The following is a 57671-nucleotide window of genomic DNA, read 5'->3' as shown; positions in this document are numbered from 1 at the left end:
GGTTAAGTTAACCCGCAAGTTATCTGACCAGTCACTTTTCATGCCCACTTCAATTGAATCGACAATTTCTGGATTTACGCCTGGCTCGTTAACGGTTGCACGAGGGTTAAAAGTACCAGATTTAAAGCCCTGTGAATAACTGGCAAAAAACATCAAGTCTGGATTCGCTTGATATTCTAAGCCTATTCTAGGAGTAAAACGCGACCAACTTTGAACTGAGGGAGAATCTAAAACACCATCTCCATCGGAATCACTGCCTAAAACTTGAGGTACTATGTCACCACTTGGACGAACATAGCCTGGTATCCAACCCGATTCTGGATAAACATTATCAAAGATCAAACCATTTTTGACTACGGCTTGCTTTTCTTCGTCTGTATATCGAGCACCGATAGTGACCGATAATTGTTCGGTAATATCGTAAGAACCTTGGGCATAGACTGCAGTACTTTCACTGTTGTTACAGCCACTCACCTCACGCGTTAAAACCGGAGTGCCAAATGCTGCACGCCCCAAGAATCCTAAGATTGCTTCAAACTGACCACAAGACTCGCCATCATAATAGTAAATACCGCCAACGATATTTAAACCATCGCCGGAATAATTAAATTGCACTTCATGGGAGCTATTATCGTCTTCATAAATAGCTGGGACATCAAAAATATCAAGAGCGGTGTTATCAAAATCAATATTGGTAGGTGAGTAACTTTCACGTGTGGAACCAACATATTTGAGGCTCATAGCATCGTTTATATCCCAGCGCGCAGTTAGACTTATGCCTTCCAATTCTACTTTATTTTCCGTTGGCAAACTGGTGTAGGAATCAAAGACACTGTCAGGTACCGGAGCGTCCGTTAATAGGCTGGGTAATAAACGATAGCCGCCTTTAGAATTAGAATCATCGGTTGTTTTATCCCAAGCTAAACGAAAAAACAAATCGTCACGTGGCGTAAATTCTATGGTGACACGCGCTGCAGTTAGATCTTTGTTGTAGTTTTCTAAATCCTGATTGGGTAAAGCTGATTGCAAATATTCTCCATATCCATCACGAGATAGGTCAGCTAAACCAAATCCAACATATAATGTGTCTTCAATTATAGGAAATTGACCAGTAATTTTCAGATCGCGCTGATTGTAGCTACCTAATGTGCCCTTTACATTTAACTCAGTATCACCGCTCATCTCTTTGGTCACGTATTTAAGTGCACCGCCTACCGTGTTTTTACCGTACAAGCTGCCTTGTGGGCCACGTAAAACCTCTATGCGCTCAACGTCTAACAAGTCAAAAACAGCACCTTGAGGACGGGCAACATAAACATCATCAATATAAATCCCAACGCCTGGTTCATAACCCCAAAGTGGATCTTGTTGACCTACACCACGTATAAATGCAGTTAGGGTGGAGTTAGTACCACGACTGTTCTGCAAAGTGGTGTTGGGGGAAAATTGCTGAATTTCGGTTAGCACCGAAATGCCTTTTTCATCCAGTTCAATTGCGCCAATTGAGGTGATTGAAACCGGGACTTCCTGCAAACTTTCAACGGTTTTGCGGGCTGTGACCTCAATTCGTTCAAGGCCTTTCTTCTGTTCACTCTGTTGGGCATGCAGACTGCTACTTGTAAATAACACAGCTCCTACTGCCATAGCGCAAAGTGATTGATTAAATAAATGTTTAGTAGCAGCCAAATGCTCAGCTTTTTTTATATTTTTCATCATGTGTCCTTGGATATAGGTTTTATTATTTTCTATGTGCTGCGGTCTAAGTAACCTTAATCCAGAACTGACTCGCCGTCTTTAGTACCATAGTACTATGGGCATGTCTGAGGCTTTCCTCCACAATACGGCTATCCTTTCTGTTGGTCTGCGGTCACTGACTCAATTTTAAGGAAACAGATAATATGCTTAGTTTAATCGGCCTGGTAGGTGGATTGTTACTGCTAATAGTGTTGACTATTCGTGGAATGAATTTATTTATTGCAGCGCCATTGTGCGCGGTATTAGTCGCGCTTAGTAGTGGCTTACCCATATTCATAGGTGATAGCAATTTTGTTGTTACCTATATGCAAGGTTTTTCAGGCTTTATTGCTTCTTGGTTTTTTATGTTTTTGCTAGGTTCACTATTTGGCAAATTTATGGAAGATACCGGGGCTGCCGACTCGTTAGCTAGATGGATCATCAGCAAGCTAGGTCGTCAGCAAGCTGTGGTTGCAGTGGTGTTAGCTTGTGCGGTACTGACCTACGGCGGTGTAAGCGTCTTTGTGGTGGCATTTTCAGTCTATCCCATGGCCCTTAGCTTATTTAAAGATGCTAATTTGCCCAGACGTTTTATTCCTGCAGCACTGGCTTTTGGTTCGGTGACTTTTACCATGACATCCGCTGGTTCACCCGAAATTCAAAACTGGATCCCAATCAAATACTTAGGCACATCGCCTTTTGCTGCTTGGGAAGTCAGCTTAGTAGTGGCTATATTTATGGCAAGTTTTGGTTTTTGGTGGATGGGAAAAATGATTAACAAAGCCGTGGCTAACGGTGAACATTTTGAAGCCCGTGACCATGACCCCGAAATTCCAGAGCGGGATTACCCCCACGCTATTACCGGCATTATTCCACTTTTAGTGGTGTTGGTTTTATCATTCCTATTACACGAAACGCTGCAACAGCTTGCGTTAATAGTGGCCCTTGGCGGCGGCGTGTTATGTTTAATGGTTATCAACTTCAAGTATTTCCACAACATGCAAAATGCGGTGACCGCAGGTACCACAGGAGCACTAATTGCAATAGGCAATACAGCAGCAGTAGTCGGCTTTGGTAGCATTGCAAAATCAACCGCAGCATTTCAAACTGCGGTCGAAGTCATGGCACAAATACCTGGAAATGAGCTAATAGGTGCAGCTATTGCGATTAGCGTGATTGCGGGATTAACAGGCTCAGCGTCTGGTGGTCAGGTCATTGCCTTACCTCTTCTGGCTCCTGGTTATTTAGAGCAAGGAGTAGACCCAGAGGAATTACATCGTATTGTCTCTATTTCGTCTGGGGCATTAGATTCCTTACCGCATAATGGTTATGTAGTGACAACCATTCGCGCTATCTGTCAAGAAACCCATCAACAAGCTTATTGGGCATTAGGCGCACTCACCGTTGTGGTGCCACTATGCGGCGTTGCATTGGCTATTGCTATATTTACTTTTATATAAACGATCCATGGGAATAAATTGATATGAAACACCCAATATTAAGACACAGCAGATATGTAGTAGGTTTTGTTGTGTTGTTGCTTAGTGCATTTGCCTCGGCAGACTTATTAGTGGTCAAACAACGTTTTGAAACAGTCAATTTCAAAACCTTTAATGGCGAAACCATTAAACAAGTGGCTGTGGGCTGGGAGAGTTATGGAAAATTAAACGCCCAAAAAGACAATGTTATCTTAGTCACCCACTACTTTTCAGCCAATTCACATGCGGCAGGAAAATACACCAAAGATGATCTACAAGCCGGTTACTGGGACGCATTAATTGGTCCTGGCAAAGCCATTGATACTAATAAATTTTATGTTATTAGCGTAGACAGTTTAGCTAATTTGGGTGTTCATAATCCAAATGTCATTACGACTGGCCCTGCTTCGATCAACCCTGATACAGGCAAAGAGTATGGCTTGGATTTTCCAGTCGTGACCATCCGAGATTTTGTGGAAGTACAAAAACTGGTGCTCGAAAGTTTAGGCATAAATAAGTTACATGCCGTAATTGGTGCCTCTATGGGTTCAATGCAAGCCATTGACTGGGCAACTGCCTATCCGGACTGGGTGCCTAGAATGATATCGGTGATCGGCAGTGGTCAAAGTGATGCATGGGCCACAGTTTTATTAGAACGCTGGGCCATCCCTATTCGACTCGACCCTAATTGGCGCAACGGTGATTATTATACGCATACCCCCCCTACAGAAGGATTAATCGCAGCCTTAATGTTTATTACGCAAGACGCACTGACTCCCAAGGCATTCAATCAGATAGGCATGACAAAAGAAGTTAATCATCATGCTTTACAAACAGAACCCTTACACTCAATTAATGGCTCATATTCTATTGTGAACTGGCTTAGAGAACGAGCAGAAACACGGGCTAAATTATTTGATGCTAATCACCTTTTATATTTAATCAGAGCATCTCAATTGTTTATTGCAGGGCATGGCGAAAACCTTGCTGAGGGGTTAAAAAAAATCAAAGCTAAAAGCCTGTTTTTACCTTCGTCTAATGATTTGTTACTTATGCCTTACTTAAGCCAAGAGGCGAATCAACAACTCATAGATATGGGCAAGGATAGTCACTTAGAAGAGTTGTCAGGTGATTCAGGTCACTTAAATGGTGTCATTGGAATCAGTCAAAAAGCGCAAGAAATTAAAGAATTTATCGAAAAATAATTCAGGTCATTAACGAGGATGAAAATGAAAAACCTAATAATACTATTGCTAAGCTGCTTGCTTATGAATAGTGGTCAACTTGCTGCCAAAAAACTCAACTTAGATCTGACAAAGATTGGCGTATCAGGCTTATCGAGTGGTGGATTTATGGCTAATCAGTTTCACATTTCCCATTCAGATTGGGTAGACAAAGTGGGCATCATTGCTGCTGGGCCTTATTACTGTGCCCAAAACAGTATCAAAACGGCTCTGGCACAATGTGTCAATAAAAGTACCGATGCAACTAACCAAAGCTTGACTCAGCAAGCTGAAGTCTATGAAAACCAGCACAAAATCGCCAATTTGGATTATCTAAAAAACAGTAAGGTGTGGTTAATTAGAGGCACAAAAGATACCAAAATTCATGAAAATGTGACTCAGGCTTTACATGAACAATATCTTATGTGGATAGATCCAAAAAATGTGGAATATGTCAATCAACAGCCCTTTGCTCACCACTTTCCGACCTTAGCTTTTGGTTCAAAATGTGATGTTTCCGAGCCTCCTTTTGTGGGTAATTGTGATTATGATGCTGCGGGTAACATGCTGAACTTTCTACACACTGATCTTCAACCACGAAATACCCTGCCACAAGGCAAGCTTGTATCCATCAATCAACAATCATTGGGTGGCGAGCAGGCAACTAGCCTCGCCGAACAAGGATTTATGTACATACCAAAAACATGCCAAGCTGGTGAAAGTTGTCAGCTGCATATTAGTTTTCATGGCTGCCAGCAAAATGCAGAAACAGTGGGTAAGCAGTTTGTCGAAAACAATGGCTTAAACAACTGGGCAGACACTAATCATCTGGTTGTGTTGTATCCACAAACAAAAAACTCCATGTTTATGCCGTTAAATCCTCAAGGGTGTTGGGACTGGTGGGGCTATACAGACAGCGAGTATGCCACCAAAAATGGTCAACAAATTCAAGCAGTTAAACAAATAGCAGAGTCATTGACTCAAGCTTTAGACATTTAGGAGAACGGGTATGTCTAAAAAAAACATACTGATTACAGGTGGCGCTAGTGGTATTGGTTTGGGTATCGCTCAGCACTTAGGTAGTTTGGGCCATCACATCATCATCGCGGATATTAATTTGGCGGCAGCAACCACCGCTTTTAAGGAATTGCACAACCAAGGTATTAGTGCTTCAGCAATTGAGCTAGATGTCACTAACTTAAAAGATGTCGCTGACCTACCCAACAATTTACATCCGTTAACCGTAGATGTGTTAATCAACAATGCGGGAGTACAACACGTAAGTAAGCTTGAAGACTTCCCACCTGAAAAATGGCAACTGCTGATCAATATAATGTTAGTTGCACCTGCAATGCTCAGCCAAGCGTTACTACCTAACATGCGCAAGCAAAATTACGGGCGAATTATCAACATAGGCTCAGTGCATTCAGTGGTCGCGTCTCCATTTAAATCTGCGTATGTCGCCGCTAAGCATGGATTATTAGGCTTTGCTAAGACCCTTGCTTTAGAAACAGGCGATTGTGATGTTACCGTCAATACACTCTGTCCTGCTTATGTAAAAACGCCCTTAGTTGAAAATCAGATAGCTGCACAAGCTATTGAAAATGGTATTAGCGAACAAGAGGTAATAGACAAAATCATGCTAGCGCCAATGCCCAAAAAAGCCTTTATTGGCATAGATGAGTTGGCAGCGACAGCCGCATTTTTACTTACTAATGAAGCAAAAAACATCACCGCCCAAGCATTGGTGATTGATGGAGGATGGACTGCGCGATAACGCAGCAAAGTGCTATCGCGCAGGGAAGTTTAATGAAGTAAAAAGCTTCAGTACAAGTAGTTAACATCATTGGCTTTAATTGCCGTCAATGCTCTTATCTAAACAAGTCCATCAAATCTATGGGCATGTCGCTTACCCAGCCTCGATTTTTTTCAAGCCTTTCTTGCAAGTGTTTTTTCATTTGAGCAACGGTTTGGTTTTGTTCCATGATGAGTTGATTTTCCTGCACTTCTTCTACGATGTTTGCCACATGAATTTTAATATTACTTTCTGTCTGCTTTTTACTGCGGCCTGAAAACTTACGCCAAACTAGATTTGATAATTCATTACTCGACTTTGCTGTATAGAGTTCGTCGTCTAATCGATGTAACTTTACTCTAAGTAAGGCTTGCATTGAGCTTAATGTGTCGGGGTCGAAACTAAATTCACCATCATTAATGTGGATTTGATAAAGTTGTAATAAGGTAAAGGCATCTTTATTTTTACGTGCTTCAGACAAGGTTTGCATGAGCACATGTTTTTGTTCTTTTTTCGCAGGATCTTGCTCTTTATCAGGGTGTAATAACGCGGCTAAGCGTTTATAGATTTTATTCAGTTGCCCTGCTTTAAATAACTTATCCAAGTTTTTTTGTGTCGTATCTTTTGCGGCTTCCTTTGCAGCATCTTGTTGAACATCATCTTCACCAAAATTGTCTTCAAAAAACCTTTCAAAAGGGTCACCTTGCTCACCGCTGTTTTCTTCGTCATCATGGTCGTCTTCATTCTCTTCTTCTTCAGAAATTTCTTTATGCATACGCTGAATATATTGATTTAATAAGCTGTGATCTTTTATTAGGTCAATAATTTCGTCGTCTGTAAGTTGCATACCACCTTCAAACATATGCTCAATATCCATGCGCACTTTTTCAATTTGGTGTATATCTATCTCTATATTTTGTGACTGCATAAAGGTGCTAAAAGCGGCGTTAAACTTGTTTTGTAAAGCGTCATGATCAACATCTGCTAGAAAGGGGTGTGAGCGTAAATACTCAAGCGTACTGTCAATCCAAGTAATTAATTCTTCGCGCTGGTCCTCGGATAAAGTCTTACGTGCACAAAAAGGAATAAGAAACTCGACTAAATTGACCATCTCCATACCCTGTTGTTGTTCCACAGGTAAGACTTTGATTTGAAACTCATTAAACAGTTTTTCTTTGTCATCTAGAAACTTTTGATTACGTTTGTGCTTTTTTTCGATCTTTGACCACAAGTCGCTTAAGGATTTTTGCAATGGATCATGGGACGTGTCTGCTGCTGTATTATTAAACAATGGAGTTAAGGAAGTCATAAAAATAGGCCAAATTTGAAAAGGTATGAAAAAAGCTATGGAGGCTTAAAACTGAGTCAGTCAATAGAATTATACTTAAATCATGATGGCTGAACATGAATTTGTGAGCGGAATGAGTAAGAAGACTATAATTCAAGATTACCTGTGCAAGTTTGAATTAATTCACAAGTACTCATTCATCTGCGCATATTCTCAAATAGCGAGGGCTCCCAAGGGCGCATGGCCATAAGCAAACCAATATGCTGACGTTTGTCTAGCGGCAAGTCTGCATCTTCTTGATTAAGGACTGCAGCCTCTTTCGTTAGTTGATTTAATTTGCGTTGAATGATCTCAACTGATGATTGGGAATACCGTCCACGTAAATAAAAACGAAAATGCCATGGTTCGTTTTGTTTAGGTGCCATAAATTTCACCATCACTTCTTGCTCCATGAACTTTTCTAGTGGGCCACCTGGGATCCACCTGAAGTCTTGGGCAATAAGCGATTTGAAATGATTATTGGGCAATAAATCAATGATTTTAAGTTTATCGAGTCTAGCCAAAAGCTGAATGCATTGATGTTTGTTTATATCGTAGTAACTAATAATTTCCTCAAACTTCCATGCGTCACGCACGCACACCGAAACTAACAACAGTTTTGGGTCGGCCAATAACTCTTTTTCTTGTTCCACGGTTAACTGACTAATTTGCTGTACCTGTTTTTCGGTCAAGGCGAATAAATCAGACAGTCTCATCTGCATAATGTCACAAATTTGTTCAAGACGGTCCAAGGTAAAACTTTGAGTGGAAAATATCCGTTTGATGTTGGCTTCGCTCATGTCCAGCTTTAGCGCAATATCTTTGTAAGTGATCTGCTGTTGCCGCAACAATTGTTTTAAGGTTTGATTCACCTGACTAATTTGACTCATACATTTTCTAAGCTTCTGGCAAAAGGTATTACTAAACTATACCAAAAGTGTCGATAGAGTATACATAACACAACAGTATTTACGTATTGAATACCAAAGTTTAATGTTTATCTCGTTCACAACCCAAAAGGAAGAACAATGAAATTAACAACTATTGCTTTGGTATTCACCCTTTCGATTACATCTGTTACAGCGCAAGCTGAGGGATCAACTCAACATAGTGGTCAAGCAAGCAAACATTCCGCGTTAGCTGTAGGTCATGGAGCCTTGTCTACGGCTAAAGTGGCCAGTGCGGTTGTTGCAGTGCCCCTTGTGGTCGCCGGAAGTGTGGCATTAACAGTTGGAGCAGCCAGTGTTCAAACCGGGGCATCAATTGCCAATTCAGCCAGTAGACACACGCATCATGGTCCTTTAGTTATCACCGAGACCACTATCACAGCAGATCCTGCACCAAACAAAGTGATTGTTATCCAGAACAAACAAAGCGTTATTCAAAATCACTAAATAAGGCAATGCTGCCAAATCTAATGGCAGTTTTTCCACATTTGAAAAGGATTAACACAATGAAAGCGAACATTATTCTTATCTTAATCACATTATTTTGCACTCCAAGCTGGGCTGGTAGTCAGGCAAACAAACAATCTGTAATCGAGTCTGAAAAAATCATTAAATTTGCCAAGGACGTCGAGAAATATGCAGCAGAAAATGGCGCAAGAGCGTTTATCATTGCCCGAGTTGGCAGACCTGAGAAGGACTTACCTAAAGGAATTCACTATACCCACACGGCCATAGCGGTCTACTCGAATATTCAACTCAGCAATGGTGAAACTGCGCAGGGTTATGCTATCCATAATCTGTATCAAGTAGATGGTAAGCCAAATAGAAGCCAGCTTGTGCAAGACTATCCTGTAGACTTTTTTTGGGGGGCACAAAGATTAAAAGCAGGGATTATAATTCCCAGTGACGAAATACAAACACGTCTGATTGATTTAATCGCCAGCGGTAAAAATACCGACTTACATAATCCTAAGTACTCAGTGATTTCCAACCCAATGAATAGCCAATTACAAAACTGCACTGAACACACATTGGACTTAATTAACGCGGCTATTTATCAATCAACTGACATCGCAAAGATTAAAGCCAATACTCGTGCACATTACACAGCTCAGCGCGTCAGAACTAGCCGTTTTAAACTGATGTTTGGTTCAATGTTAATGGATGATGTCACCACCAAAGATCACCACGGAAAAATTGCCACGGCCACCTTTGGTTCTATTCACAACTACCTAGACCAATATCAATTGTCTAAACATAGCGTAACTTTATATGCTGATGGAGAAACAGCTACACTTTAGCCAAAAGGCTTACGCGATGGCTTATGTATTGAGTTTGTATTGGCTAATTATCTTTATTTTGCATTAACTCCTGAAGGTAAATCCCCCCCTTAATACCGTCCATTGCGGCATCTATATAGTCAGCAATTTTTTCAATATCAGGGATGGTATCTCGACAGGCCATTAAGCCAAAATCGATATCATCACAATAACTTACCACAGTAATATTTAATGACTGGCCATCAATTAATACCGATAAAGGATAGGTTGCTTGTAGTTTTGCCTGACCAAAGTACAAAGGTTGTCTAGGACCAGGAACGTTAGATATAGTCACGTTTGCAACAGGTGGTAATAAGTTGGTCATATTTAGCTGGTTCATCACTGCAACCAAACCCTGGGCAATCACAGCAAAACTGGTAGCAGCATCCGCAGAAACTTCGCCAAGCTCTTCTTTCGCATCTTTGGTTGAGGCGCCAATTTTGGCTAATCGCGTCATGGTATCGGATTCATCAGTAGCCAAATTAGCAGTAACATAGGTAATTTGGTTACCGGTGCGATTCATCTGCCTCACAGAAACAGGAACCGAAGCAATTAAAGACTTTTTGGGTAGCGCTCCCCTTTCTTGCATGTATTTTCGCAAGGCACCGGAGCACAGAGCTAGTACCATATCATTCACAGTAGCGTTGGCTTGTTTGCCTACGGTCTTGAGTTCTGAAAGCGAAAGTGATTTTACCGCAAAACGGCGAGCCCCAGTAATGGGCACATTAAAAATTGATTTTGGCGCAGTAAAAGGGACAGGAGATGTGTTTTTACTGATCCCAGTGGCTTTGAGGCCTTGCCCCCAAAACATTTTTGACAGGTCCTGAACCATACTAGCCCTGTCCTTTACTTGTGCAGCTAAATTAGCTGTTTTTTCTCCCAAACTTATTGAATTCTGAGAACGGGGATGTAGGTATTTTTTCAGGCCAGCCCAAGGAGCCCGCACTTCATCTTGACCAGATAAACTAAAACAATCTTCCATTAATTCAATGCCCCCCATGCCGTCAATGGCGGCATGATGCATCTTCATGTAAAGAGCAAACTTATTACCTTCCAACCCTTCAATCAAATGAAACTCCCACAAGGGGCGTTCCCTATCCAATAGACGGCTGTGCAGGCGTGAAGCTAATTCTAACAAGTCTGCCATTTTGCCAGGTTTAGGCAAGGCTGAATGACGAACGTGGTAGTGAATATCAAAGTGTTCATCCGTTACCCAACTTGGCAGCTTGGCGCTGCTAACATGGCTTAACTTTTGATTAAAAGGAGGGCCTGCAGGTTGGACTTCTAATTTGTCCATTAAATCTCGAGGGAAATTACCCTTGTAGCCTTTAGGTATTTCAAATATCGCCAAGCTAGCGACGTTGACGGGTGTAGTTTGCTTTTCTAAAGACAGAAAGGCGAGATCAAGAGCACTTAATTTATTTGACACTGAGGTAGCCTAAAAAAATCATAATGTCAGACTATACAATGAAATTTATAAGCTTTTCTGTTTTTTCTGCAGTCTCAATATTTTCGAGGCTATTCTTAGCTATAATTCACAACGTTATAATCCCGTGTAGGGTCTTCATGTCAGTAAAAGAAAGCTGGTTGCAACCTCTATATGTACCGCTTATAAGCGGCTATATAGAATAGTTCAAAATATTATACATAATGTCTACAATGATTTTTTCTCTAGGTGCAGACTTAACTTAACTGATAAAAGGTTTCAGCTCTTGTTTCAATACTATTTTAAATTGCTGCTTTTCAAATTCAATCATATCACCGGCAATAATCTTTTTACGTCTTCTGGTTTCAACTTCACCATTGACTAACACCCGCCCATCATCGATTGCCACTTTAGCCTCACCACCACTGGATACTAAAGCTTCGAATTTTAAAATCTGATACAAAGCAATGGGCTCGGCATAAATTTCAATATTTTTCATTGGTAGAGTTTCCACTTATTATTTAACCTTATTTTCATTTAATTCAAATACCCCATCTGTTTGAACTCAAAAGACATACAGACGATAACAAACACAACGCTAATGCAAAACATCTAAACACCAAGTAATTGTTTAATCAAAGCCATTTTATTCTAAAAATTAATATCAATATGCACCAAAAACACTGATCCATATAACAATACGACAAGTGAGGTTTAGAACATATACGCATTATGGTTATAATGGCGTCGACTTTTACTTCCCAAATTGACTAAACGAGCTGTATAGATGAAACTATTGATTAACCTTATCCGTAACCTGTTAGGTGGCATTATTGCTGCCATTGATTTTATCACCCGTGGTACAAAACTAAAACGCACATCACAAGCCCAACAACAAGTTGAAGCAGAACTGCAAAAACTGTCTTTGTATCAATTTTTTGCTTGCCCATTTTGCATCAAAACCCGCAGAGCCATGTATAAACTTAATCTGCCTATCGTCAAACGCAATGCCTCACAAGGCTCGCCCTTTCGAGATGAATTGTTACAAGGTGGCGGAAAAATTCAAACCCCTTGTTTACGTATTGAAAAAGAAGACGGCGTTGAATGGTTGTATGAATCTTCTGAGATCATTAGTTATCTTGAAAAGCGTTTTGTTTAAAAGCTAAATATTTAAATAGTTTGTAGCTGTTGTTTAATGTTTGCTTCATTGTGAAACCCTAGTGTCGCCTTGAAAGTTATATTATGTACTTTGATGCCTTTACCATCATTAAATTGTTTAAAGGCTTTTAATACTGGTTTAAAAAGGTCTATAAACTCATCCACCTTGACAGTTTCAAGATGCAAATTTTGAATATGAAATATGTGGGTTTTACGGTCTATTTTGGTATCCATACGCCCCACAAATTCCGTTCCCCACAAAAGTGGCAGGCTGAAATAGCCGTATTGTCGTTTTGCGGGTGGCACGTAACATTCAATCTGGTAATCAAAATCAAATATTTGCGATAGTCGTTTACGTTGGATCACGACATTATCAAAGGGTGACAATATGTTTACTTGATTGCGATGCATGGATTGTTTGAGTAAATCAGTGACATTTAAGGGCGCAAAATAGACTTGTTCGCCTAGCATCACTTGCTGCAACTCACCATTTTCAAGCATATCCTGACAAGTTCGGGTGATATGGCTTTTTAGTCCCTTTCGCAAATAACTGATTTGCTGGGCGCTAGCAAAGCCGTTAGCTCCCAGGTAACTCATAATCAAATGACGTTCGAATTCGTTGGCACTGGGGGCAGTGGTGTCTATACCAGTTGGTAACACGCGTTCAGTTAAGTCATAGACTTTCTGAAATCCGCGTCGCTCTACAACCATCAACTCTCCTTCTATAAAGAGTTGTTCTAAGGCAACTTTATCTGGCTTCCAATCCCACCAGCCAGTCCCTTTTTTTGTACGGTTTTGTTCAAAGTCTTTGGCGCGTAAGGGACCTTCTTGTTGGATTCGTTTTAGAACCCGTTTTTCAGCAATTGGATTTTTATCCCGCCAATGTTTTTCACCCGATGCAATAGCTTGTTTTTTTGGTAGTGAAAAACGGTAATCTTGAATTGGCAAATAAGCGGCGGCATGGGACCAATATTCAAAAAGCTGTTTTTGAGCTATCAGTTGTTCAATAAAATCAGCTTGGTAATTATCTACCCGACTCCACAAACAATGATGATGAGCCCGTTGAATAACAGAAATAGAGTCTATTTGAATATAACTTAAATGTTTAACAGCGGCATTTACGCCTTCGATACCTTGCCCAAAAGCATTATTTTTATGCAGGCCTTGACTGATCAGGGCGAGTTTGCACGCTTGTTTAGGAGTTAATTCAAGCAGAGGTAACATCGCAACACAAACTAGGGTTTATATTAAAAAATGAGTAACTATTCAGCCTCATGAAAATATATTTTGACGATCCCAGCGATCGTATTGACTGATCCCGCTAGGATGTCAGACTTGCCTTAATATCACTTTAGTTATTAACCAATGAAGATTGACGGCATTGAAATCGACAGTGTGATCGATTCAACAAAAAAGTTGCTTACAGAGGATAAATCAATTTCGCCGGCCTTAAGAGCGGCAATTGAATTGATCATGCTGGTTGTGTCTTTGCTTGCTAATCGATTAGGACTAAATAGCCAAAACAGCAGTAAACCACCCTCCACAGATTTTGATAGAAAGAAGAATTCAAGGACTAAATCTGACAATCCGGCCGGCGGCCAGAAAGGGCGGGAGGGTAAAACGCTGAGCCCGTTCGAAGAGCCCGATGTAGTCAAGGATATTCCCGTAAACAGGGCGCTATTGCCTCCTGGGAAGTATCGTGATGCTGGCGTCCAGTGTCGTCAAGTGGTTGACATAGAAATATCACGCATGGTCACCGAATACAGAGCGCAAATACTGCTCAACGAAACAGGCAAGAAATTCACAGCTGAGTTTCCACAAGGTGTTAACAGTGCTATCCAATATGGCGATGGCATTAAAGCGCACGCGGTTTACCTGTCACAATATCAATTGCTGCCTTATAAACGTATTGAAGAGTATTTTTCCGATCAACTCAATATTCCGATCAGTGCGGGAACCTTGTTTAACTTCAATCAAAAAGCGTCAGATTTAATTGAGCAAACAGGTGCCGCGGATCGGATCAAAGCCGCACTACGAGCATCACCCGTGCTGCATGTTGATGAAACAGGCGTCAACATTAACGGCAAGCGGCGTTGGTTACATTGTGCCTCATCACTTACCTGGACGTATTTCCATGCCCACGATAAACGTGGGAAAGAGGCCATGGATGCGGCCGAGATACTGCCATGCTTTACGGGCATTCTGTGCCATGACCACTGGAAACCTTACTACAAATATATCCTATGTGAACATTCTCTGTGCAATGCCCATCATTTGAGAGAATTGGAAAGAGCGTGGGAGCAAGACAAGCAGAAATGGGCCAATGAAATGCGTGCACTGCTGACCAAGCTTTGTCAGGACGTGAAGGATAATGACGGTAAGTTAACGCCAGAGTCTGCCCGCGTCGCCAGAGAACAGTACCGTGAAATACTCTTTGAGGGTGATAAGGAGTGTCCGCCACCAAATGAGGAGGACCGACCAGCAGGACAACGGGGTCGTTTAAAACGAACCAAAGCGCGCGCCTTGCTTGAACGGCTCAGAGAATTTGAAAATGATGCGCTTAGATTTATCGAAATAAAAGATGTCCCCTTTACTAACAATCAAGGGGAAAACGATATTCGAATGACAAAAGTACATCAAAAAATATCGGGATGTTTCAGAAGTCAAAACGGTGCGGATATGTTTTGTTTGCTTCGCAGTTACATATCCAGTTGTCGCAAGCAAGATGTTTCAGCAAGTGAGGCGTTGCGACTATTGTTCAAGGGCAGGCTTCCTGACATCTTTTCATCTGCGCGACCTGAATAGTTACAAAAATGAAAGAGTATTTCCTTTCATACTTGGCTTATACACCCTTAATCTTTTGTATTACCAAGGTAATACTTCACCATTTGAATGCCAGAAGGTACCAGTATTGTCCAAGTTCAATTCTTCAATTCGCTGCATTAAACGCTCAACCGCAACAGCAGCGGAAATATCGCCAGTATAATTAACCATCTCAGTTTGTACATAACCAGGGTGCAATAATGCAACAGCAACGTCTTGCTCTTTAAGATCATGAGCCAATGACACGCCAGCTATATTTAAGGCAGCTTTAGACATACGATAGCCATAATAACCACCAGAATTGTTATCTGTTACTGAGCCCATACGACTGGTTATCATCCCTACTTTTGCACCTTTGACAAGTTGTTGCCTCAACATTTGAGTCACCATCAATGGCCCAATAGCATTCACTCTAAACTGGTATTCAAGGGTCTTAACTGACATATTTCCTAAGGTTTCGTTAGCAAACACACCCGCATTATTGATCAGTAGATCAATTTTTAAATCGCTTAATGTAGGCAGGATTTTTTCTAAACATTCGGGGCTACTCACATCAACTTTGTCGATCACTTTGGCGCTTGTTTGACTAAGCTCATCGCTAGTATTGCGACAAAGGGCTATCACTTTGTCACCTTTCGCTACATACTGTTTTACAAACTCCAAACCAATACCACGATTAGCTCCGGTAACAACAACAGTTGCCATAAAAACTCCTTATTTGTAATTAGCTAATAATCTAGCTAAATCTTCTGGTGTATCGATGCCAATAGGCGGTGTAATTCTGGCTTCCTGCACATGGATTTTTTCACCATGCCACAACACGCGAAGTTGCTCTAACGATTCAATTTGTTCTAAACCAGATGGAGACATATTCACATATTGTTTTATAAATCCTGCTCGATATGCATAAATCCCAATATGCCGATAATAAAAGTCACCTATCTCATCAATACTGTCTGAATCAAGAAAGCGCGCTCTATCATAAGGGATAGTCGAGCGTGAAAAATACATGGCATAACCTTGTTTATCCATCACAACTTTTACGGTGTTGGGATTAAAGGCTTCTTCTACATCGGTAATCTTAACCGCCAGTGTCGCCATTTCAGCTTGCTGGTGATTATGTAAGTTTTCAGCCACTTGCAAGATATTTTCAGCAGGAATAAAAGGTTCATCCCCCTGCACATTCACCACCAATTCATGGGACAACATGTTTTGTAAATCAACTACTTCTGCTAAACGTTCAGTGCCAGATTCGTGGTGCGCGCCTGTCATACAATATTTGCCACCAAAGTCGTCTACTGCTTTGGCGATCCTGACATCGTCGGTAGCCACTAAAATATTACTCGCCCCTGATTCTTGAGCTCGTTCATATACATGTTGCACCATAGGTTTACCTTGTATTTCTACTAAAGGTTTACCCGGAAAACGGCTAGACGCGTATCGTGCAGGAATAATGACACTAAATTGCATACTTCAATCTCTTTAATCTCTTTAATCTTTTCAACTTTTTAAATGAACGGGGCCAATATATAGCACTAGTTGCTTTTTAACAGTTGTTCCATTTCTTCGCTAGACACATGTTTGGCTTCTGACTCCAACAACACCGGTATATTTTCCCGAATAGGATAAACCATACGATCGAATTTACAGATAAGTTGTGCCAGTTTATCTTGATATAATAATTTACCCTTACAAACTGGGCAGGCTAAAATATCTAACAATTTTTTATCAAAGGCCATTATTTTCTCTTAGGTTGTTTTTTATCTACCGCCACTTGTTTTAATTTTTGCAAGAGTTGCGATTCAAATTGATTGGTTAATCTAGCACTGACAGGCAAATACCAACAATCATCATGTACTATCTGGGTACATTTTACTGCATCTTTTTCGGTCATGATCACAGTGCCGCTAGGAATATCTTTTTTAGTAAAAGCATGATGATCGACAAAACTTATTTGATCCTTCAGCTTAACGCGCTTTTTTTCTAATAAAGAAAAGAAACGTTGTGGGTTGCCTATTGCCGCCAGCGCGGTGACGGGAGAACGTAAATCGTTTATGGATAGGCTTTTATTAGGGTATTTAACGTTTATCAATTTCCCCGATTCCAGTGACATTAAATATTCACCATTTGTGACTAGGCCACCATTTAACACCAAAAAATCAGCCGTATCTAAACGCCACGAAGCTTCACGCAAAGGACCTGCTGGTAATAACAGATGATTACCACAACGCCTTTGTCCATCCATCACCACAATCTCGATATCTCTATTTAAAGCATAATGTTGTAAACCATCATCACAAATAATCACATCACATTTATGTTTCTCGACGAGTTCCATTGCCCCTCTTGGGCGAATAGGATCTACCACCAAAGGACAGTTAATGTGCTGACGCATCAGTATGGCTTCATCACCCACCAAATCGACGTTGCTGAGATGATCTACCGTCAAAGGATAACGGGCATTTTTTCCGCCATAACCTCTGCTTAACACGCCAGGGTGATAACCTTCTTGCCTTAAGCGCTTAGCCAAATAGACCACTAGCGGCGTTTTCCCATTGCCACCTACACTGATATTACCTACCACAATGACTAGTGCAGGAATAGATACAGAAGGCTTAATTTGCAATCGAAATAACCACCTTCGTAACCCAGACAACCCCCAAAACAATGCTGTTAAAGGTAATAACAAAATAATAACTGGCCAATGGTACCAACTCGGTGAATACCACATGTTGTCAATCCAACTCACTTGGCGACTAACTCCTCACCAAACTGCATATTATATAATTGCGAATAAACACCATTTTGTGCCAACAAACTTTGATGATTACCTTGCTCGATAATTTCACCGGCCTCGATCACTAAAATCGTATCGGCGTTTTCGATAGTCGACAACCTATGAGCTACCACTATGCTAGTACGGTTTTGTTGCAGTTTATCCAGTGCATCTTGAATTAATCGTTCTGATTCTGTATCTAATGCTGAAGTTGCTTCGTCTAAAATTAAAATAGGTGCGTCTAATAACAAGGCACGAGCAATAGCTAACCGTTGACGTTGCCCACCAGATAGCATGAAACCATTTTCACCTACTATGGTATCCAAGCCTTCAGGTAACTGTTCCAAAAACTCCATCACATGGGCGGTTTTAGCCGCTGCCAGTATCTGTTCACGGCTAACTTTATCTTCTGAACCATAAGCAATATTGTTGGCAATGGTGTCATTAAATAACACCACATGTTGTGACACCAGAGCAAACTGTCGTCGTAAGTCTTTTAGTGGGATATCCCTTAACAACATATCGTCTAACGATATTTCGCCTGTTTGATTGTCGTAGAAACGCGTCAGCAAACTTGAAATAGTGGATTTACCGCTACCAGAGCGACCTACCAAAGCAAAGGTTTGCCCAGGTTTGACTGAAAAAGAGATATTTTTTAGGGCGGCATCTTTTTTACTAGGATAACAAAAGGTGACATCCTTAAAGTCTATTTTACCTTTTACCCTGCCAATACTATGTTCACCATTATCTTTTTCAATCTGTTGGTCTAAGACTTCGAAAATACTCACACAAGCCGCCATGCCTTTTTGGAATTCGCTGTTTACAGTAGTCAGTTGTTTAAGCGGCTTTAACAGCATGGTCATAAATACCACCACACTGACAAATACGCCGGGCGTGAGTGAGTCAACTAAATCGGGATAACTTGCGATGTAAAGCACCACTGCCAAAGCAAAGGATGCAATCACTTGTATCGAGGATACACTGAGAATTTTGGCGACAATTAGCTTCATATTTTGTTGGCGATTATTATTATTTTGGTCGGCAAAACGTTGATCTTCGAGTGTTTGTCCGCCGAACATCAGTACCACTTTGTGGCCTTTAATCACTTGCTCAACGGCAGTCGTTAAGCCGCCCATGGCATCTTGAATTCGTTTACTGACTAATCTAAAACGCTTACTTACCACAGACACAATCACTGCTACCAAAGGGCCAATTAATACAAATATCAGTGATAATTGCCACGAGTAATAAAACATCGCAAACAGCAAGCCAACAACAAAAGCTCCGTCTCTTACCAGCGTGAGTAACGCTTTACCTGCGGCATTAGATACTTGTTCGGTGTCATATATTACCTTTGAAATAAGCTGGCCTGTGCCGTTATTATCATGAAATTCAACAGGCAAGTGAATATATTGACTAAACAATTGCTGGCGTAACCGCATCACAACGTGGTTACCAATCCACGCCACACTATAGGTACCGAGAAAGTTTAAAATGCCACGCAATATAAAAATAGGCACAATAAAATAAGAGGCTAAACGCAGATACTGATAGTCCCCTTTTCCTAAACTGTCATCCACAATAGGTTTAAGTTGGGCAACCACAGCTACATCTATGGCCGAATAGCCAATCATGCCAATAACGGCTATAAAAAAGGCAAATTTAAAATCTTTAAGGTAGACGCGAAATCGTCTAAATATAGTAGAAGGGACTTGAGGATCTAAATTTGTCTGTATGCTCATTAAATAACTGTTGTCTGATGAAAGGAAAGAACTAGGTTATTGTAACTGTTAGGACGAAATTCCCCAACTATCAATAACATATTTTATTTAGGGCGACTGACGTTGGCATACCAGTACGGATAGATATCCTGTCTAAATGTTTTGACAACAATCGGTTTTGGTAAATCATATTCCATAATGAAGGACACTTGGCCTGAGTCAGAGGTAGTGAAAATTTTGGCCTGTGTGTCCACATTATTGTTTACCTGTTCAAATCTTTCTAACACTTCCGGTCTGGGAAAACGCCAACGATTCATAAAACCCTGACTAAATACCACATATTCAGCGCCCACTGTTTGAATAAATTCGCTAGAAGAAGAGGTATTACTACCATGATGTGCCGCCAGCAAAATATCAGCCTTTAATTGTTTGGGATATAATTCCACCAGCTGCTTTTCGATACTTTTATCAATATCACCGGGTAATAAAATACTGTGAAATTTATCTGATACCTTGATGACACATGAACCATTGTTATCGCTGTATTTAAGGGCATTGTCTGGCCATAAAGCCTTAATACTCAAACCTTGCCAATTTATAGCAAAGTGTTGCTGACACCTATCTTGATTAGTTAAAACTTGCGATACCTGAATACCTTTAAGTAATTGAGGCAGACTTCCCCCATGGTCGTTATCCCCATGACTGATAAACACTAAGTCAACTTTTGATAATCCCCGAGCCTGTAAAATAGGTAACAATACACTGTCGGCCATATTAAAACCAGAAGGATAACTTGCCCCTACATCATAGATAATTGCATGCTTATTTTTACTAATGATCACCGCTACCCCCTGCCCCACATCTAACACGTCTATCTGCCAAGTATTGCTTCTTTGAGGTAATAAATGACTAGCCAGTGGTAGCAATAATAGATAGAGATACTTTTTGTTTAACCCAAAAGAAGGCAAACAACAACAAGACACAAACAGGAATACAAAACACCACACTGTAGCTGGAAACGCAGGAATGTTGAAAAATGAGGCATCAAACTGTAACGCAAAATTCAGAAACCTCAGGCCATAACTCAGAATTTGGTCTGCTAAAGAAAATAATGAAAATGCCCAGTCAGGTTTGAACGCCAAACACATTACCCCTAGCAGGCAAATTGGCACCAAAACCATAGTCACTGCAGGCACGGCGATTATATTTACGAAAGGAGAAACAATGGAGATATAAGAAAATTGCCAAGCCACTAACGGCAACATCAATAGAGTCAAAAATAATTGTAATTTGACCATAGCAGATAGAATTGCTACCAAAGAAAAATCTCTTTGTTTAACTGGCCATCGCCAAAATACAAAACAAATGATGATCACTGCAGAAAAACTTAACCAAAAACTCAGCCCAAATATGCTCAGTGGGAAAAGTAAGATAAAACAAGTAAGCCCCAACAAAATTAAACTTTTTGCCCCAAGATGTTTATTACATAGAAAACACACACTAAACAAAAGCAGCATCAACCATGCTCTAAGGGTAGGCAAACCAAAACCAGCTAAAGCTGAATAAGCTAAGGTGGGAAAAAGTGTCAAAAACATAGCCAGGTTATGCAAGTTGAGATGATGCAAGGAATAAAATCGGCTGATCAGCCCCCCAACAATCCACGCTATCAACACATAACTGATACTCGCAACCAAGGCCAAATGTAGACCTGAAATGGCAATAAGATGTGCCACACCCGTTTTTTGAACTAAATGCCAGTCTTGTGGTTGCAACAATCCTCGATAACCAAATGTTAGGGCAGCGAGCCAAGAACGATGCGGTAAAGGAAAGGCTAACATTCGATTTAGCAAGGTTTGTCTAACGGTTTTAACATCGTCAAGCAGCGTGTTCTCTACATGTGATTTAACGTAACCCGTGGCGTTTATGCCTTCACTAAACAACCATTGCTGATAATTGAAACCTGCCTCATTGGCCAAACCATGAGGGGGTTTAACTTTAACCAAAAGTGTCACTTGTTGACCCTGCTGCACCTGCCAAGCAGGCTCGCGCCAACTTAGGCGGAAGGTCTTAGTAAAAAACAAATGTTGGTCTTCAATCTGTGTGACTTTAAGATTAAAACGTATATTTTGCTCAGCTATGACCAGACTGCTGACCTTACCTGTTATTTGTGTTGGTTGACTAATTTGTTCTGAAGATAGTTGCAAAGTGTATTGCCAATGCCCTACACTCGCCATCCAGACTATGCCAAGCATAAAACAGCCTAGATGTTGATATTTTCTAATTATTAGGCAAGTACAAATTAGTAGTAAAAAAGTGAATACGATGGAAGGCAGGCTAGTCCATAATAAACTAGTGAACGAAGCTGCAATAAAACTGAAAAGTTTACTGTCCATAGTAAGTGGTAAATGCGGTCCGTTGCTGCATGAAATCAAAGTATAGAGAACTATTCTGAAAAAGTTTATTAAGCACTTTCTTCCAAGCCCTCAAAAAGTCAAAGAACAAAAGATATTGTCTATTTTTGGCACTTTGCTACACGATCCTAATCTTTGGCATTTAAATCGACGCTCAGCATCTGGGGCCTTTGCTGTAGGTTTGTTCTTCGCATTTTGGCCAGTGCCTTTTCAAATGTGGTTGGCGGCAGCATTGGCTATCCCCTTGCGGGTGAATTTACCCTTATCTGTGGCTACAGTCTGGATAACAAACCCTTTCACTATGCCGCCCATTTTTTACGGTGCTTATATTTTAGGTACGACAGTAATGGGCTCCCCACAAAGAGACTTTAATTTTGAATTGAGTTGGGACTGGGTACTACAAAGTATTGAAACCATTGGCCCAGCATTTTTGGTAGGTTGTCTAATATGTTCAGTGTTTTTTAGTGCAGTTGGTTATTTTAGTCTAAATTATCTGTGGCGATTGTCAGTCGCTAAGGCATGGAAACGACGGATCCAGAAACGTTTTCCAAAAACCTAAAGTGACAAAGGGCTATCGAATAATAGCCCTTTGTCAGCCAAGTGTAATTGACATGTTGGTGATCAAAATGTCAATGGTTTCGCCTTAGTGATAGGTGCTGCCTCAGTTCAAGAATATGCAGATATTAATGTTGATGACGGGCAAGTCAGTTGGGAGGTCAGTGCCAACTACAACATTGACAAAAATACATCTGTATTTAGTCGAGTCGCTAATGGTTTTCGGGCACAGACCATTCAGGGCCGTGATGTGGCATTTGAAGGTTCACCTTCAGTGGCTGAATCAGAAACTATCAATTCTTTTGAAGTCGGCACTAAAACAGACTTATTAAATGATACGCTGCGCTTTAATGTTGCAGCCTTCTACTACCAAATCGACGATATCCAATTTTCGGCAATCGGTGGTGGGGCGAATAACACAGCGCTGATCAATTCAGATAAGGGCACCGGTTATGGTTTGAAATAGATGCACAATATTTGGTCACCGATAACTTAACCTTAACAGCAGGATACAGTTACAACCACACAGAGATCCAGGATGATTCATTAACAGTTTTACCCTGTGGTGCGAATGCTGGTTTTAACTTCACTGGCAACTGTACTGTTCTCGACCCAAGTACAGATGGATTTGCGGTATTAATTGACGGCAACCCATTTCCTCAAGCGCCAGAAACAATCTTTAACTTCACAGCACGTTATGCTTTTCCCATGGGCGATGACGGAGAGCTCTCAATTTATACTGACTGGGCGTTTCAAGGTGAAACCAACCTGTTTTTATATGATTCCATTGAGTTCAAAACGAATAATAACTTTGAGGGCGGTTTAAGAATTGCTTATGAAAACTATGCTGATGATTACAGCATCGCCTTATTCGGACGCAACATCACAGACGAAGAAAACCTTAAAGGTGCAATTGATTTCAACAACTTAACAGGTATTGTTAATCAACCACGCATTTTTGGTATTGAAGCCAAAGTACGTTTTTATTAAACTTTTATTTTTAAATATTAAAATAAAAAAGGCGTCCTAGAACGCCTTTTTTATAGATTACATAACAGATTAAAGATAATTAACCTTGTGCTAAACAATGCCAAACAGTTTTGTTAAATACTCTGAATATCTGCTCTGTGAAATACCTTCAGCAATTTTAAATAACGTCACAGGTAAGCAGTAAAAGCGATGCCATTTCCATTGATTAAAATGACTACTGGGTTTTACAACATCTGCTTATACTCAAAAAAAGTGGCAATATATTTAGGGGAATGGGCTGAAGGTTTTAATCGTCAAGACCATAGGTTGTTTCTAAATAATCGACAATTTTTGTAGATTCAAACATCTCAACATTTTCATTAGGATCGACCAGGTATGGGATGGCCATTCGTCCTGTTTTTGCTTGTAGTATTTTACGATTTTTCAGTTCACTGTTGGGCACAATCTTTAGCGCGTCTCTAAGGGTGGGTAATACCCATTCACCTAACTCGGTTCTGCCGCAGTTACGCAACATATAGGGGATCTCCATTTCACATAGGCACTCACGCACCAGACGTGCATAAGGACTCGACTCGAAACTATATAATTCGAGTAATTGTTCAGGGGCAATAGATGCTTTTTTGGTTATTCCTAAACCCGGTCGAGCGGTACTAGCCAACATTGACCCAACTGTTTGCAGCGGGCCTAGTTGCCATTTTAATGGCAACTGTCTTTGCCCATAGATTTCGAATAAGTATTTTATGATAATTAACGACTCATATATTTCGGCCCCTGTATTAGGGTCAATCAAAAAAGGAAACTGGGCTTTACCGCCTTTCTCGATAACGTATATTCGGTAACGCTCTCCCTGTTTAGGACAGGGATAAATTTCTGCATCCAAATCTAGTTCAGTTAAAGCCTCTCTGACTAACCGGCAATAAGGGCAACCTTCCATATCAAATAATTTTAAGGGCATTTCAGGTTTTAACGCCGCCGATTTACTGCTAATACCCCCACCTGTGCGCACTAAGGTAGCTAACACTGAACTGGCAAAATTGATGGGGCCTAATTTTAAAATTTTCAAAGAATGACTCAGTAGTGGATTCAACCTAAATATAGCAGCAACGATAAATTGGGCAAAGGAAAACGCTCTGATTAATCGGCTTTAAAACTCGCTGAGAGGGGAATGACTTATGGTGATTGGTATTAGCCATGGTTTTCAAATGCTACAAGCCACCAATTCTGGTTTAGCCTCCATAATCTAGCGACTAATCAGTTTGATATTTCAGTCCGCATTATGAGTACGTTTCATTTCTCCTAACAGGCACATAGAATCTATATTGCTCTAATGTGCCCCATTTTTGATCTAAAAATGCCCATAAAAACGTTATTAAACGCTTTAGAGTAGCGAGTCTAGTTTGAAAAGTTTAGTATAATCCTAAATATTCCAAGCACTCCTAGTAAATCTATCTTGTTCATAAGTAAGTCTTATTGATGATAAAAACTAGACATTTGATGGTTAGAATGTGATTTGTAGCTGTTTATTTATAGAGGTTTATATTGAAAATTAAAATATTTCTGTTACTTGCCTTGTTTTGCATTTCAGCATTAAGTTCACAGAAAGCAGAAATCGTTACGCTGACAATTGTTGTCAATGCCCCAGGCTCGCCACCTTACCTATATTATGATCTGGACTCTCAATCTTACCAAGGGGTGGTAGTGGACTTTTTTTCTCAATTAGAAAAAAATGAAGTACTTATTGCTAAGTTTGTAGACTCAAATCGTGGCAGAAGTGAGAAATTTATTATCGATGGTAAAGCCGATATGATGCTGACTAGCTGGTCTTGGTTAGATACCCCAGAACAGTTAATTTTCAGCGAAAAGATTTCGACACATCGAAGCTATCTTTACAGTTTGTCCCCTTATGAGCCTAATTTTACGTTTCAAACCATTAAAAAAATGCGGGTATGTGCTCGCGAGGGATTTATTTATCCTGGATTACACTCCTACTTTGAAAATAATCAACTGGTGAGGATTGATTCTAGCAGTCAGATTACTATGGCAAGGATGTTACAAAAAGGCCGCTGTGATTATGCCATAATGAACGATCAGAATGCCGCAGCAATTTTTGCAGATCAGGCATATTGTCAAAACACTATATATCAGTCACCAGTTCCTAACGACACTGTCGACATGTTGTTTGCAATGAGAATGGGAATACGGCCAATAAAAACGTTAATTAACCAACAAATTAAAGTGTTCTCTGAAAGCGGAGAACTCAATGCTTCAGTGCGTAAACATTCCAGTAACCTGACATTTCCTAGTTCACTTACTTGTAATCAGCCAAATATCGATACCGAGTCGCAGAGTCATAATTTAGGTAACAATTAGCTTAATTTTGTTTTTCATTAGTTCAAGCAATTTGTCTTCAGACAATGATTGACTGATATAAAAGCCCTGCCCCATTGAGCATTGTATGTCTTGCATTAGCTCTAGTTGTTGTTGTGTTTCAATTCCTTCTGCTACGGTTTTGATTGCTAATGATATAGCCAAACTATTGATCGTCTTTAATATGATGCTTTGCTCTGAACTTATATCGTGACCACTAACAAAACTGCGTTTATTTTAATATAGTTAAATTTGAATTGCCCCAAATAACTCAATGATGAGTAACCCGCGCCATAATCATCAAGTGCTAAATGAATACCCATTTTGGAGAACATTTTCATTTGCGCCCGAGTTAACTCCACGTCCTTTATAATACTTTTTTCAGTCGTTTCAAGGGTTAAGTATTGGCACAATTCTGGATTTTTTTCGAACTGAAAGTAAATAGCTTCTAACAATGCGCTAGAAGCAAAACCTTGAGCAGAGATATTCACAGATAAGCGAAAATTGGAAGGAAGTAGATTTTCCCATTTTTAAGATGTTCTATTGCTCGATTGATGTTGTATACATCCAATTGAACAATACTCCCGTTTTTAGATCAACAATAGGCTAGAAAATTAAAAAGAACTGCTTGTCTATTAATGCTTTTAGCACATCCTGTTCGATGATTTTTGTTGTAACCATGTTGGACTGTTCTGCACCTTGATGTAAAACAGCTCTGTTACGCCCTTGCTGTTTTGCTTGCACAATAGATGACCCCAATCAATTTACCATCAGTTACAATGGGCACTATCAGTGCTGATAAATAGTCAGATTTACTTTGCTCACATTCACCATGCAATCGCAGATCTTCGATACTCTGAGCTTGTAACGATTTCGCTGCTTTACCAATAACACCCTCACCCAAAAAAATTTCAGGGTTGATGAACAAGTCTAGGAGTATCGACTGTTTTTCAGTAAAGGCCGCAGCCAAACTGAGGGTCTTGCTTTTGGGATTAAATGAATAGAGTTCAAGATCGTCAATATTGAATTTATTGAAAAGCCTTCCCCAATCTCCGTTCATAGCGTTAGCTTCTTTAAGTTAATGTTGTTCCAAATTTTACCATCTCAGGAAAATTAATTTGTTTAGGTCCACAGCCTTATAGTTCTTGGTCTAGAGATAAGTAAGGTTAATCTAAGACTGCTGACTAGGGGAATAAAATCAGAAAACCTCCAGCCATACTCTAGGTTTAAGTTACAGCTATTGTTAAGCCATGGCGTGTATTTCTGCCAACGCCAATTCAATCTCCTGTTCATTATTAAGCAATGATGGCGCAAACCTAGCATAGCTGACCCGATAAGGTGTACTGCTCATAATAATGCCTTTTTTGTGCATATTTTCCACTACAGAAGCGGCCTTCATTCCTTTCACATCAAAACAAGTCAGCCCTGATGAAAGCGCGTTTCCTGTTGGGGTATAAAGCGTGACATGAGGCATTTTTGCTAGACCTTGTTTGGCCTGCTCATTCAATTCATGAATTCGCTGTTGTACATTCGATTTACCTAATTGCAAGTGCAGCTTAAACGCTTCAGGCAATGCCCAACGATGTTCAAATTAGTGAAATCCTCCTGGAGTCATGTGTTCACCTAAAGGCACTTGATCCTGAGTCATACCGCCCAACCACACCTCGTAAGATGCACTAAAACTGGGGATCACAGGTTCACTTTGCGCCCAAGCACGGTCATTACCCCAAACGACACCCGTGCCCCTTGGGCCAAAGATCCACTTATGTGTTCCCGCGACAAAAAAGTCACAGCCCAATTGACTCACATCCTGGTTTTCAATGCCAAAGCCATGAACGCCATCCACGCAAAACAATATCTGCTGATTGGCTTTTCGTTGTTTATTGAGCTGAGTAATAGTGTCAGCCATGGCTCTTATAGGTAATTTTACGCCAGTGGAGGAATGTACCCACGTGGCTGCCACGACTCGAGTATCACTGGTAATTGCCATACGTAGCCGTTTTTGGACATCGGCCACACTGACTTGAGCAGGGTTTTCATAAAGTGCAATACGCCTTACTTTGGCACCGCTGCGATTTGCCCTATGAGCCAGAGACATATCAGTAGAGTAGTGATCATGAACCGTTTGCAATACTTCATCCCCATCCTGAAGCTTAAGCCCACTATAAACCAAGCCTAATCCCATGGTAGTACTATCAGTCAGGGCTATATTTTCAGCCTTACCCCCCATATATTCGGCCGCAGATTTACTGATTTCTGCATCAATAGTTTGAAAATGATGATGCCAATAATCGGAAGGATTTTCATCCAATGCTCGACGATGTTTTTCGATGGCGTCTGACACAGGTTTAGGATGTGATGCCAGCAGGAATGTTGATAACTGAATGTATTTACGCGTTAATGGAAACATATCCCGCAACGTATTCCAGTCGCCTGGTTGAATGGGGTTATTGGTGATATCAAGTTCTGTTGCCGCTCCTAATAATGCAGAGCGTGTTAGTAATCCAGTACCTACAGTTAGTCCTAATGCATTTAAAAATTGACGTCTTAGCATGTGCTTTCCTTTTTAAGATAAATGCAGCTCTGGCCAAACGCATTAATTTATTTGGGTTGTAGCCGCAAGGCAATTGCACAAAGTGTAGTGCACACAATGCAATTGTTCCTTTTAAACGCTCAATATCATCTAAGTTGGCCTACCCGTTATAAGGTGTGTTTGCAGGTCTGCTGATTGTTTTGTGAAATATAGACAGATATTACAGATAAATCGGGTGAGGACTGATGGATGTGCATAGCGCACTCATTATTGAATTTATCATCCACAGGCGGTTATGGTTGACGGATAAATCACAGAGATATTGTGGGTCATGATATGCTCTAGATAATTTAACGCGTTTAAAGCTAATCAGGTCCTTTTATTCCATTTTTTGGTTTTTCAAATAAAGTAAAATAACAAATACTTGTATGCTAAAGAATCAGGGAATACTGTTGAACAGTCTAAATTACTATGGAAGGATTGTGGATAAATGGTTACGCATACGTTCTTTGGCTATCATCTGCATTACATATAGTCAGCTGAGTTACTCAAAAGAAATAGATGTTGGTTTTGAACCGTTTCCACCATTAATAAATGAAGATGGTAGCGGTTTAGTGGTTGACATGCTTAATACCTTAGCAGCAAGTAAAAACTTGCACTTCAACTTTCATATCATAACTTATGGTAGAGCTAAAAAAGATTTACAGAGTGAACGGCTAAAGCTCATCGGTCTTACTCCTTACCAATTAGAAACTCAAGAATTATTCAGTGATTTTATTAATTACACTTCAATGAGTGATTCAGGCAAAGTAATCATTCAGTAAATGATGTCCTTTAGGTTGTATTAGTTACCTCGTTAAGAACTACTTTTTGGACATAATCAATTTATCAAAACTTAGCTTCTCAGGCCAGTATAGAGTTACTTGTTCATCTTCTTTTGGATAGCGAAGAGCCATACCACAGACTAATTTGTATCCTTCGGCTGCGTTGAATGTTCCTTCACTGAATCTAATACGGGGGCAAAACAGAATGTTTGAAACGGCGTCTTAAGCTTAAAGATACCTTCGATAATGTGAACTCCGAACATATGCGACAATTTTAGCTGTTTGAGCTGTTTGACTTTTAATGGCGTTCAATTTACAGGTTCCTGAGAATAATACATTCAGGAACCGCTCTAAACTCCCGCTGAATCCGTCATTTTGAGGTGGTATGGGTATATAATAGTCAATCTGGCATCATAGCTTAACAGTAACAGGATGGGATATATGAAAACTGTAGTCGTTACAGGTGGTTCAAGCGGCATAGGTCTGGACATTGCTTGTGCTTATACAAAACAAGGAGCTAATATTATTTTATTGGCCAGAAATCAGGCGCGTTTAAATGCCGCTGTAAGTGAATGCAAAGCCTTGGTGAAATCTGACAAACAACAGATCTTGTCGTTTTCTGTGGATGTTACCGACAAAGTACAACTGGCTAATGTGATCACCGCCATTAAAAACCAAGTGGGTGTTCCAGACTTACTGGTATTAAGTGCGGGTATTGTTGCCAGTGAACGTTTTATCGAACAAAGCGATGATGATTTCGATGCTATTATTCAAACAAACGTGATGGGTAGCCGCGCTGTGGCTCGCGCTTTTTTACCAGATATGATTAGTCAAAAATCAGGTCAAATTTGTTTTATCAGCTCATTGGGCGGCATCATTTCCACTTATGGATACAGTGCTTACAGTGCTTCAAAATTTGCCGTCATCGGCATGGCCGGTTGTATGCGCCAAGAATTGGCAGAGTACAACATCGGTGTCAGTGTGGTTTGTCCACCAGAGGTTGACACGCCAATGGTCACCAAAGAGTCTGAACACATATTGCCGCAAACAAGGTTCATCAAAGATTTAGGGGGCACTTTACAGCCTAAAGTAGTGACCAAAGCCACCCTTAAAGGTGTTGCCAAAAACCAATTCATTATTGTGCCGGGTTTAATGGCCAAGCTTTCTTATTGGCAGGCTCGTGTATTCCCCAGAACCTTTGCTGCATTTATTCAGTTTTTGGTTCGACATTCCAGTAAGGCCTAAATTATTTGTGGTTAGAACTAAATCAATTTTTGCACCATTCACTTTCCCCGTATTAAGTTAATGATTGCAGTTGTTTACCTATGACTATTTCAGGCCATGAAGCGGCTCTCAGATGTTCTATCAGCAGCCCTTCAACCTCAAGAATTCATCACCTTCGAGGTTGAACGTGGGACTAAGGCAAACTCATTCTACTCCGAGTCATATTTTTATTTTAAAAGCGACGAATGTAAGTGTATACAGCAACGTGTATTAGAATTTTAAAATAAAAATAATGTTAGCATTTAAGGTTTTTTGATCATAATAAATACCCTAGGACATACTGTTTGAGACAAGTAATGTGGTAAGGTACCCGTCTATTTAATTCCAAAAGACCCATATTATTAAGCTCACTTTATGATCCCATGGACCCATCTCAATACCGCACAAATCCCCAACGATGGCGGTGAATTAAAACTGTCACAGCGCGGCGATGAATTCTCTATAAAATTGTCAGGCAAACGTGGCGAGCTAATGAATAGCCGTGTCTATAATTCAGAAAAAGCACTATCCCAGTTAGGTTGTGCTCATATTAAACCACACTTAGATGCGCACATTTTAGTGGGTGGTTTAGGCATGGGTTATACCTTGGCAGCAGCCCTAAAAGCAGTGAATGCTGACTCGCAGGTGACGGTTGCGGAATTAGTACCTGAAGTAGTCCAATGGAACACAGGCCCTCTAGGCAACTGTGCTGGCAACCCTTTGCAAGACTCGCGAACTCAAGTACACATTGGCGATGTCAAAGAATTATTAACCTCAAGACAAGCCACATTCGATGCGATTTTATTGGATGTTGATAACGGCCCCAAGGGGTTGACTCATACAGATAATAATTGGATTTATTCTGAAGACGGGCTAAAAGACATATATGACACACTGCAACCCAATGGCATGCTGGCCATATGGTCTGCAGGCCCGGACTACTTGTTTACTGTTCGCTTAAAAAAGATAGGCTTTAGAGTAGATACACGCAATGTACAAGCGCGTCCCGGGAAAGGTAGTCAGCATACAATTTTCCTAGCCAAGAAACTTTAGAACCTAATCTATAAGGCAACCCATGTCATTTTCATCTTTGCAGTTATCAGCACCTATTCTAAAAGCAGTCAGTGATTTAGGTTATACCCAACCCACGCCCATTCAAGAAAAAGCCATCCCGGTTATTTTATCGGGTAAAAATCTGATCGCGGCTGCCCAAACTGGTACAGGTAAAACCGCCAGTTTTGTATTGCCAATTCTGCAATTACTTAATACTGGTCGTAAGCTACGGGGTAAACGTGTGCGTGCGCTTATTCTGGTGCCCACCAGAGAATTGGCGGTGCAAGTTGAAAAGAGTATTGCAGCATACGGTCAACATTTAGAATTAATATCCATGGCGATGTATGGCGGCGTTGATTCATCTGAACAAACCCAACGTTTAATTTGGGGCGTTGATATATTGGTTGCTACACCAGGTCGTCTTTTAGATCTGGCACATCAACGTGCATTACATTTTGATGAACTTGAGGTTTTAGTATTAGATGAAGCCGATAGAATGCTGGATATGGGTTTTATTGGCGATATTAATAAAATTATTGAACGTTTACCTGAACAACGTCAAAACTTGTTGTTTTCTGCGACTATTTCTAATGAAGTACGTTCCCTAGCGAAACGTTCTATCTACAACCCAGTTGAAATATCAATTAAGGAAAACAAAGCATCCGCACCTAAGATTGAACAATGGTTAGTCACAGTGGATAAAGGCAATAAATCATCCTTGTTAAGTCATCTCATTAAAGAACAAGTGTGGGATCAAGCGCTTATTTTTATTGAAACAAAACAAGGTGCCGCTAAGTTAGTCAGCCAATTAGAAAAACGTGGTATCCCAGTAGACAGTATTCACGGTGACCGAACTCAAGCAGTGCGCGAAAGAATTTTGGCAGACTTTAAGTCTGGTGAAATTAAATTTTTAGTGGCTACAGGAGTTGCGGCCCGTGGTCTTGATATTCAAAATTTATCACGAGTGGTTAACTATGATGTACCGGATCAAGTTGAAGACTATATTCACCGAATCGGCAGAACAGGCCGAGCCGGTGCAACAGGAGAAGCCATTTCATTTGTGGCTAAAGATAACTTTAGAAACCTGTGTGCCATCGAAAGCCATCTTGGCCATATCATTACCAGAAAAGCGTTTGAAGGTTTTGAGGTCAAAAAAACAGTGCCCGATTCTATTTTGAATTACGTCCCTAAAAACAAACGGAAATAACTTTTCAATAGACATTTAATATGACAAATCACCAACAAGTTCTAACTATGCTCCCGTAGATTTTTAACACTTGCTTGTTTATTAAATAACCACTATCTAATTTTTTTGCATATAACGTGCAGTGCCCACCAGCCCTGTAATATGAACATCATGTCCACAAGCGTGCATAACCGGTCTTAATTCATCAGTGATAGGGTCAACTTGTTCAACAGTAGAGGCGTATGCTAAGCCACTGTCCTCTTTAATTGGAAGGCCGTCCATATCAGCTCTCATCATGACGGTCGGTCCATTACCATTTTTTAAAATTGCCACTATTCCCGTTTGACCGATACCTTCAAACACGTCAAAACCTACCCCTTTGAGTTCTTGCGCGATGCGTTTAGCGGTTTTTACTTCACCCATTGATAACTCAGGATTTTGGTGAAAATACACAAAGAGAGACTTCAGATGATTTTCATAATCTTCCTTGATGGCATCTCTTATATTGGGTTGGGAGGCAAAAGAAAAGTGGCTTAAACTGAGAAGTAAAAAAGATGCATATAAAAATTTCACTGGGCTTATCCTTGATTAAAAATCACACAACAACAATATCACAAATAAAAAGTAGATCTTGTATTGAGCATAATTTTAACTACTTAAGCCTTATGAATTAAAAGACGCTAATCGAGATATCCATAGCAATACGACGCAAAACAAAACGCCAAAATACAACCAGGATATAAACTGACCTAGTATCGGCAACGCCGATGATCTTGATTCTGATGCCACCCGTTGTAGTTCAATTATTTAGAGTCTTTTGAGAATATTTACAATGGCTTGTTCATTGTGTACGTCACTATAAAAATAATAGTATGAAAAAAAGAACACCCGCATATTTATACATAACCTATTAACCAAGCGAATTTTATATAGTAGTCGGCTAACGTTAAAAGGAATAATTATGTTGAATATTGGTAGAAAACTTTTGTTCATAATAAGTTTAATCGGGGTGGTTACCAGCGCTTCAGCAAATCTTATTAATAATGGTGGATTTGAAGAAACTCATGTTAATAAAAATAGTTGGAAATGGTTCAAGTCGTCTAATATAAATGGTTGGGATGGCAGCAATATTGAAATTTGGGATAGATTTGGAAATTTTGATGCATATGAAGGCGAGCAACATGCTGAGCTCAATTCACATTCGTCTAATGGTGATCCTTTTGCTATTTTTCAAACGATTGAAACCGAAATAGGTGCTCTATACGATGTCAGCTTTGCATATAGTGCACGCAGTAATACCAGAGAATCATTTTTATTCGACTTATCTTCTTTTAATAAAGCATTTTTGTCTGTGATTGTTGATGATCATCAAGTCAAAACATGGAGTCTATTTAATATCCGTTTTGAAGCAATCGATCTGTTTACCACTATAGGTTTTACTTCAATCACTCCTAGCACTGGGACAGTGGGCAATTTTTTAGACAATATCAGTGTACTTAAGTCACCAACCACTCTAACGTCTAAAGTATCGGCGCCATCAATAGCCTTTTTTATAATGCTAGTTTGTATGTTTTTGATTAGAAGAAAGATAATTAGCAACATAAAAAATTAAGCTGTATTAGGGGCTATTGGGTTATCTATTAGTAATCAGCGCACACATTTCACATATGTGAAATGTGTGCTGACATTCACTTCCAAACAATCGGCTATTCAGCAGTGTCATCATACTTTGAATCTCCTTGTTGTTTCGCTTCATCTCTTAAATTTTGACGAATGACTTCCACCTTTTCAAACGTAGCAACAGCCTCTTCTTTTGATGAAAATTCAAAAATACTTTTTATCGGGCAAGACTCTTCAGAGGTCAAAATTTTGTCGCGACCACCACCACATAACTCAGAAAAGTCACCCTTAAAGCCTGCAGAGAAACTGGTTTGTAATGAATGGCACTGAAACAAAGTTGTGACTAAATAATAACGATTTTTACCACTGGCATTAATGCTCATGACATCATCGTCAAACATGCCATAACCTCGAATATTATGCTGCCGTATACAAGCTTATATTGGGTTGAGTTGTCGGGCTCATCTAATCCATAAAAATATCAATACGACCAATATTGATTGGTACACAAACTTAATCCAATTTTATTGACTGTTTTCGTATAGAATCCGCGTCGTAATTTTTACTTGTTAAATATTTTCTATCTTTAACGTATATCTGACGACACCTTTCCATTCCTTTCTAAAATGACACAAAATAATGAATGATAAAACAATAGTAACTCACAACGGTAATTTTCATGCTGATGATGTTTTCAGTGTTGCTGCCCTTAAGAGCATTTTTTCTTCTTTTACACTCATTCGCACCCGTGATTTAGAGATTATCGCCAAGGCCGATATTGTGATTGATGTAGGGGGTGAATACGACCCAGAAAACGGTCGCTTTGATCATCATCAACGGGGTGGTGCTGGAGAGCGCGACAATGGTATTCCCTACTCCTCATTGGGTTTAATTTGGCAGAAGTATGGTGTAGAAATATGCAATGGTAATCAAGACGTAGCCAATGCACTTGATGCAGGTTTAGTCTCCACCATTGACGCCATCGATTGTGGTCATGTCAAAGGTGTGCCGGAAGGCATTAGCCTTAGTCAAACTATTTCAATGTTCAACCCAACTTGGCAAGAAGATAGTCACTTTGACAGCTGCTTTGATGAAGCGGTTGATTTTGCATCCCGCGTTTTAACACGATTTATTGCAGCGGCTAATGGCGGCATTAGTGCAAAAACAATTGTGGCGACTGCCATTGAGAATGCACAAGATCCAAGAGTGATTATATTAGAAAAATATATACCCTGGAAAAGAACGGTTCACGCCTTAACTGACAAGGCTTTATATATGATTTACCCCTCGCAGACTGGCCAATGGAGAATTCAAACTGTGCCCGTTGAACCTGGTTCATTCGAAGACAGAAAACCACTGCCTAAAGAATGGGCTGGCTTATCCGATAAAACGCTGCAAGATGTGACGGGTATTGATGACGCGATGTTTTGTCATAATGGTTTATTTATTGCGGGTGCAGAATCATTTGAAAGCACCATGAAAATGGCATCACTGGCACTTCAAGAATAGTGAACTCATCAGAGGTAAAACAACATTATTGACCCAACGTTGTTCTGCCTCTGATTAATTTAAAGTCAGCGTGAATACTTTCAATAACATTTACCGCAATACAACCATAGGTATTTTGCAACGCTCAAGCATTTTCAAGGTGTTACTGCCTAAAAAGAATTGTCGCAGTTTGGAGTGGCCAAAAGCGCCCATAACAATAAGTCCTATATCATGGGTTTCTTTATATTCCATTAGCGACTCATGAATGTTGCCTTCCATGAAAGATACACTGACATTAAATCCCTTTTCTTCCAGTTTTTGTTGGGCTAATGCAAACTTATCTTTTTGATTCGACTCGTTATTTTTAACAGAAACAAGGTGGCAGTGAAGGCCATGCAATAATCCACCGTCGATAACCCGTTGCAGCGCTTTTTCGGCGGTTTCTCTTCCATCATAGGCAATCATAAACGAGACAGGCGTTTTGAATGTGTCCGGAATAACCATGACTGGATGTGAAGCCTTGCGTAATAATGTCTCTATATGAGAACCCAGCGCATTAAAATTACCATCATGTCCCTTGCCACTGCGACCAATAACAATGAGTCGGGTTTGACCTTCAATATCATCTATTGAATCGACCAAGTCACCATGCCTTTGTAATGACTCAACCTCCGCAACCCCCGCTGTTTCTGCTTGGCGAGAAACAGACCCGAGTAATTCTTTGCCTAATTGCAGTGCGACTTTGCTACGTTGCTCATCTAGTTTTGTCATTTCATCTAGCAGGGCGGTTCGTGCTCCTAGGCCAATGGCCCCCGTGTAGTCATCCGCACCATGCTGCTGTTCTTTCTCTAAGGTATGTAAAAAAAGAATCGGTTTATTTAACTTTTTTGATGCCCAAACTGCTGCTTCTGTTACAGCTGTAGTCATGGCAGAACCGTCTATGCAGGTAATTATTTTCGTCATCATTCTCTCCTTAATGTCCGTCCAACAGTTTTTCAACTTCTTGAGGATCATTGTGCACCCCAAACTTATCGACCACAGTTGCTGTTGCCTCGTTCATACCAACGATGTTAACAGTCGCACCTTCTCGTCGGAATTTAATCACAACCTTATCTAGTGAAGATACAGCGGTGATATCCCAAAAATGGGCATGGGTGAGATCAATGACAACAGTTTCTAGCGCTTCTTTAAAATCAAAGGCCTTGGTAAATTGCTCAGCTGAAGCAAAAAACACCTGACCGATCACCTCGTAGGTGCGCATATTTTCAAGCTCATTAAAGTCAGATTTCACCATCATCAGGCGACCAATTTTATTCGAGAAGAACAAGGTCGCTAATAACACCCCAATTAGTACACCAAATGCTAAATTATGCGTGGCCACAACCACCACAACAGTACTTACCATCACAATACTGGATGACAAGGGGTTCGTGCGCAAATCTGTGATAGAAGACCAAGAGAACGTACCGATTGAAACCATTATCATCACTGCGACCAATGCTGCCATCGGTATTTGACTTACCCAGTCATCGAGAAATACAACCATAATGATCAGCACTAGGCCAGCCATAAAGGTAGACAGCCTGCCTCTACCGCCAGACTTCACGTTGATAATTGACTGCCCAATCATGGCACAGCCTGCCATACCACCAAACAATCCGGCACCAATATTGGCAATTCCTTGACCTTTACATTCTTTATTACCGTCACTGGAAGTATCTGTCAGTTCATCAACTATGGTTGCTGTCATCATAGATTCAAGTAAGCCGACCACCGCAAGACCTGCGGAATAAGGTAAAATAATCAACAGCGTTTCCATATTCAGTGGTACATCTGGCCATAAAAAGATCGGCAAGGTATCGGGCAGTTCTCCCATATCACCTACGGTTCTAATGTTTAGATCTAAAGAGATTGCGACAATAGTTAAGGCTACAATACACAGCAACGGTGAGGGGAGCATTTTTCCAATCGCAGGAATATAAGGGAAAAGGTAAATAATACCAAGACCTGCAGCAGTCATCGCGTAAACATGCCAAGTAACATCGGTTAGTTCAGGTAATTGCGCCATAAAAATTAAAATAGCCAGAGCATTAACAAACCCAGTTACCACAGAGCGCGAAACAAACCGCATCAGACTACCCAGCTTAAGATACCCCGCGCAAATTTGCAGCACACCAGTCAGTAAGGTGGCTGCTAGCAAATATTCCAGACCATGATCTTTGACCAATGTCACCATGAGTAAGGCCATGGCACCGGTTGCGGCAGAAATCATTCCCGGCCTGCCACCGACAAAGGCAATAATGACCGCTATACAAAATGAAGAGTACAGACCCACTTTAGGATCAACACCCGCAATAATGGAAAAGGCAATGGCTTCAGGTATCAGGGCTAATGCCACAACTATACCGGCAAGCACATCACCACGAATATTAGAGAGCCAGTCTCTTTTCATGTGTTCAATCATGTAAATAACCTAATTTTAGGATTCTGTTCAAGACAGAAAGATGTATAATTTTATTTAAAAAGTGTAGTAAATCGTGCGAGTCATACGTTAAATGATGTATCTAATGATGGGGTTACCTAAGGCGGTACTGTCAACATCAACTTCCTTGATTTAAATTTAGCGTGAAGAATACCGCTTTTGTAATTTTGTTACAAATATAGATACCCCTCAGCAGCAATATTATGTTTTCTAAGGGCTTTATCAAGCCCAGCTAAAAGTTTTACTGCTCGCTATTTATTTAGGTCATCACTTACGAAAGCACTGATTAAGACTGCCATTGTCTTTCAATCAAATATTTAAAGTTTATTGACCACATTTATAGTGGATGATTTTTTAGTGAATTTTTCTATATATCTACATTCAGATGGTGAACATCGAATTATTTAAGTTCTAAATAAGCGTTGTGCATGAGTCACTAAACCTGATGTAACACTACCAAAATGATTACCGATAATCACTTCAACATTTGGAAAAATTGAATTTATCCATGCTTGAATGACTGGTGATATCGCAGTGCCCCCGGTGACAAAAATCGTATCTGGCTGGGTTCCCGCTTGACGTAAAGATTCATTAATTAATAATCATGCTTCTCCACTTTGCTCAGGCATGAACTAAACTGTATATGAAAATAAACAGTTTAAGGGAGTTCGAACATGAACACGCCAGAAGCCAGTTTTTTAACGTGGCAACAGCAATTCAGAACGAATAAAGATTGTCTCCAGTATCTGAAGGAAATGAAGTGGCCTAATGGGTTTATGTGTCCTCAATGTGGTCACGACAATGGGATTGACCTTCACTGCCGAGAATTAACCGAATGCAGCCATTGTCATAAGCAAACATCGGTGATGTCAGGTACTTTATTTCATGGTAGTCATCTACCGTTACTCAAATGGTTTTGGGCACTGTATTTTATAGGCTCAGACAAAGGCAGTATTTCAGCGTTAAGGCTAAGCAAGCTTATTGAAGTGAATTGGAAGACTGCTCGGCTTATGTTAACGAAAGTGAGAGCGGCTATGGGACACAGGGATAGCCTCTACCGATTGTCGGGCACAATAGAGTTAGATGATGCCTTTGTTGGCGGTAAGCACAAAGGCAAGCGTGGTCGTGGAGCAGAAGGGAAAACCCCCATTATCATAGCATGTGAAAACAAGCATAAAAAGGCAGAGCCTTGTCCAATATGAAATGAGTCTTAACTAATTGCGTGTTTCCAAAATGAAATGCGTCTAAAGACTTAAATTCTGTTCATGATCATAAGATGCAAGCGATCATGAATATAGAAAACCTCACCACTATTGAAGAGCTTGAACGCTTTATTCAAGGTAACCAAGCCGTCGCCTTTACCGTTTTAGGTGATAAAAATCAGCGATATCAATTCATTCAAAAAACATTGATAAAATTTCGCTATATCACGTTAAAAAAAACCGACAAAGGGATCGTCAATCAATACCTTAAAAAGGTGACAGGCTACTCGCGGCAGCAACTCACTCGATTGATAAAACAATACAAGGACGTCGGCAGAATTAACTGGCAACCTTGCCGAACTAACGGCTTTTCAACCATTTACAGTACAAAGGATATTAAGCTACTGGCTGAAATGGACGCAAGGCATGATGATATCTGTGGTCATGCCACTAAAAAGCTGTTGGAGCGTGCCTACAATACGTTTGAGCAATCAGAATACCAAATGCTTGCCACTATCTCTGTTTCACATTTATATAACTTGAGGCACTCTCAAGGCTACCAAAAACAACGCAGACACTTCACAAAAACACAATCAAGACAAGTGCCTATTGGCGAACGGCGTAAACCTCAACCCAACGGCGAGCCTGGCTATATTCGTATTGATACCGTGCACCAAGGAGACCTAGATAAACAAAAAGGCGTGTATCATATTAATGCAGTTGATGAGGTGACACAGTTTGAGGTTGTTTGCTCAGTTGAACGTATTAGTGAGCGTTACCTCATTCCAGTACTAACGCAAATGATGGCCGCATTTCCTTTTATTATCAAAGGGTTTCATTCAGATAATGGCTCTGAATACATCAACAAACACGTGTGTAAATTACTCACCAAACTTGAAATAGAGCTCACTAAATCACGCTCAAGACACTCAAACGATAATGCCTTAGCAGAAAGTAAAAATGCATCAATTGTAAGAAAACAGTTTGGTTACACACATATTCCACAGAAATGGGCACCGTTAATCAATACGTTTAATTTAAAATATCTTTACCCGTATATCAATTATCATAGACCTTGTTTCTTTCCTGAAGTCACCACTGATGATAAAGGGAAACAACGTAAAACTTACCCTTACAAAAGTATGATGACGCCCTATGAAAAACTAAAATCTTTACCCAATGCCAAAACATATTTGAAAGCAGACTTTCATTTTGAAATACTAGATGAGCAAGCTATGGAAATGACAGATAATGCTTGTGCTGAATTACTTCAAAAAGAACGTAATGAATTATTTAACCAGATCTTTGAACAGAATAAACGAGCCTAAAAATTTACTTACTTAAGACTCATTTGTTAATTGGAATATACTGGCAGGGTTTATCGCAATGAAAGCGGTTAAAAATGTGAATTTTAAAACAGTAAAAGAATTTGTATCACATCACCTTTTAGCTAATCAGCATGTCAGAACGGATGCTTATCCTGCGTTAAATATTATAGATAAAACACAGCAACATGAGCCAAGAGTCACGCCAAGTGAAAAGGTAGACGAATGGTTGCCTTGGGTTCATATCGCGATAGGTAATTTGAAAACGTTTTTGTTGGGCACGTTTCATGGCGTTACGGGTAATTACTTACAAGAATACTTGAATGAGTTTTGTTATCGGTATAATCGCCGTTTTGTGGAAAAACAAATACCTAATCGATTGTTAAACTTGGCAATTATTCATACTCCTTTAAAATCAACCTGAGTTAAATGGAGAAGCATGTTAATAATTCAAATTGCCTTAATTCATCTTTGATGGCTTCACTCAACTCTTCTCTGCTGATATGTACAAAAAAATCATCTTCAATGTAATCAAGTGGCAAATCTATTTTTTGGTTCCCAGAAAGGTGTATTTTTGCCATTTCAGCGCTTTGGTTTAATCTCAGTCCAAGTTTACGGTCTCTTAATTGTTTTAATCTTTCGAGTCTTTTATCTTTAGTCATCTTACAAAATTTTGCCAATTCGTTGCCGGTTCTATGGGAACTGAATTCCTGTTGCGCCCTTACATCGTTTATATTTACCGCTTGGCTGAATAAAGTGATTGGAATAGGAAGTCCGTTTGTTAACGCAGCATTTTTACCAAAATGGGGCATGATACTCATAAGGGCTAATTTGTTATCAAGGTCAATCCCCCCTAACCGCTTCCCTGAATAACTTAAAATACAGTTTTCTCTGCTTTGTAAATTAATATGACTGGGCCCAAGTTTTATCATCGAACAATCAGTTGTCCCCCCTCCCAAGTCAAGAATGAGCACCACCCTGTCGGTTCTAAGTTGTCTTTCATAATCATAGGCTGCGGCTACTGGCTCCATCAAAAATTCGATGTCTTTAAAACCCACTTTTTTAGCGGCTTTATCAATTATTTGAAGGGCTTGAACATTGCCATCATTCCCCTGTAAACCATGGAAATTAACAGGTCTGCCGATCACCACCTGATCCAACTCAATACCCTTTACATACTCAGTTTCCTGTTTAATGAAGGCCAACATCTTTTCAACAACCGTTGTAAATACCAGCTGTTGGGCATCAGAAATATTGGCACCCAAAAACGATTTTGGGGATTTAATGTAAAAGCCGTTTTCAGGATCGGAGATATGTGCTAATTCAGCTTCTTTACCAAAAATCACTTCTGAGTTTGATTGCAGCGCTTGCATAACACTTTGTGCTTTTTGAGTAGTTTTGGCATTTTCACGATTTTCTTTGCGTAATTGCTTACGGACAATATTGACCAGTTCATCATCATTTAAAACCCGTTGATTTTGGGACTTACCCCTACTGTTAATGCGTTGTGTCTGTGCGCTTTTTTCAGCTCGAACGCGCTTCGATAATTCTTGCAGTGACACCTCTTCAGGTTTAATAACACCGTGCTCTAAAAAGAGACAAGAAGAGAGCCTTGTTTCACCGTCTTCTAATGGCACCAGAACAGGTTCATTATTATTTATTATGCCAATTGAGCAATTGGATGTGCCGAAATCTAATCCTGCAAACATATGAGTTCAGCCTTGTGACATGTAGATATTTTAAGAGGTTTATTGTGGTTTTGTCAGTTAACAGTGAAGTTACACTTCGATGCACAGCAGAGTATTCTATCAGTTGTGTTTACATCGTTATATGTGCTGCCAATAATTTATTGTCTAGGGCCTCACCAGAACGCACCCTGCGCTTATGACTCTGTGACTAGTAGGATAGGTTTATCTGCTTGTACACCCCAAAAAAGCCTTTTAATTTGACATAACCTCACTGATTTAGCGCCAGTGTGTATTTTATTCTGATGTGTTTGAGCAACAATGATATAAAGACAAACAGCAATCAAAAAGCGATAGTTATAAATGAGTTTTACTTCGTTAGCGTTAGATAAATCCCTAACTGATGCAGTCAAAGCATTGGGATATGAGAGTCCAACGCCGATACAACAACAAGCGATCCCCGCCATTCTTGCGGGTAAAGATATTATGGCAGGGGCCCAAACAGGTACCGGAAAAACGGCAGCGTTTGCCCTACCCATCCTACAACAGTTAATAAGATATACCGATGCTTTAAGGCCTATCCGTGCATTAGTATTAACACCCACTCGAGAACTTGCGCAGCAGGTGTATAAAAGTTTTGAAGGTTATGGTGAAAATACTCAACTCAACGTTGCAGTTGCCTATGGCGGTGTCAGCATTAACCCACAAATATCCGCGATGGTGAAAGGTGTGGATATATTAATAGCAACACCCGGGAGATTGTTAGATCATATTGCTAAAGGAAGCGTTGATTTAAGCCAGCTTCAGACCATAGTATTTGATGAAGCCGATCGCATGTTAGACATGGGATTTAAAGATGAAATCAACCGAATTTTAGTTCGCCTGCCAAACAAACGACAAACTTTATTGTTTTCAGCAACATTTGATGAGGCTATTTTTAAATTGAGTAAAACCTTACTTAATGACCCTGTACTGATCGAGGTCAGTGAACGAAATACAGCAGCGGCACAAGTGGAACAACGGGTATACACGGTTGATAGTGATCGCAAACGAGAACTCACGTCTTTTCTGATAGGCTCAAAAAACTGGCATCAAGTATTAATTTTTACTCGCACCAAACAAATGGCTGATGACCTAGCCAAAGAAATGTGTAAAGACGGTATTGTGACCCAATCTCTGCATGGTGATAAATCACAAGGTGCCAGAGAAAGGGCACTTGCAGAATTTAAACAAGGTAAAACCAGAGCCTTAGTGGCAACAGATGTAGCAGCAAGAGGAATTGACATCATTGATTTGAAATACGTGATCAATTACGAATTACCCTATGTTGCCGAAGATTATATTCACCGCATTGGCAGAACAGGTCGAGCCGGAAATGCCGGGTTGGCCATTTCACTGATGAGTCAAAATGAAGAGTGGCTTCTAGAAGCCGTTGAGAAAGTACTCGACAGTGTATTGTTACAACAATGGCTACCCGGTTATGAGCCTGACTTGTCTAAACCAAACCAACCAGCCAAAAGAAGCAGTAAAGGTAAACATAAGCAACAAGCCAGAAACAAAGCACTGGGTCACAAGTCGCCTAAAAAACCAAGATGATGGTTATAATACTAGACTAGACACCGTCATTTTTTAACTAGCTAAACATCCCATTGATAAGCGGCAGCCTTATTCAACAGTCAGTTAAATACCCCCATAAAATCAGTGCCTGTTTCGCAGGTCGGGGATGAGCTTCTTTCTCAAATACATAAATACTGACAGTGAGGTTTGCTTAACAAGGCAAACCTAATGCTGCATTTGTTTGAACCTATTCTAAGCTCGCCTAATAACTGAACACTTTCGAAGTCACCTGCTATATTTATCATCAACATAAGGAATGATGATTTAATTTTAACCCTAGCCCTAGACAATCAAAGATAAGGAACCATCATGGCATTTGGTGATAAAAACATTCAACGAGGAGATAAGGGGTCAGACGTAGTAGCACTCCAACTTAAGTTAAACGGATTTCGCGGAACGGTCTGGGATGGTGATTTTGGACCTGGCAGTGAGCTTCAAGTAATGGCCTTTCAACGGGAGGTCATGAAACTAACCACACCTTCAGGTGTTTTCGATGCAAACTGTTTCGATGCATTGCATGAATTTGAAACAAACCATCCTATAGACTTCGCATCAGTTCGGTGTCCCTGCGGACAATGTAATGGATTTGGGCAAGGCCGATTTAAAAATAAATATAGAACCGGCATGCCAAAAATTGAAGCCTATCATCGCCGCGAGTATCCCGGAGTACACAAAGCCATACTCTACGCATTTCGGGCCACGTGTTTCCACCTGAAAAACCATGATTTCCCGCTGCCAATACTCACAAGTGGCTACCGTTGCTGGATACATAATGAAATGAAAGGTCGACGCTCAACTAACCATATGGGTAAGGCAATTGATATCGATTTCCCGGCGCAGCCTGGAGAATTAAAACGAGATGACGGTGAACGGTGTGACAGGGCCAGAGATTTACTGGTGGATAAAGCAGGGTTTCAAATCGGTTGGCATGGTAACAATAGAAAAGCCTTAGAACCCGCCAGTATAGCTCCAACATGGCTGCATATGGACGTGCGTTGTTATAGCCAAAAATATCTTGCTGATATTTTTTTTGTTACTGATGAAACCCAATTATAATGACAAGCATAAATTTACATGTTTATTCATTATAATTTCACTGACGTAAAAGAGGGGTGCTGTAAGTTCTGTCATTAATTGGTCGCGCGGCCATTCCCTTCTCCTTAGGGGATGTAACAGCTCAATACTCAGCCTATGGTTACCTCTGCCAAAGCTTAACGCCACACCTAATGATGTATTTGGCGTTGTGCTTACTTTACCTAGAACAAGACTCTCATATGGGACGACCTGTGTGTCGAACTGCTATCTATTTATCTCGGCGCACTGGATGTTTTGGTAAATGGTTTAGGTTGAGCACTCTAATTTCTTATGTTTTTATAAGCAGGCTGAATAATTTTGCCTTATATAAATAGCCATTCCTCTTCCTGAAATGCTTTTTATATCAGGATAAATCTGTAATTTTCTACTAGGTGACATAAAAATGGGATTTCTTCCTGATATTCATTCTATTGTTAAACGCAATATTAGCCTCACAGAAATGGGGGTAAGAAGCAGTCTTCGCCTTACCCAAACAATGGCCAAAGTGACACCTTATGCCATTCGCTGGGGGCTCAAACGTAAACTTCCCCCGGCGAATGAAGTAAGACAGCTCTTTGAGGCACTCGGCACAACGTATATAAAGTTTGGTCAATTTATCGCCAGCTCCCCCTCTATTTTTCCAAAGGAATATGTAGAGGAATTTGAACAACTGCTAGATCAATCCACACCTATACCATTTCGTACCATCAAAAAAATTATTTCTGAAGATTTAAAGCAACCCATAAACCGTGTTTTTTGCCATATAGACCAACAACCTTTAGCCTCAGCATCCATCGCACAAGTCCATGCAGCGACGTTAGTGACCGGGGAGGATGTGGTGGTAAAAGTTCAAAAACCTGGTGTGCAGGCGATTATTACTGCTGATTTAAATACAGTGTACGTATTGGTACGCTTATTAGAATTGATGCTGCCCAACACAGACAGCGATGCATTAGCGGGGATCGTGTCCGAGATGTATCAAGCCATGATAGACGAATGTGATTTCACTAAAGAAGCTCAGCATATAAAAGCCTTTAGACACTTTATTGATACTTCTAACATTAAAACAGTGGTGGCACCTAAGGTTTATGCAGAGGCATCAGGCCTTCGTGTATTAACCATGGAGCGTTTTTATGGATGTGCATTAACTGACAAAAACGCTAAGGATAAATCTCAAGGTGATCCAGCCAAAGCGTTGTTTGAAGCTCTGAATGTCTGGTTTGCCAGCTTGATGCACTGTGAAGTTTTTCATGGGGATCTTCACAGTGGCAACATGATGCTGTTTGCAGATGGCCGAGTCGGGTTTATTGATTTTGGCATGGTGGGCCGGGTAAGTCCTGAGACTTGGCAAGCCATGTTCAGTTTATTTAAAGGCTTGAATGAACAAGATTATGCCCTCGTTGCGCACTCTATGTTAGCGGTGGGAATGACTCGAAAAAGTATTGATGAAAGGCAACTATCCCGTGAAATAGAACAGGTTTTTCTGTCAATGAAAAAGCTAGATAGTGAAGACTTAATGGCTAACGATAGCTTAAATGTTAGCCCCGCAGTAAATGATGTCATCAACACGTTGGGCGAAGTAGCGAGAAACCACGGTATTCGTTTCCCCCGTTCTTTCACCTTATTATTAAAACAATTTTTATACTTCGACCGCTACATTCAGATACTCGATCCAGATGCCAATCTATTTGATGATGAGCGTATTCACTTGGACTTTTAACATTAAGGGCCTTGTTTGGCGTTTGAAATTGTCAGCAAATTATTATCCAACAGCTCCCAAATTTAGAATGTTTGGGGCAGAAAAATGTTTGGAGTCATGGCCAGTGTCAGAGTGAATAAACATGACAACAACATAAAGTGACTATAACTGGATGTATTCTGGGAAGCATTTAAATAGTCTAATTAACTTTTGAGCCATCAATGAGTTAGCGGCAATAATCAAAAAACTTGCGACCTTCCCTACCGGCTGTATTGGGATTGATTTTGTGTATATGTTTAATATCTTTCCAGTTATCCACCAACTTTCCCATATTCAAATGGGGAAATTGCTCATCACCTGAATGCTGTAAATTAAGAAAACCCAATAACAGCGACAAACTATCTGCCTGATTAATATCAATATTCAGTATGTTATCTCGCCCCTGAAAAAATTCTATTACTCCTTGTTCGTGACGCTGATAACAAGTGGTGAGATGCGATTCTTCGAGTGGGCTAGCAACATTATTCAAGTCGAAGGTCTGGTCAAAGCTTCGCTTTAAGATAGGATTTACGTAAGTCTCACTATTTAAACTGGGTAACATTTTATTCAGCAACATCTGTATTGATGGTAACCACTGCTCAAGGCTTCGCTGTAAATACACAAATTTAGACTCGGGAAATAACCCATCAAGTTGCTGGTAATCACTAAAACAGGGGCAGTCAGAGATCACATCGGCCAATTCAAAAGCACGTTTTGTATAACCCGTATGGGAGACCTTAAAGTGTTCAAGCAGCGCAACACTGATGCTGGTAGTGCCTGTTCTTGGTAAACCTATGATGAAGAGTTTGTTCATGATATCTCATATAAAAGCAGCAATAAGAAAGGCAATAGTATTGCTACCCATCATAATAAAAATTGGTGTTGCTTACCTGCAATACTTAATTCAACGTCTCTGACCTAGCAAGTCTTTAACCAATAGTTGAACAATGGATAGCCCTTCTTTCTTAAATAAATCATTCAGGCTGAGATAGGGCTAATATCTCGGCTCACACCTGACTTTAGTCTGGGTCTGTTAAGTATTACCATGAGTACCTTTGTAATTTGCCTCTGAAATTTATAGTATTTTCAGGGTAATTGTCATTCAACACTGTGTTATATTCAACGCTTTAAAATTATCTGTTTGGCAGGGAATCAAATGGCCAAACCCAATAAAAAAGCCCCCGAGTCCTCTGTAGACATTTACTGCAACCAGTGCAAAACCCAGCTATTTAAATACCGCAAAGGCGGTAAAGGAACATTGGTTAAATGCTTCAAACAACGTATTACTAAAGACTTCACGTTGTTGCCCTGCACCTGCCCAAATTGTAATGCCATCTTTGCCAGAGATACCTTAATAAGAGGCACGCCAGCATTTAAAATCATCGGCGGCAAAGTATTTAGTAAATAACACCCAGTGTATGGAGTCAGTTAATGAAAAACCTGAATAGTATTATCAGCCGTTTAAGTCGCTCTGGCCTGTTGTCTCAAACGTCCAGAGGCGCGTCGAAAAGCGCATTAAAGCATGCCGTTTCAGATGCGATTATCAGAAACAATACAAGTAACCAAAGCCCCCTGCAAACAGGCGCGCTGGCTGCAGTAGGAGGAATGGCTTGGAAAGCCTATCAAGTATATTCACAACAAGCTTATGGCCGAAACACTTCTCTACAAAAAGCAAATTTACAAAGAGCCTATCAACTAGGTGTCTATGCACAAAGAAATGCACAACAAAAAAAGGAGGCTCCAAACCCGCCTCAGGAGACAACGGCACTGTCATCATCTGTATCATCTGCAACAACATCACTTCAATCTCGCTATACGCCCTCTGCACCTAAACAAACACTCACCTATTCACCGGCGACACTGTCACAACAACAATTTGACCAGGTAGTGCAAGATGAAAGTCACGACACAGGTCAAATGCTGATACTCCGAGGGATGCTCACAGCCGCAAATGCGGACGGGCATATTGACGAAAATGAGCGTCAGCGAATATACCAACAAGTCGATAATTTTGACTTAACCACTGAAGACAAAGCCAAGCTGTTTGACGAACTACGTCACCCCTTGTCATTACAAGAACTGATAAATGCAGTACCTGATCCACAAACCGCAATAGAAGTGTATGCAGCATCACTCTTAGCCATTGATGAACAACAGGCAGCCTCACAAGACTACTTAAGTAGCCTTGCATCTTCTATGGCAATACCAGCAGAATTAGTCAAAGCCATACATGAGGCAACTGAATACTAATAAGAATACCAATAATACAGCCAAGATAAGAAAATGGCATTGCGTTAAACGCTAAGTATTCATGGACAGAAACGTACTTTTAACAAACCTGCCCCCGAAGGTTCAAAACACATAGGTAAATGAATAAACATAGCCTTCCCCATTTATAGGCGTTGCTGCCCCTTTAGTTGTCAAGGGAGCAATAATATCAGCGGGGTTATCGCCCATATCTTCTACCGCTGAATCTACGCGAACCTGATAGCCGCTATCAATAAGGGATGGATCTAAATCTACCGTGATTTGCAGGGTTTCACCACGAGAAATACTTGCCCCTGTTTTTCCGTCATATTCTGAACGCCTCATCGAGCTTCCTTGCGCCCAGTCCGTCAGGTGTTTGAAATGCTTGCTTTTTTTGCCCGCTACCCAGAGTGTTTTCTGATACACACCGACCGAATCAGTAAGGTATATTGCCAAATAGGCGCCATCACCACGATAATTTTTTAACTCAGCGAAAAAAGTGACGTCCTTGGCCTGAGCGAAGAAGGGAAGCATTATTGTCCCCATCAGCCCTGTTATAAGCAGTAATTTCCTCATGTCGTACCTCTAATTTAACTAATCGTTTTATTTTGTGAATGTTATCTAAACTCGAAACGTTCTTGATGAAAACGTAATGAAGCCTGATGATTTTTGAGATCTTGACGTAAAGCGCTTGCTAAACCTTGTGGTCCGCAAAACCAGATATCAGCTTTTTTGGAGTGGATGTGTAATTGATCGGCGCTCAATCGCTGATCTTTTTGATTGTCGTAAACCATTAGTGTTATTTGGGGCAAGTGTTCAGCTAAATTTTTCAATCTCAATACATTAGGATCACCTTGCACTGTTTGAGTACAATAATGCAAGGTCACCTCAGGATAGATTTCTACTCTTGTGAGCATACGGTTTTCTAGTGCAGCAAGAAATGGAGTAATGCCAATACCACCTGCGACCCAAATCTGCTGAGCCTTAGCGCGGCCGTTTTCAGGCTTAAAGCATCCATAAGGGCCTTCAATGGTGACTTTGCTACCACTCTTTATTACACCGGGTAATGTACGGGTGTAATCTCCCAACGCTTTAATTTGAAAGCTAAGCAAGCCATTCTTCTGATCTGCTGATGATAGAGTAAAAGGATGCGCGCCCTCGCCCGCGTCAAAGCTTACTAAAGCAAACTGACCTGCTTTGTGCCCTGGCCAGCTTTTACCCATATCGCAGACCACCTCAATCGTATTTTGAGATGCTTGCTTTACACTTTGAACCAGTCCTTTCCAACGATGGGTTCTTCCAATTTGGCCTGTCAACGATTGTACGCTGGCGATTGTACCGCCAACCATCAACACTGCCATTAACCAACCGGTGGCTTGTTGCCACCAAATCATAGGGGCTAATAGTAAAGCATGAGCGGCCAGCGCAATATAAATAAGCGGCATGACACGATGCAGATATCGCCAAAAACGATAAGGGATCCATCGTACAAGCGTAATCGTCACCAGTGCAATAAGCAGATACAGACTCGGTTCTCCCAGATCTTCAGCCATGTCTTGCAGGCCATCCAGTAGACCCGTAAAGTCAGATTCTCTTAGGCTTCGATCTTTTCCAAAGAGTGTTTTTAAGACATCATCAGCCATCTCGATAAGCCAGTGGCCCAACGCAAAAATCACGGCCAATATACCTGTCCATTTGTGCAGGTGATACATTTGGTCAAGTCCACCCAATATACTCTCGAGGTAAGCTGGTCTTACGGCTAATATCATCGTAAGCGACATAAAATTGATGGCAAGATAGCCACTGAGTGTCAGAAATTGCTCGTAACTCACTCCCCATTGCCAAGTACTCAACTGCAATGCCAGCAGTGCCAGAAGACTCAGGCGTAAACGCAGATTAGTCATGTGTTGGCTCCTTTAGCTTATAGATTCTATTCTGTATTCTGTTTCTAATTTTCAACTGAAGTGCAAATTGATGTATTAAGAATTCAGTTGCGCTTAATACGTATTGGCGTTTTTATCAAGGTAGTCTTCAGCCGCTCCTTGTGTTTTAAATTTAATTTCTAGTTTCGATATGTTTAGAGAGGCAGGCAGAAATATTGCCTCAAAACGGTTACCTAAGGTATCAAGGCCTTTAACCTCGTAGCAGCCGTCATCTATCTTGATCTGGTCAACCTGCCACCCTTTTATTGCTAACTTCTGTTGTAAGTTTTTTTGGGGCTGCCAAGTATCAATAGGGTCTTTGCAATTATTACTGGCAAACGATGCTGTACTTGTAAGAGAAGCTGCGATAAGTAGAACGCTTAAAATTTTGTTCATGGTAGATCTCCGTGTTTTCAGTGTTATGTTAGTGTTAGAAAACTCTAGCGGACTTTCCTGACAGAGCGCTGAATAGGGAGTTTTTAATATTGCTGAAGAAAACAAAAACCATTCAGGCTACTGTCAGAAAAAAGGACTAAGCTGGTTTTTTTAAGGACGTATTATGCGAATACTCATATTGGAAGATACAGAAGGTCTTGGCGAAGCGATCCGTGATCAATTACAGGACGAAGGCTACGCTGTTGACTGGGTGACGCGCATAGAGGCGGCCGAAAGCTGTTTAAGCAGCACGGGATATGATTTGTTGTTATTGGACTTGATGTTACCTGACGGCTCTGGATTGCATTTATTACAAAAATTAAGAAAAACAAGCACCTCCCTACCGGTCATTATTATGACAGCTAAAGATCAGATAGCGGATCGTATTAGCGGGCTAAATGCAGGGGCAGATGACTATTTGGTTAAGCCCTTTGATCTCAATGAAATGACCGCGCGCGTAGGTGCGGTGGCAAGACGCTACAGCGGGAACCCCAACCCGAATGTTATATTGGGCGAGTTGTCTGTGAATTTAGCAGATAGAACCGTCTACGTGAAAAAGCAGCAAATCGAGCTAACATCCCGTGAGTGGGCTATTTTTGAAACCTTCATACAAAAACCAGGACAGCTGCTGACCCGGGCACGCTTAGAAGATGCTCTTTATGCCTTTGGTGCTGAAATCGAAAGTAATACTATTGAGGTATATATTAGCCGTTTACGCAAAAAGTTAGGCAAAGGATGCATTGAAACGGTAAGAGGAATGGGATACCGGATGTCACGACAATGAAATCGATAAGCTTACAAAAACAGCTTGTTTTGCGTCTTCTGGTTGTGGTTACTTGCTTGTGGGTGCTCGGATTATCCATTGCAACCATACAGTTGCACAAAGAACTTAACAAAACCTTTGATAGTGCCTTACAAGAAACCGCAGAGCGGATCTTACCCCTAGCGTTAGTTGAGATTTACAACCGCGAAGAATCGAAATTATTGCAACATCTACCTGCATTAGGCGCTCACAAAGAACGCTTAACTTATCAAGTAAGAAACGCCTCCAACCAAGTCTTATTGCAATCACATACGGCTCAGCAACATAAGTTCAGTCTTGCCCTTCGAGATGGTTTTGAAAGTCAGGATGGATTTCGAATTTTTACCGTTTCAGCCGTTCAAGGGACCTACTTTATACAAGTGGCCGAGCCACTATCTCATCGTCAAGAGGCTGTTTTACACACCTTATTGATCATGACCATTCCCTTATTGGTGTTATTACCGATGTGTTTGTTGATGGCTGTCTTTTTAGTGCGCCAAGTGATTAATCCGATTAAACAATACGGTAAGCAATTAGCCCTTCGTGGCGCTGGCGATCTCACTCCTATCGTTCCTGAGCATCTTCCACTTGAGCTTGAGCCAATGACGCAAGCCGTTAACCAGCTTATGCTGCGCGTACAAACTGCGCTTAAAACAGAGCGTCATTTTACTGCTAATGCCGCCCATGAACTTCGCACTCCACTGGCAACCATGATGGCGCAGACTCAGCGCTTAGAAAAAACATCAAGTGATGAAGCTTCGCGCCTAAAAGCAGCTCAGTTGGTTATCACCCTGAATCATCTTGTGAGCTTATCCGATAAACTTTTACAACTCGCTAAAGCAGATGATAGTAGCGGGCTACTTACCGATAAACCTCAAAACTTAAGTGCGCTATTGGTACTGATTGTGGATGAGTATTTGCGGTCGGGCAGACTCAATATTAGCATGCAGCTTCCTGAGCAAGCGCTTATGGCCTGCATAGACGCAGATGCCTTCTATATTTTGGCTAAGAATTTGATTGAGAATGCGGTTAAGCATGGAGATACGAATGAGCCTATCCATATTCAGCTAAGCGATATGGGTGAATTGCGTGTTGTGAATGCCTGTGACTCCTTAACGGCTGAACAGTTAAAACGTCTGCATGAGCGTTTCTTTCGTGCATCTAGCAGTACCTCAGGCTCAGGGCTTGGCTTAGCCATTGTAGAGGCATTAGTAAAAGGTATCGGTGGACAAATGACATTCTTGTCACCAGCGAGTGACTCTACAAGGGGTTTTGAGGCTGTCATTCAGCTACCCGTTCAATGATTAACATAAACAAAAAATATTAACGCTAGATAACGGATTTTAAATCGTCTTTATTGAGGCTGACTATGATGGGACGCTTGCTAATCGACTAGAAACCAATATGAAAGGTGAGTTCATGCTGTAGATCAATACTTCAGACACTGAGCAAGCTTAAACTAAAAAACGATGTATTTTCTAACTACAATGAGGTGTTACATGAACCGTCAATTCCAACAAGTCTATGTGTGGAGTAAATATCTAAGACTTTTTCACTGGATTAATGTGTCAGTCGTCATGCTGCTCATAGTGCTAGGGCTAATTATTTTCAATGCGAGTACCTTAGGTATAAGTAATGATGGAAAAGTTTTACTGAAAACTATTCATGTCATCACAGGTTATGTATTTGCAATCAATCTAATTATACGAATTGGAATGGGGTTCTTCGGCAAGGGTTACGAGCGTTGGCGCAAAACCTTACCTTTTGCAAAAGGTTTTACTGCCGAGTTAGCCGAGCTTAAACATCAACCCGATAAAAAACATAAAGGACACAACCCATTAGGTAAGCTAATGGTAGGTGCACTGCTGCTTTCAATGTGTGTTCAAATGGTGAGTGGCTTATTTATCGCCGGAACTGATATTTACTATCCGCCATTAGGGCAATATTTCGTCAAAAGCATCGCCATTGACAGCAGCAAACTGGAACTTATAAAGCCTTACTCTAAAGAGAATGTTGACGAGCAAGCTTATCAGGCCATGCGTGAAGTTAGAACGCCGTTCATCACTGCTCATGTTTATACTTTTTACTTTTTATGCTTCTTGATCCCTCTTCATATCATAGGGGTCATTATTAGTGAACGTAAAGAAAAAACGGCTTTAGTTTCCTCCATGATCAATGGTTATAAATACTTGCCCAAGCAAGAACGAGAAGATAAATAAATTTCAAATCCCTAATCCCTATTTGAGCGAACCCTTGGCGAGTATTTATTAGTATTTATTACAAATGCTCGCCTAATAAATCAGGCAGACGGGCTGGTGTGAAAATCTCAATCCAATAGCCGTCTGGATCTTTAATAAAGGCAATGCCTTTCATGCTGCCATCGTTTGGTTTTTTCTTAAACTCGACCCCTAAAGATTCAAATCGTTTGCACGCAGCATCGATATCAGGCACAGCAAAACCAATGTGACCAAAGCCTTTAGGCTCCTCGTTTCCACTATGATAAGACACACTGTCGTGGCTCTCATCGCCCCAATTGTGCGTAAGCTCTAGCATGGCGGGACGGCTGAAGGTTTGCTCAATGCGTTGGTTGCTATCGCTCGACCAATCATTGACCTGCTCTGGCGGAATCGATGCCAAGAAATATAGCGTGAACTTCATTTTATCGAAATCTAATCGTTTGATCAGCGTCATGCCTAATACTTCGGTGTAAAATTTGAGCGTACGCACGGGGTCTTTGATTCTAAACATAGTTTGGTTGAACACAAACTTATGGGTAGCTGGATCGTGATGTTCCGTTAAGCCTTCGGCTTGTTCAAAATGACGACTCATAGTGGTCTCTTTTTCTAGTTGTGATACGAAATGTGGACACGGGCTTTTTATCAATTAAACAGATAGAAATACTCAATACACGAGCCGCTAATTAATAAGTCCCCGTGAGTTGCTTGAGAACATCAGCATAACCTTGAGCAATACCTGAAAGTGATCGATTATCCAGCTGTTTAGTGTGTCAGCAATATCGGGAAGGGTGACGTTAAAAAAGTGACGAATATGTTGTCGAAATTCTTTTACGTTAGAGAAATGTCGATTATTGCGAGCATACTCATTCATTACTCACAATAATCGCTCTATTGGGAAAAAATTTAGTTTATAGCGGAATGTAAGTGTCCGTCATTAGAACCACACTAGCTGAGATTGACGTCTCAAGGTAGTAGTTTTTCTGGGGCGGTATTTCCGGCTGTTATTTGGTTCATCACATGCATCAAGTAATCATATGGCACGAGGCCGTTGACCTTAGCGGTCTCAATAATAGAATAAAGCGTCGCACTCGCATTGGCACCGTTGGCAGTTTGACTGAACAGCCAAGCTTTCTGCCCATCACAAAGGGCTTTATCGCTCTTTCACTTCGATTATTATCGATATCTAGCCTACCATCATCGCAATAACGGATGGCTCTAGCCCCTGGTTTAACGCGTAGCTGAGTGCTTTGCCAAGCAGGATTTCAGGTGACACATTGGGCGCGGATTTATCCAACCACGTTTTAAATTGATTGAGTAAGGGCACAGACTTTTCTTGTCTGATGCGATAGCGCTCTTTTATAGGTAAGTCTTTGATCAGTTTTTGAATGTGATTCAGTGCTCAGTCAGCCTTACCGGTTTTTTTACTGTTTTGACTTTGCGCCTTTTGTGCTTCGGTAAACTTGCGTCGTAGATGCGCCATGCACACCACTAATGTGCATGTGATTGATGATAGCCTGCGTAGCCATCCACTTGTAAATAGCCAGTGTAATGCTTGGCGTCTGCATCTTGTAAAAAGTCTACCGCGCATTTTCCTGCTCGCGAAGGCTGGTAATCATATAAGACAATATTCGGCGCAATCTCTTTTTGCAACGTGCCACCTTGCAGATTACCGGCAGGTGAATCTGCCCCACAGCTATACACCCACATGTAGGATTTGATGTTGTCATCCTTGATGACTTTCAGCTGTGTTTCATCGGCTTTAACCACGGCCTGTGTCAGCAATATTTTATGCCAGTATTCGTAAAGTATAGGATGTACACGTTGGCGATTTTAATCAGCCAATCCGACAGGGTTTGACGACATAATTGAATGCCCAATTGCTTAAAAATCACTTCTTGGCGATACAATGGCAAGCCATGTTGATATTTGCTGATAATCAATTGGCTTAACAAGCTCGGGGTCGCATAGCTTTTGGGTAAAATACTCGGTACCGGTGGGGCTTGTCTAAACGTATTGTGCGTGCCGTTTTGCTCACATCCTCTACAGGCATACTTTAAACGATGATGCTCAACCACTTTAGTGGTGGCTGGCACAAACACCAATTTCTCAGTGACATCTTTGCCCATGCAGTGCAGCTCGCCTTGGCAGCATGCGCATACTTTATCCGCTTCATCAATATCGTGTATCACGACTTCACGGGTAATATGCTCGTCAAAGGTCTGGGTGTTTCGCTTGCGTTTAGGTTTATCTTTGGGCGGCTCATTCTTGTCTTCTTCAAGCTCAAGCTCTGCAATTTCTTCTGTCTCATTAAACAAGTTACCTTGTCCAGGATGGGCTTCGTTTTGACTGGCAAAGAGTTTGTGTTTAGCTAAGCGGAACTGCTCTTCTAAAAAGGCTAAACGCGTTTGTTGAAACGCAATTAAGTTATCTTTTTCGGCCACCGTTAAACCTTGCTCATCATGCTTTCGCTGGAGCAATTCTATCTTTTTATTGGGCTTGTCGGTCTTTGTTTTCATGGCATGTATTTTACCGTAATACATACCTAAGCTGTTGTTTTTACTTAGACTAAATCGTGATCGACATTCCCTACTTATGATCGAATATTATAAGCCTGCAGACGCATAAAATAGCGGCTGATGGCCATGAATATCAAAGCCCCCTAACAGACTATTGAGTTGCTGTTCGCTCAAACTAATTGAGGATTGTGTACTCTTTGGCCATTTAAATATCTCTTTTTCTAAACGCTTGCTCCACATCGCTAAACCGGTGTTGTCCCAATACAGTATTTTGAGGCGTTTGCGAGTGCGATTAGTGAAGATAAACAGTGCCCCTGACATTAACGCGGCATCAAGCTGCTGCTCGACAATTAGCGACAACCCATTAAATTG

The 57671-nt window shown here is 40.7% G+C and carries 50 protein-coding genes and 7 pseudogenes (1 of these 57 running past the window's edge); 28 read left to right on the top strand and 29 right to left on the bottom strand.

Annotation, left to right across the window (positions count from 1 at the left end):
* On the bottom strand, positions 1 to 1713 hold the 5' portion of the coding sequence (locus tag CXF95_RS23045; protein WP_101200880.1) for a TonB-dependent receptor. Its footprint begins 597 nt before the window's first position; only the first 1713 of its 2310 coding nucleotides appear in the window; it begins with the start codon at positions 1711 to 1713; its stop codon lies off the left edge, out of view.
* Between the two features lie 185 nt (positions 1714 to 1898).
* On the opposite strand from CXF95_RS23045, the gene CXF95_RS23040 reads away from it, so the two are divergent.
* The 4 genes from CXF95_RS23040 to CXF95_RS23025 are packed head-to-tail and all read left to right on the top strand — an operon-like array spanning position 1899 to position 6212.
* A complete protein-coding gene (locus CXF95_RS23040; RefSeq protein ID WP_101200879.1) occupies positions 1899 to 3194 on the top strand; it encodes a GntP family permease in 1296 nt (431 codons plus the stop codon).
* A 23-nt stretch (positions 3195 to 3217) separates the two neighbouring features.
* A complete protein-coding gene (locus CXF95_RS23035; protein WP_101200878.1) occupies positions 3218 to 4417 on the top strand; it encodes a homoserine O-acetyltransferase in 1200 nt (399 codons plus the stop codon).
* Between the two features lie 24 nt (positions 4418 to 4441).
* Positions 4442 to 5434: a PHB depolymerase family esterase gene (locus CXF95_RS23030; protein ID WP_101200877.1), complete on the top strand. Its 993-nt coding sequence runs from the start codon at positions 4442 to 4444 to the stop codon at positions 5432 to 5434.
* 10 nt (positions 5435 to 5444) lie between these two features.
* Complete coding sequence (locus CXF95_RS23025; RefSeq protein ID WP_101200876.1) at positions 5445 to 6212, top strand: 3-hydroxybutyrate dehydrogenase; 768 nt, start codon at positions 5445 to 5447, stop codon at positions 6210 to 6212.
* 94 nt (positions 6213 to 6306) lie between these two features.
* Here CXF95_RS23025 and CXF95_RS23020 read toward each other — a convergent pair whose 3' ends face one another.
* Both CXF95_RS23020 and CXF95_RS23015 read right to left on the bottom strand, forming a co-directional pair.
* Positions 6307 to 7539: a hypothetical protein gene (locus CXF95_RS23020; RefSeq protein WP_101200875.1), complete on the bottom strand. Its 1233-nt coding sequence runs from the start codon at positions 7537 to 7539 to the stop codon at positions 6307 to 6309.
* A 176-nt stretch (positions 7540 to 7715) separates the two neighbouring features.
* Positions 7716 to 8447, bottom strand: a complete 732-nt coding sequence (locus CXF95_RS23015) for a helix-turn-helix transcriptional regulator (RefSeq protein WP_101200874.1) — start codon at positions 8445 to 8447, stop codon at positions 7716 to 7718.
* 138 nt (positions 8448 to 8585) lie between these two features.
* Here CXF95_RS23015 and CXF95_RS23010 point away from each other — a divergent pair, with 138 nt between their 5' ends.
* Entirely contained in the window at positions 8586 to 8951 is a 366-nt protein-coding gene (locus CXF95_RS23010) for a hypothetical protein (protein WP_101200873.1), read from the top strand.
* Positions 8952 to 9010: 59 nt separating this feature from the next.
* Positions 9011 to 9805, top strand: a complete 795-nt coding sequence (locus tag CXF95_RS23005) for a DUF2145 domain-containing protein (protein ID WP_101200872.1) — start codon at positions 9011 to 9013, stop codon at positions 9803 to 9805.
* Positions 9806 to 9848: 43 nt separating this feature from the next.
* Here CXF95_RS23005 and CXF95_RS23000 read toward each other — a convergent pair whose 3' ends face one another.
* Entirely contained in the window at positions 9849 to 11252 is a 1404-nt protein-coding gene (locus CXF95_RS23000) for a wax ester/triacylglycerol synthase family O-acyltransferase (protein WP_101200871.1), read from the bottom strand.
* 259 nt (positions 11253 to 11511) lie between these two features.
* Complete coding sequence (locus CXF95_RS22995) at positions 11512 to 11748, bottom strand: RNA-binding S4 domain-containing protein (RefSeq protein WP_232787998.1); 237 nt, start codon at positions 11746 to 11748, stop codon at positions 11512 to 11514.
* Positions 11749 to 12036: 288 nt separating this feature from the next.
* Between CXF95_RS22995 and CXF95_RS22990 the strand changes: the two genes are divergently transcribed.
* Complete coding sequence (locus tag CXF95_RS22990; protein WP_101200869.1) at positions 12037 to 12408, top strand: glutathione S-transferase N-terminal domain-containing protein; 372 nt, start codon at positions 12037 to 12039, stop codon at positions 12406 to 12408.
* An 11-nt stretch (positions 12409 to 12419) separates the two neighbouring features.
* Here the strand turns inward: CXF95_RS22990 and CXF95_RS22985 are convergent, their stop codons facing one another.
* Entirely contained in the window at positions 12420 to 13631 is a 1212-nt protein-coding gene (locus CXF95_RS22985) for a winged helix-turn-helix domain-containing protein (RefSeq protein ID WP_101200868.1), read from the bottom strand.
* Between the two features lie 141 nt (positions 13632 to 13772).
* On the opposite strand from CXF95_RS22985, the gene CXF95_RS22980 reads away from it, so the two are divergent.
* Positions 13773 to 15212 carry an IS66 family transposase gene (locus tag CXF95_RS22980; RefSeq protein ID WP_101197042.1) on the top strand — a complete coding sequence of 480 codons (1440 nt, stop codon included), beginning with the start codon at positions 13773 to 13775 and terminating at the stop codon, positions 15210 to 15212.
* A gap of 60 nt (positions 15213 to 15272) precedes the next feature.
* Here the strand turns inward: CXF95_RS22980 and CXF95_RS22975 are convergent, their stop codons facing one another.
* The 6 genes from CXF95_RS22975 to CXF95_RS22950 form a co-directional block, all read right to left on the bottom strand.
* Positions 15273 to 15935 (bottom strand): SDR family oxidoreductase, encoded by a 663-nt coding sequence (locus CXF95_RS22975; protein ID WP_101200867.1) that lies wholly within the window; start codon positions 15933 to 15935, stop codon positions 15273 to 15275.
* Between the two features lie 9 nt (positions 15936 to 15944).
* Entirely contained in the window at positions 15945 to 16700 is a 756-nt protein-coding gene (gene kdsB, locus CXF95_RS22970) for a 3-deoxy-manno-octulosonate cytidylyltransferase (protein ID WP_101200866.1), read from the bottom strand.
* A 65-nt stretch (positions 16701 to 16765) separates the two neighbouring features.
* Positions 16766 to 16969, bottom strand: coding sequence for a Trm112 family protein (locus tag CXF95_RS22965; protein ID WP_101200865.1), 204 nt, complete (start codon positions 16967 to 16969; stop codon positions 16766 to 16768).
* Positions 16969 to 17979, bottom strand: coding sequence for a tetraacyldisaccharide 4'-kinase (gene lpxK / locus CXF95_RS22960; RefSeq protein ID WP_232787997.1), 1011 nt, complete (start codon positions 17977 to 17979; stop codon positions 16969 to 16971). Before lpxK ends, CXF95_RS22965 begins: the two co-directional genes overlap by 1 nt.
* On the bottom strand, positions 17976 to 19748 hold the full coding sequence (msbA, locus tag CXF95_RS22955) for a lipid A export permease/ATP-binding protein MsbA (protein ID WP_101200864.1): 1773 nt from the start codon (positions 19746 to 19748) through the stop codon (positions 17976 to 17978). Before msbA ends, lpxK begins: the two co-directional genes overlap by 4 nt.
* An 83-nt stretch (positions 19749 to 19831) precedes the next feature.
* Complete coding sequence (locus CXF95_RS22950; protein ID WP_101200863.1) at positions 19832 to 22120, bottom strand: DNA internalization-related competence protein ComEC/Rec2; 2289 nt, start codon at positions 22118 to 22120, stop codon at positions 19832 to 19834.
* Between the two features lie 52 nt (positions 22121 to 22172).
* On the opposite strand from CXF95_RS22950, the gene CXF95_RS22945 reads away from it, so the two are divergent.
* Complete coding sequence (locus CXF95_RS22945; protein ID WP_198556687.1) at positions 22173 to 22697, top strand: DUF2062 domain-containing protein; 525 nt, start codon at positions 22173 to 22175, stop codon at positions 22695 to 22697.
* A 54-nt stretch (positions 22698 to 22751) separates the two neighbouring features.
* Positions 22752 to 23683: pseudogene (locus CXF95_RS22940) on the top strand (TonB-dependent receptor domain-containing protein); the annotation flags it as partial.
* A gap of 286 nt (positions 23684 to 23969) precedes the next feature.
* Here CXF95_RS22940 and CXF95_RS22935 read toward each other — a convergent pair.
* Positions 23970 to 24746 (bottom strand): glutathione S-transferase N-terminal domain-containing protein, encoded by a 777-nt coding sequence (locus CXF95_RS22935; RefSeq protein ID WP_198556682.1) that lies wholly within the window; start codon positions 24744 to 24746, stop codon positions 23970 to 23972.
* Positions 24747 to 25222: 476 nt separating this feature from the next.
* Here CXF95_RS22935 and CXF95_RS22930 point away from each other — a divergent pair, with 476 nt between their 5' ends.
* Positions 25223 to 26053, top strand: a complete 831-nt coding sequence (locus CXF95_RS22930; RefSeq protein ID WP_157828224.1) for an ABC transporter substrate-binding protein — start codon at positions 25223 to 25225, stop codon at positions 26051 to 26053.
* Here the strand turns inward: CXF95_RS22930 and CXF95_RS30885 are convergent.
* The 3 genes and pseudogenes from CXF95_RS30885 to CXF95_RS22910 form a co-directional block, all read right to left on the bottom strand.
* A pseudogene (locus tag CXF95_RS30885) lies at positions 26039 to 26541 on the bottom strand (EAL domain-containing protein). The gene CXF95_RS22930 and the pseudogene CXF95_RS30885 overlap by 15 nt on opposite strands.
* Positions 26542 to 26768: 227 nt before the next feature.
* On the bottom strand, positions 26769 to 27110 hold the full coding sequence (locus CXF95_RS22915) for a GAF domain-containing protein (protein ID WP_101200858.1): 342 nt from the start codon (positions 27108 to 27110) through the stop codon (positions 26769 to 26771).
* 183 nt (positions 27111 to 27293) lie between these two features.
* A pseudogene (locus CXF95_RS22910) lies at positions 27294 to 28460 on the bottom strand (aminotransferase class V-fold PLP-dependent enzyme).
* A 605-nt stretch (positions 28461 to 29065) separates the two neighbouring features.
* Between CXF95_RS22910 and CXF95_RS22905 the strand changes: the two are divergent.
* The 4 genes from CXF95_RS22905 to CXF95_RS22890 all read left to right on the top strand — a co-directional run bounded on the left by CXF95_RS22905 (position 29066) and on the right by CXF95_RS22890 (position 32930).
* On the top strand, positions 29066 to 29407 hold the full coding sequence (locus CXF95_RS22905) for a hypothetical protein (RefSeq protein ID WP_101200857.1): 342 nt from the start codon (positions 29066 to 29068) through the stop codon (positions 29405 to 29407).
* A gap of 441 nt (positions 29408 to 29848) precedes the next feature.
* Positions 29849 to 30652, top strand: coding sequence for an SDR family oxidoreductase (locus tag CXF95_RS22900; RefSeq protein WP_101200856.1), 804 nt, complete (start codon positions 29849 to 29851; stop codon positions 30650 to 30652).
* A gap of 393 nt (positions 30653 to 31045) precedes the next feature.
* A complete protein-coding gene (locus CXF95_RS22895; protein ID WP_101200855.1) occupies positions 31046 to 31723 on the top strand; it encodes a spermidine synthase in 678 nt (225 codons plus the stop codon).
* 22 nt (positions 31724 to 31745) lie between these two features.
* A complete protein-coding gene (locus CXF95_RS22890) occupies positions 31746 to 32930 on the top strand; it encodes a DEAD/DEAH box helicase (RefSeq protein WP_101200854.1) in 1185 nt (394 codons plus the stop codon).
* Between the two features lie 96 nt (positions 32931 to 33026).
* On the opposite strand, the gene CXF95_RS22885 is transcribed toward CXF95_RS22890, so the two are convergent.
* Entirely contained in the window at positions 33027 to 33482 is a 456-nt protein-coding gene (locus CXF95_RS22885; protein ID WP_101200853.1) for a M20/M25/M40 family metallo-hydrolase, read from the bottom strand.
* Positions 33483 to 33870: 388 nt separating this feature from the next.
* Here CXF95_RS22885 and CXF95_RS22880 point away from each other — a divergent pair, with 388 nt between their 5' ends.
* Complete coding sequence (locus CXF95_RS22880) at positions 33871 to 34521, top strand: hypothetical protein (RefSeq protein ID WP_101200852.1); 651 nt, start codon at positions 33871 to 33873, stop codon at positions 34519 to 34521.
* A 94-nt stretch (positions 34522 to 34615) separates the two neighbouring features.
* Here CXF95_RS22880 and CXF95_RS22875 read toward each other — a convergent pair whose 3' ends face one another.
* Positions 34616 to 34945 (bottom strand): DUF6491 family protein, encoded by a 330-nt coding sequence (locus CXF95_RS22875; protein ID WP_255418955.1) that lies wholly within the window; start codon positions 34943 to 34945, stop codon positions 34616 to 34618.
* A gap of 223 nt (positions 34946 to 35168) precedes the next feature.
* On the opposite strand from CXF95_RS22875, the gene CXF95_RS22870 reads away from it, so the two are divergent.
* Entirely contained in the window at positions 35169 to 36038 is an 870-nt protein-coding gene (locus CXF95_RS22870) for an MYG1 family protein (protein ID WP_101200851.1), read from the top strand.
* A gap of 90 nt (positions 36039 to 36128) precedes the next feature.
* On the opposite strand, the gene CXF95_RS22865 is transcribed toward CXF95_RS22870, so the two are convergent.
* Positions 36129 to 36980, bottom strand: a complete 852-nt coding sequence (locus CXF95_RS22865) for a universal stress protein (RefSeq protein ID WP_101200850.1) — start codon at positions 36978 to 36980, stop codon at positions 36129 to 36131.
* Positions 36981 to 36990: 10 nt separating this feature from the next.
* Positions 36991 to 38481 (bottom strand): SulP family inorganic anion transporter, encoded by a 1491-nt coding sequence (locus CXF95_RS22860; protein ID WP_101200849.1) that lies wholly within the window; start codon positions 38479 to 38481, stop codon positions 36991 to 36993.
* Between the two features lie 692 nt (positions 38482 to 39173).
* Between CXF95_RS22860 and CXF95_RS22850 the strand changes: the two are divergent.
* From CXF95_RS22850 to CXF95_RS22840, 3 genes and pseudogenes are all read left to right on the top strand, one after another.
* A pseudogene (locus CXF95_RS22850) lies at positions 39174 to 39683 on the top strand (IS1595 family transposase); the annotation flags it as partial.
* A 92-nt stretch (positions 39684 to 39775) separates the two neighbouring features.
* Positions 39776 to 41029 (top strand): DDE-type integrase/transposase/recombinase, encoded by a 1254-nt coding sequence (locus CXF95_RS22845; RefSeq protein ID WP_101196919.1) that lies wholly within the window; start codon positions 39776 to 39778, stop codon positions 41027 to 41029.
* A gap of 43 nt (positions 41030 to 41072) precedes the next feature.
* Positions 41073 to 41450, top strand: a pseudogene (locus CXF95_RS22840) (IS1595 family transposase); the annotation flags it as partial.
* Position 41451: 1 nt separating this feature from the next.
* Here CXF95_RS22840 and yegD read toward each other — a convergent pair.
* The gene (yegD, locus tag CXF95_RS22835; RefSeq protein ID WP_157828223.1) at positions 41452 to 42735 is read right to left on the bottom strand and encodes a molecular chaperone; all 1284 of its coding nucleotides are present in this window, start codon (positions 42733 to 42735) and stop codon (positions 41452 to 41454) included.
* A gap of 339 nt (positions 42736 to 43074) precedes the next feature.
* Between yegD and CXF95_RS22830 the strand changes: the two genes are divergently transcribed.
* The 3 genes from CXF95_RS22830 to CXF95_RS22820 all read left to right on the top strand — a co-directional run bounded on the left by CXF95_RS22830 (position 43075) and on the right by CXF95_RS22820 (position 47122).
* Positions 43075 to 44307 carry a DEAD/DEAH box helicase gene (locus CXF95_RS22830; protein WP_101200848.1) on the top strand — a complete coding sequence of 411 codons (1233 nt, stop codon included), beginning with the start codon at positions 43075 to 43077 and terminating at the stop codon, positions 44305 to 44307.
* A 330-nt stretch (positions 44308 to 44637) separates the two neighbouring features.
* Positions 44638 to 45384, top strand: coding sequence for a peptidoglycan-binding domain-containing protein (locus CXF95_RS22825; protein ID WP_101200847.1), 747 nt, complete (start codon positions 44638 to 44640; stop codon positions 45382 to 45384).
* 421 nt (positions 45385 to 45805) lie between these two features.
* On the top strand, positions 45806 to 47122 hold the full coding sequence (locus tag CXF95_RS22820; protein ID WP_101200846.1) for an AarF/ABC1/UbiB kinase family protein: 1317 nt from the start codon (positions 45806 to 45808) through the stop codon (positions 47120 to 47122).
* Between the two features lie 205 nt (positions 47123 to 47327).
* On the opposite strand, the gene CXF95_RS22815 is transcribed toward CXF95_RS22820, so the two are convergent.
* Complete coding sequence (locus CXF95_RS22815) at positions 47328 to 47954, bottom strand: sulfotransferase (RefSeq protein ID WP_101200845.1); 627 nt, start codon at positions 47952 to 47954, stop codon at positions 47328 to 47330.
* A 342-nt stretch (positions 47955 to 48296) separates the two neighbouring features.
* On the opposite strand from CXF95_RS22815, the gene CXF95_RS22810 reads away from it, so the two are divergent.
* Positions 48297 to 48548, top strand: coding sequence for a hypothetical protein (locus CXF95_RS22810; RefSeq protein WP_101200844.1), 252 nt, complete (start codon positions 48297 to 48299; stop codon positions 48546 to 48548).
* A gap of 23 nt (positions 48549 to 48571) precedes the next feature.
* The gene (locus CXF95_RS22805) at positions 48572 to 49390 is read left to right on the top strand and encodes a tellurite resistance TerB family protein (RefSeq protein WP_101200843.1); all 819 of its coding nucleotides are present in this window, start codon (positions 48572 to 48574) and stop codon (positions 49388 to 49390) included.
* Positions 49391 to 49492: 102 nt separating this feature from the next.
* On the opposite strand, the gene CXF95_RS22800 is transcribed toward CXF95_RS22805, so the two are convergent.
* From CXF95_RS22800 to CXF95_RS22790, 3 genes are all read right to left on the bottom strand, one after another.
* Entirely contained in the window at positions 49493 to 49963 is a 471-nt protein-coding gene (locus CXF95_RS22800) for a DUF2271 domain-containing protein (protein WP_101200842.1), read from the bottom strand.
* Between the two features lie 41 nt (positions 49964 to 50004).
* Positions 50005 to 51291, bottom strand: a complete 1287-nt coding sequence (locus CXF95_RS22795) for a ferric reductase-like transmembrane domain-containing protein (RefSeq protein ID WP_101200841.1) — start codon at positions 51289 to 51291, stop codon at positions 50005 to 50007.
* Positions 51292 to 51384: 93 nt separating this feature from the next.
* Positions 51385 to 51705: a PepSY domain-containing protein gene (locus CXF95_RS22790; protein ID WP_101200840.1), complete on the bottom strand. Its 321-nt coding sequence runs from the start codon at positions 51703 to 51705 to the stop codon at positions 51385 to 51387.
* Positions 51706 to 51868: 163 nt separating this feature from the next.
* Here CXF95_RS22790 and CXF95_RS22785 point away from each other — a divergent pair, with 163 nt between their 5' ends.
* The 3 genes from CXF95_RS22785 (at position 51869) to CXF95_RS22775 (ending at position 54765) form a co-directional block, all read left to right on the top strand.
* Complete coding sequence (locus tag CXF95_RS22785) at positions 51869 to 52528, top strand: response regulator (protein WP_101200839.1); 660 nt, start codon at positions 51869 to 51871, stop codon at positions 52526 to 52528.
* Positions 52525 to 53850 carry an ATP-binding protein gene (locus CXF95_RS22780; RefSeq protein WP_101200838.1) on the top strand — a complete coding sequence of 442 codons (1326 nt, stop codon included), beginning with the start codon at positions 52525 to 52527 and terminating at the stop codon, positions 53848 to 53850. Before CXF95_RS22785 ends, CXF95_RS22780 begins: the two co-directional genes overlap by 4 nt.
* A 165-nt stretch (positions 53851 to 54015) precedes the next feature.
* Positions 54016 to 54765, top strand: coding sequence for a cytochrome b/b6 domain-containing protein (locus tag CXF95_RS22775; RefSeq protein WP_369809342.1), 750 nt, complete (start codon positions 54016 to 54018; stop codon positions 54763 to 54765).
* A 58-nt stretch (positions 54766 to 54823) separates the two neighbouring features.
* Here CXF95_RS22775 and gloA read toward each other — a convergent pair whose 3' ends face one another.
* From gloA to tnpB, 4 genes and pseudogenes are all read right to left on the bottom strand, one after another.
* Positions 54824 to 55375, bottom strand: coding sequence for a lactoylglutathione lyase (gene gloA / locus CXF95_RS22770; RefSeq protein WP_101200836.1), 552 nt, complete (start codon positions 55373 to 55375; stop codon positions 54824 to 54826).
* Positions 55376 to 55462: 87 nt separating this feature from the next.
* Positions 55463 to 55696 (bottom strand): annotated as a pseudogene (locus CXF95_RS30880) (hypothetical protein); the annotation flags it as partial.
* Positions 55697 to 55746: 50 nt separating this feature from the next.
* Positions 55747 to 57299, bottom strand: a pseudogene (locus CXF95_RS31585) (IS66 family transposase).
* An 87-nt stretch (positions 57300 to 57386) separates the two neighbouring features.
* Positions 57387 to 57671 (bottom strand): IS66 family insertion sequence element accessory protein TnpB (tnpB, locus tag CXF95_RS22755; RefSeq protein WP_157828222.1); only part of this gene is annotated, 285 nt, incomplete at its 5' end.

The sequence above is a fragment of the Paraglaciecola sp. MB-3u-78 genome (assembly GCF_002835935.1).
Classification (GTDB): Bacteria; Pseudomonadota; Gammaproteobacteria; order Enterobacterales; family Alteromonadaceae; genus Paraglaciecola.
The sequence above is the reverse complement of the archived record's forward strand: the minus strand, read 5'-3'. Positions and strand labels throughout refer to the sequence as shown.

Bases quoted from the DNA above. Each gene is read 5' to 3' on its own strand.
- CXF95_RS22990 (WP_101200869.1), top strand. From the start codon at position 12,037: ATGAAACTATTGATTAACCTTATCCGTAACCTGTTAGGTGGCATTATT.
- CXF95_RS22870 (WP_101200851.1), top strand. From the start codon at position 35,169: ATGAATGATAAAACAATAGTAACTCACAACGGTAATTTTCATGCTGAT.
- CXF95_RS23040 (WP_101200879.1), top strand. From the start codon at position 1,899: ATGCTTAGTTTAATCGGCCTGGTAGGTGGATTGTTACTGCTAATAGTG.
- CXF95_RS22975 (WP_101200867.1), bottom strand. From the start codon at position 15,935: ATGGCAACTGTTGTTGTTACCGGAGCTAATCGTGGTATTGGTTTGGAG.
- CXF95_RS22865 (WP_101200850.1), bottom strand. From the start codon at position 36,980: ATGACGAAAATAATTACCTGCATAGACGGTTCTGCCATGACTACAGCT.
- CXF95_RS22800 (WP_101200842.1), bottom strand. From the start codon at position 49,963: ATGAGGAAATTACTGCTTATAACAGGGCTGATGGGGACAATAATGCTT.
- CXF95_RS22995 (WP_232787998.1), bottom strand. From the start codon at position 11,748: ATGAAAAATATTGAAATTTATGCCGAGCCCATTGCTTTGTATCAGATT.
- CXF95_RS22860 (WP_101200849.1), bottom strand. From the start codon at position 38,481: ATGATTGAACACATGAAAAGAGACTGGCTCTCTAATATTCGTGGTGAT.
- CXF95_RS22980 (WP_101197042.1), top strand. From the start codon at position 13,773: ATGAAGATTGACGGCATTGAAATCGACAGTGTGATCGATTCAACAAAA.
- CXF95_RS22795 (WP_101200841.1), bottom strand. From the start codon at position 51,291: ATGACTAATCTGCGTTTACGCCTGAGTCTTCTGGCACTGCTGGCATTG.
- CXF95_RS23025 (WP_101200876.1), top strand. From the start codon at position 5,445: ATGTCTAAAAAAAACATACTGATTACAGGTGGCGCTAGTGGTATTGGT.
- msbA (WP_101200864.1), bottom strand. From the start codon at position 19,748: ATGAGCATACAGACAAATTTAGATCCTCAAGTCCCTTCTACTATATTT.
- CXF95_RS23035 (WP_101200878.1), top strand. From the start codon at position 3,218: ATGAAACACCCAATATTAAGACACAGCAGATATGTAGTAGGTTTTGTT.
- CXF95_RS22820 (WP_101200846.1), top strand. From the start codon at position 45,806: ATGGGATTTCTTCCTGATATTCATTCTATTGTTAAACGCAATATTAGC.
- CXF95_RS22900 (WP_101200856.1), top strand. From the start codon at position 29,849: ATGAAAACTGTAGTCGTTACAGGTGGTTCAAGCGGCATAGGTCTGGAC.
- CXF95_RS22805 (WP_101200843.1), top strand. From the start codon at position 48,572: ATGAAAAACCTGAATAGTATTATCAGCCGTTTAAGTCGCTCTGGCCTG.
- CXF95_RS22895 (WP_101200855.1), top strand. From the start codon at position 31,046: ATGATCCCATGGACCCATCTCAATACCGCACAAATCCCCAACGATGGC.
- CXF95_RS22790 (WP_101200840.1), bottom strand. From the start codon at position 51,705: ATGAACAAAATTTTAAGCGTTCTACTTATCGCAGCTTCTCTTACAAGT.
- yegD (WP_157828223.1), bottom strand. From the start codon at position 42,735: ATGTTTGCAGGATTAGATTTCGGCACATCCAATTGCTCAATTGGCATA.
- CXF95_RS22785 (WP_101200839.1), top strand. From the start codon at position 51,869: ATGCGAATACTCATATTGGAAGATACAGAAGGTCTTGGCGAAGCGATC.
- CXF95_RS23015 (WP_101200874.1), bottom strand. From the start codon at position 8,447: ATGAGTCAAATTAGTCAGGTGAATCAAACCTTAAAACAATTGTTGCGG.
- CXF95_RS23030 (WP_101200877.1), top strand. From the start codon at position 4,442: ATGAAAAACCTAATAATACTATTGCTAAGCTGCTTGCTTATGAATAGT.
- CXF95_RS22825 (WP_101200847.1), top strand. From the start codon at position 44,638: ATGGCATTTGGTGATAAAAACATTCAACGAGGAGATAAGGGGTCAGAC.
- CXF95_RS22780 (WP_101200838.1), top strand. From the start codon at position 52,525: ATGAAATCGATAAGCTTACAAAAACAGCTTGTTTTGCGTCTTCTGGTT.
- gloA (WP_101200836.1), bottom strand. From the start codon at position 55,375: ATGAGTCGTCATTTTGAACAAGCCGAAGGCTTAACGGAACATCACGAT.
- CXF95_RS22880 (WP_101200852.1), top strand. From the start codon at position 33,871: ATGTTGAATATTGGTAGAAAACTTTTGTTCATAATAAGTTTAATCGGG.
- CXF95_RS22950 (WP_101200863.1), bottom strand. From the start codon at position 22,120: ATGGACAGTAAACTTTTCAGTTTTATTGCAGCTTCGTTCACTAGTTTA.
- CXF95_RS22845 (WP_101196919.1), top strand. From the start codon at position 39,776: ATGCAAGCGATCATGAATATAGAAAACCTCACCACTATTGAAGAGCTT.
- kdsB (WP_101200866.1), bottom strand. From the start codon at position 16,700: ATGCAATTTAGTGTCATTATTCCTGCACGATACGCGTCTAGCCGTTTT.
- CXF95_RS22815 (WP_101200845.1), bottom strand. From the start codon at position 47,954: ATGAACAAACTCTTCATCATAGGTTTACCAAGAACAGGCACTACCAGC.
- CXF95_RS22830 (WP_101200848.1), top strand. From the start codon at position 43,075: ATGAGTTTTACTTCGTTAGCGTTAGATAAATCCCTAACTGATGCAGTC.
- CXF95_RS22890 (WP_101200854.1), top strand. From the start codon at position 31,746: ATGTCATTTTCATCTTTGCAGTTATCAGCACCTATTCTAAAAGCAGTC.
- CXF95_RS22810 (WP_101200844.1), top strand. From the start codon at position 48,297: ATGGCCAAACCCAATAAAAAAGCCCCCGAGTCCTCTGTAGACATTTAC.
- CXF95_RS23005 (WP_101200872.1), top strand. From the start codon at position 9,011: ATGAAAGCGAACATTATTCTTATCTTAATCACATTATTTTGCACTCCA.
- CXF95_RS22985 (WP_101200868.1), bottom strand. From the start codon at position 13,631: ATGTTACCTCTGCTTGAATTAACTCCTAAACAAGCGTGCAAACTCGCC.
- CXF95_RS23020 (WP_101200875.1), bottom strand. From the start codon at position 7,539: ATGACTTCCTTAACTCCATTGTTTAATAATACAGCAGCAGACACGTCC.
- CXF95_RS22915 (WP_101200858.1), bottom strand. From the start codon at position 27,110: ATGAACGGAGATTGGGGAAGGCTTTTCAATAAATTCAATATTGACGAT.
- CXF95_RS22775 (WP_369809342.1), top strand. From the start codon at position 54,016: ATGTATTTTCTAACTACAATGAGGTGTTACATGAACCGTCAATTCCAA.
- CXF95_RS22965 (WP_101200865.1), bottom strand. From the start codon at position 16,969: ATGGCCTTTGATAAAAAATTGTTAGATATTTTAGCCTGCCCAGTTTGT.
- CXF95_RS23010 (WP_101200873.1), top strand. From the start codon at position 8,586: ATGAAATTAACAACTATTGCTTTGGTATTCACCCTTTCGATTACATCT.